The sequence below is a fragment of the Nocardia abscessus genome (assembly GCF_015477775.1).
Classification (GTDB): domain Bacteria; phylum Actinomycetota; class Actinomycetes; order Mycobacteriales; family Mycobacteriaceae; genus Nocardia; species Nocardia abscessus_A.
Window position 1 is genome coordinate 1 of the sequence record NZ_JADLQO010000027.1, and the last position, 57,183, is coordinate 57,183.

The following is a 57,183-nucleotide window of genomic DNA, read 5'->3' on the forward strand; positions in this document are numbered from 1 at the left end:
TCTACGAAGCGATCGTCAAGGGCGAGAACATCCCGGAGCCGGGCATCCCGGAATCGTTCAAAGTCCTGCTCAAAGAACTCCAATCGCTGTGCCTCAACGTCGAAGTGCTGTCGTCCGACGGCGCCGCGATCGAGATGCGCGACGGCGACGACGAGGACTTGGAGCGCGCGGCGGCCAACCTGGGCATCAATTTGTCGAGGAACGAAGCGGCCACCGTCGACGATCTGGCGAACTAGGCGGTCGGCCGGATGCCGTCACCCACGGCATCCGGCCTCCGCAACGGATTACCCAACTAGTGAACTTTTGCTCGAATTCGACCCGCACAGGGGAAAGGAAGTTACGTGCTAGACGTCAACTTCTTCGATGAACTCCGGATCGGCCTCGCCACCGCCGACGACATCCGTCAGTGGTCCTACGGCGAGGTGAAGAAGCCGGAGACCATCAACTACCGCACGCTCAAGCCGGAGAAGGACGGCCTGTTCTGCGAGAAGATCTTCGGTCCCACCCGGGACTGGGAGTGCTACTGCGGCAAGTACAAGCGCGTCCGCTTCAAGGGCATCATCTGTGAGCGCTGTGGCGTCGAGGTGACTCGGGCCAAGGTGCGCCGCGAGCGCATGGGCCACATCGAGCTGGCCGCTCCGGTCACCCACATCTGGTACTTCAAGGGCGTGCCGTCGCGCCTGGGCTACCTGCTCGACCTGGCGCCGAAGGATCTGGAGAAGATCATCTACTTCGCCGCCTACGTCATCGTGGCGGTCGACGAGGAACTGCGGCACAACGAGCTGTCCACGCTCGAGGCCGAGATGGAGGTCGAGAAGAAGGCGGTCGCCGACCAGCGTGACGCCGACCTCGAGGCCCGCGCCCAGAAGCTCGAGGCCGACCTGGCCGAGCTGGAGGCCGAAGGCGCCAAGTCCGACGTCCGCCGCAAGGTCAAGGACGGCGGCGAGCGGGAGATGCGCCAACTCCGCGACCGCGCCCAGCGTGAGCTGGACCGGCTGGAGGAGATCTGGAACACCTTCACCAAGCTGGCCCCCAAGCAGCTCATCGTCGACGAGGTGCTCTACCGCGAGCTGGTCGACCGCTACGGCGAGTACTTCACCGGCGCGATGGGCGCGGAGTCCATCCAGAAGCTGATGGAGAGCTTCGACATCGAGGCCGAGGCCGAGTCGCTGCGCGAGACCATCCGCAGCGGCAAGGGCCAGAAGAAGCTGCGCGCGCTCAAGCGGCTCAAGGTCGTCGCGGCGTTCCAGGCCAACGGCAACTCGCCGATGGGCATGGTGCTCGACGCCGTTCCGGTGATCCCGCCGGAGCTGCGCCCGATGGTCCAGCTCGACGGTGGCCGCTTCGCCACCTCCGACCTGAACGACCTGTACCGGCGCGTGATCAACCGCAACAACCGCCTCAAGCGACTGATCGACCTCGGCGCTCCCGAGATCATCGTCAACAACGAGAAGCGGATGCTGCAGGAGTCCGTCGACGCCCTGTTCGACAACGGCCGCCGCGGCCGTCCGGTCACCGGACCGGGCAACCGTCCGCTCAAGTCGCTGTCGGATCTGCTCAAGGGCAAGCAGGGCCGGTTCCGCCAGAACCTGCTCGGTAAGCGCGTCGACTACTCGGGCCGTTCGGTCATCGTCGTCGGTCCGCAGCTGAAGCTGCACCAGTGCGGTCTGCCCAAGCTGATGGCGCTGGAGCTGTTCAAGCCGTTCGTGATGAAGCGCCTGGTGGACCTGAACCACGCGCAGAACATCAAGTCGGCCAAGCGGATGGTGGAGCGGCAGCGGCCGCAGGTGTGGGACGTCCTCGAAGAGGTCATCGCCGAACACCCGGTGCTGCTCAACCGTGCGCCCACCCTGCACCGCCTCGGTATCCAGGCCTTCGAGCCGCAGCTGGTGGAAGGCAAGGCCATCCAGCTGCACCCGCTGGTCTGTGAGGCGTTCAACGCCGACTTCGACGGTGACCAGATGGCCGTGCACCTGCCGCTGTCGGCGGAGGCGCAGGCCGAAGCGCGCATCCTGATGCTGTCGTCGAACAACATCCTGTCGCCCGCCTCGGGCAGGCCGCTGGCCATGCCGCGTCTGGACATGGTGACCGGCCTGTACTACCTGACCCGCCTGGAAGAGGGCGCGAAGGGTTCCTACCAGCCGGCCACCAAGGACGCGCCGGAGCAGGGCGTGTACTCCTCGCCCGCCGAGGCGCAGATGGCGGTGGACCGCGGTGAACTCACCGTGCGTTCGCTGATCAAGGTCCGGCTGACCGACCAGCGCCCGCCGAAGGACGTCGAGGCGGAGCTGTTCCCGGAGGGCTGGCGCCGCGGCGACGCGTGGACCACCGAGACCACGCTGGGCCGGGTGCTGTTCAACGAGCTGCTGCCCGCGGACTACGCGTTCATCAACGAGCAGATGCCGAAGAAGCGTCAGGCGACGATCATCAACGATCTCGCCGAGCGCTACCCGATGATCGTGGTCGCGCAGACCGTCGACAAGCTCAAGGACGCAGGCTTCTACTGGGCCACGCGTTCGGGCGTGACGGTCTCCATGTCCGACGTGCTCGTGCCGCCGGAGAAGGCCGAGATCATGGAGCGCTACGAGGCGCAGTCGGATCAGATCGAGAAGAAGTACCAGCGTGGTGCGCTCGATCACCAGGAGCGCAACAACGCCCTGGTCAAGATCTGGCAGGAGGCGACCGAGGAGGTCGGTAAGGCGCTGCGCGCGCACTACCCGGCCGACAACCCGATCATCACGATCGTCGACTCGGGCGCCACGGGTAACTTCACCCAGACCCGTACCCTCGCCGGTATGAAGGGCCTGGTGACGAACCCGAAGGGTGAGTTCATCCCGCGGCCGATCAAGTCCTCCTTCCGTGAGGGCCTGACGGTTCTGGAGTACTTCATCAACACCCACGGCGCTCGTAAGGGTCTGGCCGACACCGCGCTGCGCACCGCCGACTCGGGTTACCTGACCCGTCGTCTGGTGGACGTCTCGCAGGACGTCATCGTGCGCGAGCACGACTGCGGCACCGAGCGCGGCATCGTGGTGCCGATCGCGGAGAAGCAGCTCGACGGCTCGATCATCCGCGACGCGCACGTGGAGACCTCCACCTACGCGCGCACGCTCGCGTCCGACGCGGTCGACGCGCAGGGCAACGTCATCGTGGCGAAGGGCGCCGACCTCGGCGATCCGGCGCTCGAGGCGCTGCTGGAGGCCGGTATCACCGAGGTGAAGGTCCGCTCCGTGCTGACCTGCACCACCGGCACCGGTGTGTGCGCGACCTGCTACGGCCGCTCGATGGCGACCGGCAAGCTGGTCGACATCGGTGAGGCCGTCGGTATCGTCGCCGCGCAGTCCATCGGTGAGCCCGGTACCCAGCTGACCATGCGTACCTTCCACCAGGGTGGTGTCGCGGGTGACGACATCACCGGCGGTCTGCCCCGTGTGCAGGAGCTGTTCGAGGCGCGCGTGCCGAAGGGCAAGGCGCCGATCGCCGAGGTCTCCGGTCGCGTGCGGCTGGAGGACGACGATCGCTTCTACAAGATCACCATCATCCCGGATGACGGTGGCGAAGAGGTTGTCTACGACAAGCTCTCGAAGCGGCAGCGTCTGCGGGTGTTCAAGCACGACGACGGCTCCGAGCGTCTGCTCTCCGACGGTGACCACGTCGAGGTCGGCCAGCAGTTGCTGGAAGGCGCGGCGGATCCGCACGAGGTGCTGCGCATCATGGGTCCCCGTCAGGTTCAGGTTCACCTGGTCCACGAGGTCCAGGAGGTCTACCGCTCGCAGGGTGTGTCGATCCACGACAAGCACATCGAGGTGATCGTGCGCCAGATGCTGCGTCGCGTGACGATCATCGACTCGGGCGCGACGGAGTTCCTGCCCGGTTCGCTCACCGAGCGCGCCGAGTTCGAGGCATCCAACCGCCGCGTCGTCGCCGAGGGCAACGAGCCCGCGGCGGGTCGTCCGGTGCTGATGGGTATCACCAAGGCGTCGCTGGCCACCGACTCGTGGCTGTCGGCGGCGTCCTTCCAGGAGACCACCCGAGTTCTGACGGACGCGGCGATCAACTGCCGCTCCGACAAGCTCATCGGCCTCAAGGAGAACGTGATCATCGGTAAGCTGATCCCGGCCGGTACCGGTATCAACCGCTACCGGAACATCCAGGTGCAGCCGACCGAAGAAGCCCGTGCCGCCGCGTACGCGGTGCCGTCCTACGACGACACCTACTACAGCCCGGACAGCTTCGGTCAGACCACGGGCGCCGCGGTTCCGCTCGACGACTACGGTTTCAGCGACTACCGCTGATCCGTCAGCCGCAATGACACTCGGCCCCCGCTCCTTTCGGAGCGGGGGCCGAGTGCTTTCGTCCGTCCTCTTCGCGCACGGCGTCGGCGCTCTACCGCGCGCCACTCCGCGTGAGGTCGCTTCCGCCGGCTCGTAGTGGACAAAGGGGACCGGAGCCAGTAGGAATTAGAACGGGTTTCAGTTCTGTTCGGGAGGTGGCGATGGAAGGCGCGGCGCTGGGGGATCTGGTGGTGGCCGGTTTCCGGAAGCTGGGGTTCATCCAGTACGCCGGGGTCGAGTGGGAGGAGTTCGCGGCGGGGCGGAATGTGGTGTCGGTCGTGCCGCGGGCGGAGCATCTGAACCACAACGGGGATCTGCATGCCGCCGTCTTGTTCGGGATGGCGGAGACCGCCGCGATGGGTGCTTCGGTTTCGGGGATCGTGGACCTGATGGGGGATACGTTCATCGTCGCCAAGGACGGACGAATCGAGTACAAAGCCCGTGCGAAGGGGGATGCGGGGCCGTTCCTCGCCACCTCCGCGTTCTCCGCGGAGACGCTGGCGAAAATGCGGGCGGACATCGAGGCGAAAGTGCCGCTCGAACTCGAGGTGCCGGTGGACATCACCGACGCCACCGGAAAGACCGTCGCCGCAGCGGTGTTCACCGCGGTGCTCCGTCCTCGCCGAGCCTGATCGCATCGCAAGGCTCGGCTGCGCGAGCTCTTGTGGAGCGCGGCTCGGCCTCCGCGCTCCATGCGCGACCTCACCGCTCGCTGTCGAGCATCGCCATCTGCGCCGTCGCGTAGCGTTCGCCCGCGACCCGTTCGGCGGGCACGGCCGATTCGATCGTGGACAGCTCCTCGTCGGTGAGCACGATGTCCAGCGCGTCCACCGCTTCCGTCCAGCGCTCGCGTCGTCGGGTGCCGATGACCGGCACGATGTCCTCGCCGCGGGTCAGCGCCCAGGCGATGGCCAATTGCGCCACCGAAGCGTGCTTGCGCGCCGCGATCTCGTCCAGCGCGCGGATCAGCTCGAGGTTTCGGTCCAGGTTCTCGCCTTGGAAGCGCGGGCTGTGCGCGCGGAAATCGTCTGCGGCGAAGGTGGTTCCCGGCTGGATGGCGTCGCTGAGCAGTCCGCGCGACAACACGCCGTAGGCCGTGACGCCGATGCCGAGTTCGCGGCAGACCGGCAGGATCCGCGCCTCGATGCCCCGCGAGATCAGCGAATACTCGATCTGCAGGTCCACGATCGGGCGCACCGCCGCCGCGCGCCGAATGGTTTCCGGACCGACTTCGGACAGGCCCACATGACGCACGTATCCGGCATCGATCAGTTCGCCGATAGCGCCTACCGTGTCCTCGATCGGCACGTCCGGATCGAGCCGCGCCGGGCGGTAGATGTCGATGTAGTCGACGCCGAGCCGCCGCAGGCTGTAGGTCAGGAAATTGCGCAGCGCCACCGGCCGGTTGTCCACGCCGCCGAAGCCGCCGTCGGGCCCGCGCAGCGCGCCGAACTTCACGCTCAGCACCACGTCCTCACGTGGCCGTTCGGCGATGGCCTTGCCGATCAGCATCTCGTTGTGTCCGGCGCCGTAGAAATCGCCGGTGTCGATCAGGCCGACGCCGGAATCCAGCGCCGCGTGGATGGTCGCGATCGATTCGGCGTCGTCGCTCGCGCCGTACGCGCCGGACATGCCCATAGCGCCCAGGGCGATACGGCCGACGGCCGGGCCGGTGGCTCCGAGCCGCACTTCGTGGATCTTCGTTGTCGTCATGGCACGAGCCTGCGCCGGGTGGAACCGGTGCGGGAGAGATCGTTTATCGGGGGAGCGGCGATCCCTGGCTGAGCGCGCCGTTTCCGAGGACAGTATGGGCATGGACCGCGCCGAACTCGCCGACTTCCTGCGCCGGCGCCGCGAGCAGCTCACGCCCGCCGACATGGGTTTGCCGCCCGGCGTCCGACGGCGCACGCCGGGGCTGCGCCGCGACGAGGTCGCGTTGCTCGCGGGTATCTCGACCGACTATTACACCCGGCTGGAGCAGTCGCGCGGCCCGCGTCCGTCCACCCAGGTGCTCGCCTCGCTCGCGCGCGCCCTGCGTTTCGACAACGACGAACGCGACCACCTCTACCATCTGTGCGGCCACGCGCCGCCGGGACGCGACGCGACCGACAAGCACGTGGGCCCCGGCTTGATGCACCTGCTCGCCAAGCTGGACGACACCGCGGCCACCGTCGTCACCGATCTCGGCGAGGTGCTCGTGCAGAACCGGATGCACACCTTGCTCGTCGGCGATCACGGCGAGCGGCACGGCTGGGACCGGTACTACCCCTACCGCTGGTTCACCGACCCCGCCTCGCGCGCCATCTTCCCGGAGGAGGACTGGGATCGGCTCGGTCGCAGGCACGTCGCCGATCTGCGTGCGACGGCCGCCCGCCGCGCGGGCGACGCGGACGTGCTCGAACTCGTCGCCCGGTTACGGTCGGCGAGCGCCGAGTTCGACCGGCTCTGGGACGAACACCGGGTGGCCGTGCGGCTCTCGGATATCAAACGCATCCTGCACCCCCAGGTCGGCCTGATCGACATCGTCTGTGAAACGCTGCTCACACCCAACGCCGCCCAGCGCCTGCTGGTCTACCAACCGCGTCCCGGCACGGACGCGGCCGAGAAGCTGGATTTGCTGCGGGTGATCGGCACGCAGCGGCTGGCGCCTGCCGACCGGCTCGACTAGGGCGCGGTGACGTACTCGATCGCCGCGTCGACGGCGGGCTGCCCACCGCCGATGACGAATCCGGCCATCGCGCCGATCGCGGCACCCGCGACCGCGGCGGCGGGCACCGTGATGAAGTCCAGCACGAACAGTCCGAGCGGGAAGCCGACGACGAAGCCGATGGCCGCGCCGATGCCCGCGCCCGCGAGGATGGTCGGCATGGCCTTCTCGGCCTCGGCGTAGAACCGCTCCTGGGCGCCGATGTCGCGCAGCGGCGTGTCGGCCATCGCGACCGGCGCGACGGTGAGCCGGTGGCCCGCGTCCTCGAGCACGGGCCGCAGCGCCACGCGCTGCTCCCCGATGCGCAGCGTCATCGGCAGCGCGGCCACCACCGCGCCGTCCCGATCGGAGACGGTCACGACGCGGCCGTCGTGGGTGAGCTCGAACGTCCCGTCCTGGATGGTCGCCACGGCGGCGCGCCGGTCCTCGGTGGCGGTGACCTCGTAGGCGATCTGGTGGAACGACCCGTGCAGGTCGAGCGGCGCGTCCTCGGGCGAGGGCTGCGCGTGTGCGGCGCTCGTGGTGATCGCGGTGGCCGCCAGCGCGACCAAGGTCGTCGCGGTGAATTGGGAGATCCTCATCGTGCTCTTTCCGTGTGCCGCACCCGTGTCCGGTTCGTCCGGAAAAGATACCGCTCGGCGGGCCCGATCAGAAGTGCGAATCCTCTTGACGCAGGCGCCCGTCTCCGCAACACTGAACTAGATGGTTCAGTATGACTTCCTGGATGCCTCCTTCGGAGCGCTCGCGGATCCCACCCGGCGTGGGATTCTCGAACGCCTCGGCAGTGGGCCCGCGACCGTCAGTGAGCTGGCGGAGCGCTTCGAGATGACGCTCACCGGCGTCAAGAAGCACATCCAGCTGCTGGAGGCGGCGGGCATGGTGGTCACGGAGAAGCGCGGCCGGGTGCGGTACTGCCGCCTCGGCGCGAACGTCTTCGATCGCGAAGTGGCCTGGATGCAGGGCTACCGGCGGATGGTGGAAGCACGGATGGACCGTCTCGGCGAATTCCTCGAGCGAACGGAGCAGGACCGATGAGCACAACCACGAACGACGCCGTCGTCACGGCCGACACCGACCGCGCGATCCACATCGAGCGGATCTTCGACGCCCCGCGCGAGCGGGTGTGGGACGCCTACAGCAGGATCGAGCTGCTCGCCCAATGGTGGGGGCGTGGCAACCGGTTGGATATCGAGCGCTGGGAATTCCGTCCGGGCGGGCACTGGCGTTTCGTCGAGCACTCCGACGACGGAACCCATGGTTTCGAGGGCCGTTTCCGTGAGGTCACCCCGAAGGAGCGGATCGTGTACTCCTTCGAGTGGGACGGCATGCCCGCCTATGTCGCGATCGACAGCGTCAGCTTCGTCGATCTCGGTGACGGCCGCACCAAGGTGGTCACCGACAGTCAGTTCCACACGCCGCAGGAGCGGGACGGAATGCTCCAGTCGGGCATGGAGACCGGGCTCAACGAGAGCTACCGCGCACTGGACGCACTGCTCGCGCGCGGCTGAGCCACGGACGCTTCGGCTCCGGTCGCGTGAGCGGGGCCGAAGCGTGTCGTGGCTAGCCTTCGCGGCGAGAAACCCTGAGACGCAGACGATCCGGCTTCAACGTAATCGTCTCTTTCACGCGCAGTTCGTAATCGGGCTCCGAGGTCAGATCGAAGGTGCGCAGCAGTGTGGCCAGGACCAGCACCATCTCGTGCTGAGCGAACTGGCGGCCGATGCAGGCGCGCACGCCCACGCCGAACGGCCGGTACAGCTCGGGATGGCGGCCGCGTACGCGCTCCGGAAGGAAACGGTCGGGATCGAATTGTTCGGGATCCGCGCCCCACAGTTCGTGCCGATGCAGCTGGAGCAGGACGACGAACACCCACTCGTTCTTCTCGAACGGATAGCGCCCGGCGAGCATCGTGTCCGCGCGGGCTTTGCGGAAATATCCGGGAGCTGTGGGCCACAGCCGGAGGGTCTCGTCCACGACGCGCCGCACGTAGCGCAGCTTCCCGACCTGCTCGAAGGCGAGGCTGTCGCCTGCGCAGACCTCATCGATCTCCTGTCGGGCCCGAGCGGCGATCACCGGGTTGGTCGACAGATAGTGCAGCGCGAACGCCAGGACGCCCGCGGTGGTCTCGTGCCCCGCCGTGAGGAAGGTCAGGATCTGGTGCCGGACATTGGTCGGGTCGAGCAGCTTTCCCGTTTCCGGATCCGGCACGGTCAGCATCCGGTCCAGCAGATCCCCGTGCTCACCCGCGCCCTCCCGCCTGCGCCGTGCGATCACCTCATCGATCGTGCTGTTGACCAGTTCCACGTCCCGCCGGTGCTGGGCACGCTGCTCGCGGAACACCGTGCGTTCGACCAGCGGATGCGAGTAGGCGGCGCGGTTGATGTAGGTCAGGGCCCGCAGCATCGCGGCGACCACCGGGTGCGGGTCGGTGCGGGTGAACGACTGGAACTCGTAGCCGAACGCGGCCCGCCCGATGACTTCCAGCGCGACCTTGTTGGTATCGGCGGGTACGTCGACCCACTCGCCTGCGCGGGCCGTCCAGTACTCGACGAGCTCGGCGGCGCAGGCTTGCATGGTGGCGTGGTAGCCACGCATGGCGGCCGCGGTGAACGACGGCGCGAGAATGGCGTGGGCCTTGGCCCAGTTCGGTTCGGAGTTGTGCGCGGTGAACAGCCCGTCACCGGCGACGGTCCGCAGGTCCCGGATCGGCACGCCCAGGAATTTGGCCCACAGCGCGTCGTCGTTGATTTCGCGCAGCAGGTCCGGATCCGACACGTAGGTCACGCGGGTCCCGAAGATGTTGCGTTCGTAGATCCCGCCGTATTTCTGGGCGCCGCGCATCCCCCATTGGCTGCTGTCGGTGACGTGCAGATCCCATACGTCACCGACGATCGGTAGTCGGAAAGGCGGGTGCGGCAGTTCCCGGTCACTCGCCCGGATTCGGCGCTGGGAGTTCGTCGTGGTCATCTTGCTCCGTCCAGTTGTGCGCAAAGGTAGGTCTGTGCCGGGCCCCAATGCCGCGCGATACGGCGCAGCGTGCGGGTTTCGTCGACGATGTCGCGGCCGGGCGCCGACGCGTGCAGCCGGAGGTAGGAACCCGGCTGCGCGCCATCGGCTTTGCGATGCAGGGCACGCGCGATCTGCACCGCCTCGGCGACATCGGCGGGCACGTCGGCCGGTATCGGCTCGGCGAATCGCCCGAGCAGGAGCAGTGCGTCTCGGATTTCCACCGTCATGCGGTGCAGGCGCCGCCGCGGGTCCAGGTCCGGGTCGGCTTGCGACGGACGCGGAATCTCGGCGCACGTGGTCACCAGATCCCGCCACATCGGCGTCAGCTGCCGTACGGTTCGCGAGGCCGAGTCGACGCCCAGCCTGCGCGCGATTTCGGTGCCCACCCGGACGCCGGCGGCCAGCGAGCCGAGGCCGACCATGTAGACGAAGTTGTTCTCGTTGGCCTGGAACCGGAACTCGACGAACGCCGCACCCGTCCCGGTCGCCGCGCAGACCGAACTGGCGAAGATCGAGACGGCCTCTTCCAGCGTCCATCCACCGACGATCAGGATCAGCAGGTAGGTGAGCTTGTGGGACGGGCGTAACTGGCCCGCGCGCAGCTCCCGGACGCTGGCCGCCAGCACCAACAGGCCGGTCGCGCCGCACCAGCCGGAGAAGAACGCGAAGTAGGCGACCGTCTGCCAGCCTTCGGTCCGGTCGATGTACTGCCCCAGGGTGCGGGCGTGCGCGCCGAGGAGCAGCATCAGCACCATCGAGACGCCCGCCGCGCACCAGACGGCCCGGCGCATCCTGCGGTAGTTCTCCGACGCCTGCTCCGACCACCGTTCCGACCACGATTGCGCCAGCACGATCAGCGGCGCGAAGGTCGCGACGATGAACGTGGTCCCGAGTTGCCTCGTGAACCCCACGCTGAGCAGGCCCGCGTCGGCAAGCGCGTGCTGTACGGCCCCTTCGCGCAGGAGCGCCGCGAGCACCGCGCAGATCAGGGCATAGGTCACGTGGCGTTCGCTGGGCCGTGACCGGCCGTGCAGCCACACCAGCCGCAACAGGGCCGCCGCCGCGCTACCCGCGATGATCAACCACGCGACGACCGGTGGGGCCGAGGAGGTCACCCCTCACCGCCCCAGAACGACCGCATCGGTCGCGAGGAGCGCGAGCGCGAGACGCCGGACAGAAGCAGGTCCGCGAACAGCTCCGCCTCGTCCTCTTGGTGGTCGGCGAACTCGCTGCGTCCGAGTACTCGCCGGATCAGCGTCGGATCGATGCTCGGCAGGAGCCGTTGCACCCCGGCCGAGCCCGCGGACCCGGCGTTGTGATCGAGCACCATATGGCCGGTCTCGTGCGCGATGATCTGGTCGATATGGAAATCGGTCGTGCCGGCGGCGTAGGCGATCACGTCGACATCCGTGCATTCCAGCCACAGCCCGCACGGTGTGCCGCGGCCCGGCTCGAGGGTGCCCGGTAGCAGCGTCGAAGCGACCGGTATCAGCTCGATGGGCCGCCCGCGCCATTCCCCAAGGGCGGTCAGGAATTTCTCTCTGTTCCACGGCGACGGAACCAGTGCCATCACGGCCTCGCGCGCAGCCATCACCCGCTGCGTCGAGTCGTCCATCGAAGCCCCCCTCCCACCGAAAACCTTGTGGTGATCGGACTTTACCGCGCCCAGCCGACGCCGGCGGAGTCGAGAGGTGGGGGTGGCACCGAACGGCGGCGGTGCCGGTGCGTGGCGTACGGAGCCGAATCGAGGGGTGCCCCCGTCAGTCCCGGGCCGAACCGATACGGCGCTTGCGGGGCTTCAGATGCAGCCCGGGCAGCGGTGGCGCGGGAATGCGCTGCCGCGGGGGATGGCCCGTGATGTCGGCGAAGCGGGTCACGTCGTGGTTCTCCCAATCGGCTCGTGCGGTGACGATGTCCTCATGGCTGCGGCCGACGAAGTTCCACCACATCACCAGTTCCTCGCCGAACGGCTCGCCGCCGATCAGCGCGAAGTGCGCGCCACCCGCACTGCCGAGCCGCAGTTCGTCGCGTTCCGTGCCCAGGTACAGCAGCGGACCGGGGGCGAGTTCGGTGCCTGCGACCGTGACCTGCCCCTCGATCACCAGCACCGCGTGCTCGAAACGAGGGTCGAGCGGAAGGGTGACGTCGGCTCCCGGCTCCACCCGCACGTCGGCCCCGACGATCGGCGTGTAGGCGATCGCCGGCGACGTCACCCCGGCCAGCGAGCCGATCAGCACGATCGCCCGGAGGCCGGGTGCGTCAACGATCGGCAGTTCGCGATGCTGCTCGAAGTGCGGGGCGATGCCGGTGCGGTCACCGGGCAGCGCGATCCACAGCTGCAAGCCGTGCCCGGCGGGTGCGCCCTCGACCGCGTACTCGGAATGGGCGATGCCGCGTCCGGAGGTCATCAGGTTCAGCTGGCCGGGTTCGATCTCCACATCCGAGCCGACCGAGTCGCGATGCCGGATACGGCCCTCGAACGGCCAGGTCACCGTTTGCAGGCCGATGTGCGGATGTGGATCGATGTCCGGCGGCGCGCCCGTCTTGGTGACCGTCGGCGAACCGAAGCGGTCGAGGAAGCACCACGCGCCGACGGTCGGCAGATCGCGCTGCGGCAGCACGCGTTCGACGAAGACGCCGCGCACTCCGCCGAGCGGCACTTCACGTGCCGGATACTGCTCCGCGACCGGGCCGGGCCCCGGCGCGGGTTCGCAGAGCGTCTCGGCCGGACGTGCGTCCAGATCGCTCACCGAGTGACGCCCTTGCCGATCACGTGCGCGTCGTACTGCGGGTGCTTGTCCAGGTACGCCTTGATGAACGGGCACAGCGGCCGGATCACGCGCTCACGCGCGACGACGTCCTCGATGGCTTTCCCGGCGAGGACGGAGCCGAGGCCCTTGCCGGAGAACGCGCCGTCGATCTCGGTGTGCGTGAACACCGTCTCGTCGTCGCGTTCCTCGTAGTCGGCGAAACCGGCCAGTTCCCCGCCGTGGAACACCTCGTAGCGATGCCGCTCGTCATTGCGGACAACCTTGGATTCCGAAGCTGCTTCGGTCATGGTTCCCTTCTCCTTCCGTGCGCGGACCGGGTGCTTGCTGAGGATCGAGACCCGATTGAACGCGCCGATCGTGGTGGCCACCCAGATGACGACAGACAGCTGATCATCCGTCAGATGCCGGCGAGCGAACGCGTACTCACGCTCGATGACGTCTTCGCCAGGAAGCGTCGCGGTGACTTCCGCGATCGCCAGCACGGCCTGCTCGAACGGGGTGTACGTGCCGCCGCGCCGCCACCCCGGCAGCACCGCGATCTCCTGCTCGGTGGCCCCGGCCGCAGAGGCGGCGCGGTAGTGCACGTCGAGGCAGTACGCACAGCCGTTGAGCTGGGAGACGCGCAGATTGATCAGTTCGACGATCCGGCGATCCAGCCCCACCGCCGCCGCGGCGGCCCTGACCTCGTTCGCGACACTGTTCAGCGCGCGGAACGCGGTCGGCGTCTGCTTGTCGATCCAGACGCGATCACGCGGTGTTTCGGGCCTCATATTCGTGGGATGTTAGCCCCCGTGGGTGAACGGCGCGGACCGGGCCGGCAGATAAGCGGACTTCGGTCCGGAGGATCGGGTGTCGGGTGGGGAGGGCCCGCGGCCCCCGCGGTCGGGAGCGCCGCCCGTGGGGGTCCGGCGCTGCACGCAACGCCGGACCGCACGCTTACCCGATCTCGGTGAACCGCCGAAGCTGGAACGGCTCGACCAGCACGTCCTCCAACGCCGTCGCCAAGGTTTTCAGGTGAGGCGTCCGGAAGTGTGCGGCCAGGGCGTCCTCGTCGGTCCACTCCTCCAGCAGCACCATCCGGCTCGGGTCGGTGGGGTGCAGGTAGAGCTCGTACCTGATGCAGCCGTCCTCCGCGAGCGTCGGTTCGATCATGCCTTGCAGCAGATTCCGCAATTCCGCCTCGCGACCCGGCCTGGCGAGGAACCGGACGTTGAGCGTCAACGTCGACATGAGCGTCTCCTGTTCTGGTGTGGGTTATTCCCTGCCCGCCGACGTGAAGGTCATGTCCGCGTACCGATTTCCGGCGACCTGGCCCGCGATCGGTTCCAGCGTCGCCAATTCGTCGGCGGTGAGCGCGATCGTCGCGGCGGCCACGTTGTCCGTGAGCCGGGTCCGGCTTCGGGTGCCGGGAATCGGGACCACCGCGAGGCCGTGCACACCGGCCTGTGCGTGCACCCAGGCCAGTGCCACCTGCGCCAACGTGATGCCGCGCGCTTCGGCGATGGCGCGCAGCGGGCCGAGCAGCTCGGCATTGCGGGTCGCGTTCTCGCCGGAGAACCGCGGCATCGAGGAACGGAAGTCCTTCGCGTCCGTGGTGCCGGTGAACGAGCCGGTGAGGAAGCCGCGTCCCAGCGGTGAGTACGGCACGAACGTCACGCCCAGCTCCGCCGCCGCGGATACCACGGTGCGTTCGACGTCGCGGGAGAACAGCGACCATTCCGACTGCACGGCCGCGATCGGATGCACCGCGTGCGCCGCACGCAATTCGGCCCCGGTCACTTCGGACAGGCCGAGTGCACGGACCTTGCCCTCCCGCACCAATTCCGCCATCGCGCCGACCGTGTCCTCGATCGGCACGGCGGGGTCCTTGCGGTGCATGTAGTACAGATCGATGGTGTCGATCCGGAGCCTGCGCAGGCTGCCCTCCACCGAGCCGCGGATGTAGGCGGGGGAGTTGTCGAAGCCCCGGTAGGCCGGGTCGTCGGCCTTGCGGACGATGCCGAACTTGGTGGCGAGGACCACCCGGTCGCGCTCGGCGCCGACGAAATCGCTGAGGAATTCCTCGTTGTGCCCGGAGCCGTACACGTCGGCGGTGTCGAACAGCGTGACGCCCAGCTCCAGCGCCCGATCCAGGGTGGCCCGGGACTCGGTGAGGTCGCTGGGCCCGTAGAACTCGCTCATGCCCATGCAGCCGAGGCCCTGCGTCGCCACCTGGATGCCGCCGGTGCCCAGTGTGGTGGTGGGAAGCGTGCCGACCGTTGTCATACCTTGATCCCTTCGCTGTCGTGCGCGGTGACCATGTCCGGCTGGTCCGCCTCGACTTTGCCCTCGTACAGGGCGATCTTGTGGTCCAGCACGGCCAGGGTCTGACGAAGTTCATCGATCTTGGCGAGTACGTCGGCGCGGGTGTCCCGGAACATCTCCAGCCGCTGCGGGAGCGTGGCGTCTCCGGCCCGCACCAGCTCGGCGTAGCGGACCATGTCCGCCACGGACATACCGGTCGTGCGCAGGCGGCCGATCAGCGCCAGCCATTCCAGATCCCGGTCGCTGAACCGGCGCTTGCCGGAGTGGTCCCGGCCGATGTAGTCCATCAACCCGATCCGCTCGTACCAGCGCAGCGTGTCCCGGCTCAGCCCCGACCGCTCGGACACCTCTCCGATCGAATACCGCGGCAGCTCCCGGTCGTCGTGCGCAGGAGACGCGGTTTCGTTCACGATTGCGCTGTGTTCTCGAACGCTCACTGCACTCGCCTTTCCCGTTGAACAACGACGACGCTAGTCACCTGGAGTGCACTCCAAGCAAGAGTTGTTCTCGATTTTCCAGCGCCCGCCGGTCGGCGAATTCCGTGGGAAGGATCGTGCGCCTCAGCTGTAGTCGGGCATTTGCTGGACCGCCCACTTGTTGCCGTCCGGATCGGCGAAGAAGGTGAACAGGCCCCAGCCGAGGTCCTGGACCGGAGTGGCGTCCACACCGGCGGCGATCAACTGCTGGTAGGCGTCCTCGGCGCTGGCGACCACCATCTGCATGCCTTCGACGCTGCCCGGCGCCGCCTCGGTGATGCCCTCGCCCAAGCAGATGGAGCAACCGGAACCGGGCGGGGTCAGCTGCACGAAGCGCAGGTTCTCGTTGACCCGGTGGTCGTGATCGGCCTGGAAGCCGATCTTGGTGTAGAAATCCTTGGCGCGGTCGACGTCGGTCACCGGAATGGCGACGAGCTCGATTTTCCAGTCCATCCGGCGAGCATTCCATCGTGCGCCGACAAAGTCCCGGATTCCGGCCTACGCTGGGAACATGCCTGGAAAGGACATCGACCGCATCAGGGCTCGTTCGGCCTGGGCGACGGTCAAGGAAAGCCCGGTGATCACCGCGGTCGCGATCGCGCCGTTCGCGCTCGCGCTCGGCGTGGTGTGGTGGTTGTTCGGCGGCCTCGCCGCGTTCGCGCTGCTGCTCGTCCTGGGTGCGGTCGTCGTGGTCGGCGGCAGGTTACTGCGCTGACCGCGCGTTCACCGCGTGCGGTCAGCGCGGAATGTGGAAGTGTGTCAGCTCTCCGGTACCTGTGTCGACGTCCGCCCAGGCGCGGTCGAAGCGCAGCACCGCCAGCGCCGAGGTCGGGAACTTCCGGCTGAGTTCGACGGCGGCCGCGCCGTCGCGATTGCCCGCCAGCTCCCACGCCGTCCACGGCATGCCGGGCGCGTGCCCGATCACCAGCAGGGTCGCGACGTCGTCGTCGCTGAGCCGGACCAGTTCGATGAGCGTCTCCGGCGCGGCCTCGTAGATACCCGCTTCGAAGACGACCGGCGCGGTGATGCCAGTGGCAGTCAGCGTCTCGCGGGTCCGCGTGGCGGTGGAACAGCGCACGGCGTCGATCGGCGGCTGGGTGTCGCGCAACCACCCGCCCGCGAGTCCGGCTTCGCGCCGACCGCGCGGAGCCAGCGGTCGCTCGTGATCGTCGACGCCCTCCGGATACGCCGATTTGCCGTGCCGCATGAGGATCAGAGTCCGCGCCATGCAGATACGGTAAGGCCTCCGGGCGCGAGGTCTCGACCACACTCGAGGCAAACTGAAAGCGGCATCACATCACGCGCCGCCGCGGGCGACCCCCGTGGCGATCGTGACGGACGCCGCTCATCTGTCCACCACAACCCCATGGGTGGCCACAGCCCACGTACTTCTTCGAGGATCAGCACAATATGGCCTACGTAATCACGCAGCGTTGTTGCAACGACGCCAGCTGCGTCTCCGAGTGCCCGGTCGACTGCATCCGTCCCACCCCGGATCAGCCGGAGTTCGCGACGACCGAGATGCTCTACATCGACCCCGACACCTGTATCGACTGCGGCGCCTGTGTCGACGCGTGCCCGGTGGAGGCCATCTTCTCCGAGGACGACCTGACGGCTTCGCTGGCGCGGTTCCGCGACATCAATGCCGCCTACTTCCAACGGCATCCGCTGGAGTCGAACTTCGATCCGATCGTCACCCCCGCGCGGCCGCCGAAGGAGCTGGGCACCCTGCGGGTCGCGATCGTCGGCGCGGGCCCCGCGGCCTGCTACGCGGCCGACGAACTGCTGCGCAGGGCCGACGTGGAAATCGAGATGTTCGACCGGCTGCCCACCCCCTGGGGCCTGGTCCGGGCGGGCGTCGCGCCTGATCACCCCGGCACCAAGACGGTCTCGGGCATGTTCGAGTCCGCGTTCCGCCGTGAGACGTTGCAGTACTACCTCAATGTCGAAGTGGGCACGCACATCTCGCACGAGGAACTGCTGCGCCACCACCACGCGGTGATCTACGCGGTGGGAGCCTCGAGCGACCGCAGGATGGGCGTCCCGGGGGAGGACCTGCCGGGCAGCCACTCCGCCACCGAGTTCGTCGCCTGGTACAACGGCCACCCCGACTTCGCCGACCGGACCTTCGACCTGTCCGGCGAGCGGGCCGTGATCGTCGGCAACGGCAATGTCGCATTGGACGTGGCGCGCGTGCTGACCGTCGACCCGGACGAACTCGCCAAGACCGATATCGCCGACCACGCGCTGGAGACTCTGCGGCAGAGCAATATTCGCGAAGTCGTCGTACTCGGCAGGCGGGGTCCGCTCCAGGCGGCCTACACCTCGCCGGAATTCCTGGCGCTCGCGCATCTGAAGGGCGTGGACGTGGTCGTGGACGAGACCGACCTGGAACTGGATCACGCCAGCCAGGCGATCGTGGACGATCCGCAGGTGGAGCCGTCGCTGGCGTTGAAGTACACCCTGGCCCAGGAGTACGCCGGGGGCCGCAGGGCCGAAGGCAACAAGCGGATCGTGTTCCGCTACCTGACTTCGCCCACCGCCCTCACCGGCACCGAGCGGGTCGAGTCCATCGAAATCGTGCACAACGAGCTGTTCGAGGAAAACGGTCAGCTCGTGGCGCGGCCGACCGACCGCACCGAGAGCATCGACACCTCGCTGGTGCTGCGGTCGATCGGCTACCGCGGTGAGCGGGTCGGCGAGCTGCCGTTCGACGAGCGGCGCGGTGTCGTGCCGAACGAGCACGGCCGGGTCATCGGCGAGGACGGGACGATGCTGAGCGGCGTGTACGTCAGCGGGTGGATCAAGCGCGGCCCTCGCGGTGTCATCGGTTCGAACCGGATCGACTCCGAGGAGACGGTGGAGCTGCTGCTCGCCGACTTCACCGCGGGCAAACTCGCTGCGCCGCAAGCCGACCGCGCCGCCCTGAAGGCACTGCTCGCCGAGCGTCAGGCCGACCTGGTCGACCGCGCGGGCTGGCGAGCGATCGACCAAGCGGAGAAGTCCGCGGGCAAGTCCGCGGGCCGCCCCCGGATCAAGTTCACCACCCGGGAAGACCTCCTCAAAGCCTCCCGCGGCTGACGATCAGGACGCCGGTCGGATCCCCGAGATCCGACCGGCGGGGTAACTCACCGGGTACGTCCAAAACCCGACCGGTCACCCAACGCGGGACCTGAACGCGAATTCCGCGTCACTCGACTGGTACGGCCTGAATACCCGGAGAGGCGGGCAGCGGCATGATGCGGACTACTGTTGTGGTGGTTCCGCCGACCACGAACCACAGCCGCAGCACCGGCTGCCCCGTGCGGTCACCCGGCTCGTACCGGCTGCGCACGCTCACATGCTGACGTGCCAGCACCGGCGCCACGTATTCGATCACCGCTCGATGCGGCCCCGCGAGCAGCTTCGGGTATTCGACCAGGAACTGTTCCACCGCCTGCCAGTAACAGGCGTTGTTGACGTGGTTGTACTGGTCGATGTCGGTGGCGCGCACCGGGAACGGCAGGTCGGTGTCCGACTCCGGGGGCGTGGCGTCGGTCAGGTACGGCCGCCACCGCAGGCGGTGCTCGGTGGACGTGCGAGCGAGGTAGGCGAGGCCCTCGTCGCTGATCCGCGCGGGCATCCCGGTGGACTCGCTGATATTGATCCAGAAGCCCTCTGTCTCGATCAATCCGCCGTTTCCGCTGGTGATCCGCACGCGCATGTTCGTCCACCGGGTGGACATCGCCGAGCACCACCGCAGCAGCTGCACCTCGTCCGGCCACAGAATCGGGCGGATGACATCGATGACCGTCCGGCGGACGATCCAGTTCGGGTCGGTCCGGTGGAAGAACGTCCTATGCAGGTTTTCCCAGGCGATATCTTGCAGGTAGCGGGCGACGGCATCGAACCGCAACCGGTCATAGGGATCCACATCACCAGCCCGGACGGGCCACGCCGAAGCAAAGCCCATGCCCTCCTGGGGAAGCGGGGCGAGTGGCTGATCGAGTGACACTTGTGCTCCTCGCGCTGCACGGTGTGCCGCGTTTCTTCATGCGGTGCTGTTGTGACGACTTTACGGGGCGTACGTCACACCCTCGCGTCGAGCCGTCCGTACCTCCTTAATAGTCCGCCTGCCGGGACCTGGGCCAGCGGAAATGGGGTCTTCCGTCCGACGTCCGGGACTGCGGACCCGTCCCATCGGGCGGCAGCGACCGGTCGCGGCCGCGCGGAGGCGCAGGTCACCGTGGTGCTGGGCTCAGTAACCCTGGTAGGCGCCGCCCGAGTTCACGGCGGCGACACCGGGGACGTTGCCGAGCGAGCCGTAGCGGTCGATCGAGTACCGCACTCCGGCGATGATGTTGTCGACCGGATTCCAGATGTCGTCGTGACCAGGCGCCTTGTACGCGCTGAATGTGCTGTCGATGGTCTGCATCAGACCCTTCGACGGATGCCCGGCCACCCAGTTGCTGTCCCAGCGGTTCTCCGCGTACGGGTTGCCCGCGGACTCGTGCTGGATGATCAACGCGATCGCCCGCTCATCGATGTCCTCGGGGGCGTACCCCATCGCGATGAGCTTCTGCTTGGCCTCGGAGATCCATCGCGCGACGTCACCGCTCGGCAGCGGGCCGGTCGGCGCGGACGAACTCGGGACACCGTGATACGGCGTGCCCGACGACGAGCCGGAATTGTTCTGCCCCGACATCAGCTGGCTCGGCCGGTCCGACGAGGGATTCGCGACCGGGGTGGCCGACGTACTCGCCGGTGCGGTGGCAGCGGGCGCAGTGGGGGCCGCGGGCACGTTCGCGCTCGGCTCCCCGAGCTCGGCGAACGCCGCCTCCAACTTTCCGACCGCGCCCTCCAACTGGATCTTCGCCTGGTTCGCCACGTCCTCGGCGGTCTTCAGCGCGTTGGTGAGCTCCCACGTCCGTGTGGCCGCTTGGAGCGCTTCCTGGAAGACGAGCCCTTCCACGTCGGCCTTGTCCGCGTGCGCGCGCAGGTTGTCGATCCGGGTCTTGGCGTCCACGGCGCCGTTGGGCGCGACATCGAAGGGCGGCGTCTGGTTCAGCGCGTCGTCGCGCAAGCTCAGTACCTTGGCTTTCGCCTCGATCAAATTCTGCACCTGGGCGGTGAGTGCGGTCTTCAGCTCGAGCAGGGCGGCGCTCACCGCGGAGGCGCGGGTCTTCTCGGTCTGCATCCTGCCGTTCGCGGCGTCGCCCGCGGAGCCGGACCACTTCTTCGCGTCGGCGAGCGCTCGGGTGTCCTCCGCGCCCTTGCCGACAGCGGTGTCGAGGCCCTGCGACATCTGTTCGGCGAGCCCGCCCGCCGCCGAAAGCTGCTCCGGCTGCCAGTTCGCGACGTCGGGGATGGTGAGCGTCATGGCAGCTGGAGTCCGATGGCGCGCAGCTTCGCCGCGAAGTCGTCCTCGGCCAGCTCGTACTTGCCCGCCGCGTTGTGCAGGTTGTCCGCGATCGTGGTGAGCCGCGACCCGATCCGCTCCAGGCAGCGGTGCACGGCGTCGTTCGCGCGCTGGGCCACGGGGGCGAAGTCGGTGCCGGGCAGCGCCCCGGCGACGGCGCCGAAACCATCGCCCGCGCCGAGGTCGGTGACCGAGGTGGCCTCCGTGCGCAGCGTCTGTGCGAAGGAGCGCAGCGCCGCTGGGTCGACCTGCATCGTCGTCGCAGGTCCCGACTGGTTTTGCTCGACCATGAATCCCCCTTCCCTCCCGACCGTGAGGTCGCGGCCAGCATAACAAAATCGGGTGGTGCCGATGGGCGTCATCGAGCCGCGACCGTTATGTTGTCGGTGTGGCGTCGGCACGGATCATGCCGACGCGAGGACAGAGAGGTCAGCACATGCGCGCAGCCCAGGTCAGCAAGCTGGAAGGACCGGAAGCGGTTCGGATCGTCGATATTCCGGAGCCCGCGGCTTTCCCGGGCGGCGTCGTGATCGACGTGCACGCGGCGGGCGTGGCCTTCCCGGACGTGCTGATGACGCGCGGCCTGTACCAGATGAAGCCCGAGCTGCCGTTCGTCGTCGGCGGAGAGGTCGCAGGCATCGTGCGGGAAGCCCCCGAGGACGCGCACGTGCGGCCCGGTGACCGGGTGGTCGCGTTGACCATGCTCGGCAACGCGATGGCCGAGACCGCTGTCACGCCCACCCAGATGGTGTTCCGGCTCCCGGACAACGTCTCGCTGGAGGCGGGCGCGGGCATCCTGTTCAACGATCTGACCGTGCACTTCTGCCTGCGCACCCGCGGCAGGCTGGCGGAGGGCGAGACGGTCCTGGTGCACGGCGCCGCGGGCGGCATCGGCACCTCGACCCTGCGGATGGCGGCCGCGCTCGGTGCGGGCCGGGTGATCGCCGTGGTGAGCACCGAGGCGAAGGCCGAGGTGGCGCGCGCCAACGGCGCGACCGACGTGGTGCTCACCGACGGCTGGCTCGCGGCGGTGAAGGAGCTGACCGGTGGTCGCGGCGTCGACATCGTGCTCGACCCGGTCGGCGGCGACCGTTTCACCGACAGCATCCGCTCGCTCGCCTCGGCGGGCCGGTTGCTGGTCGTCGGCTTCACCGCGGGGGAGATCCCGACGGTGAAGGTCAACCGGCTGCTGCTGAAGAACGTCGAGGTGACCGGCGCGGCCTGGGGCGAATGGGTGATGTCGCACCCGGGCTACCTGCAGGAGCAGTGGGCCGAGGTGGAGCCGCTGCTGGCCTCCGGCAAGATCGCGGCGCCGCAGCCGGTGCTGTACCCGCTGGACAAGGCCGCCGAGGCCGTCGCGTCGCTGGACAACCGGACGGCCACCGGCAAAGTCGTGGTGACGGTGCGCTGACGACTGCCGGCCTGCCCGCGTCATGAAGCTGTCCAATCGGATTCTCAATCGGACCCTGCTGGCTCGCCAGCACCTGCTCGAGCGCTCGCGGCTGACCGCGCAGCAGATGTGCGACCACCTCGTCGGGTTGCAGGCGCAGGATTCGCCGCCGCCGTTCGTCGGATTGTGGAGCCGCGTCGCGGCGTTCGATCCGGCGGCGGTGTCGGACGCGCTGGAGGACCGTTCCCTGGTCCGGATCACCTTGATGCGGGGGACCATTCACATGGTCACGCCGCCCGACGCGCTGCGGATCGCCCCGCACGTGCAGCCGGAACTGGAGAAAGCGCCCTTCCGCAAGGGCTTCAACTACGGCGCAATGGTGGGACTGGATCCCGACGAGGTGCGCCGGCACGGTGAGGCCGTGCTCGGCGACGAGCCGATGTCCGCCGCGGACCTGCGCGCCCGCGCCACCGAGTTGTACCCCGATCGCGACCCGGGGGCGGTGGTGCAGACCTGGCTGTATCAACTGCCGGTCCTGCAGACTCCGCCGCGCGGGAAGTGGAAGGACAACAGCAGGCCGATCTGGTCGCGGGTCGAGCCCTGGCTGGGCGCACCGCTGGACCCCACGTATCCCTTGGCGGAGTTGCTCTTCCGATACCTGTGCGCCTTCGGCCCGGCGAGCACGATGGACATGCAGACCTGGTCGAGGCTGCTCGGCATGAAGCGGGCCGTCGCGGAGCTCGGCGATCGGGTGCGCGCCTACACCGACGAGCGGGGCCGCACGCTCTACGACGTCGCCCACATCGAGTTGGCCGATCCGGACACCCCGGCTCCGGTGCGCCTGCTCGGCTGGTACGACAACGCGCTGCTCTCCCATCAGGACCGGACCCGGATCGTGCCCGATGGGGCGCCTCCACCACTGCGCTCCTTCGCCGCTCAGGTCTCCCCGGTGCTGGTCGACGGTTTTCTCGCGGGTCTGTACAAGGTCTTCGCGAATGCCGCGACCGCCCGGCTGCGCATCAGCCCCACCCGGAACTGGACGAAGGCGGAGCGCGCCGAGGTCGAGGCGGAGGCGCACGCTCTGCTCGCCTTCCTCGAGGCGGGCAAGCAGGGAAGTGTGGAGATTCTCGACGTGGGGGCCGACCTGCGCCACTGAGCCGGATCGGCTACGGCTCGCGGGTCGGGCGATAGGCGGGCGCCTTGGTGGTCCCGGTCGGGCTGAGCGTGCGCAGCAGCGGCAGCGCCCGGCGTGACACCACGGTGGACAGCACGATGACGCTGTGCGAGCGCGCCACCGAGGAGGTCCGGTCGATGCTCAGCAGCACGGCCTGCAACCCGGCGTGCGAGTCGGCCCCGATCCGGCACAACACGTCGCCGGTGCCGGTGGTGGCATAGGCCTCCAGCACGCCCGGGATGGCGTGCAGTTCGGCCGCCACGGTGTCCAGCGCCCCCTGGGCGATCTCCAGCGTGACGAACGCCTGCACGTCGAACCCCGCCGCCGTGACATCGATCTGCGGGTCGTAGGAGGCGATCACGCCGGACTCCTCCATGCGCGCGATCCGTGATTGCACCGTGGCCCTGGCGACCTTGGTCCGGCGGGACAGCTCGAGAATGCCCGCTTTCTGGTACTCGTGCATCGCCGTGAGGATGGCGAGATCGAGTTCGTCCAGCTTCGCCGGTGTGCGCGCCATGACCGCCTCCGTTCCAGCACTCGGACGGGCTCGCTGCCCGCCGCGTCGATGCTATTCAAATTGTCCAGCATCGCCCGCCGGTTCCTAGCCGAATTCGCCACACTGTCTATCGAGAGTTGACGCTGTTGCCTACTCCGCCGACTCGGCGATTTCCTTGGAGCATGACCATCGAGCACCTGCCGAACGCACGGTCCGGCGCGGTTCCCAGCGACGGCGAACTGCGCACGCTCGTCGGGTTGGTCGACCACGACGACAGCGGTGACCCGTTCCCGGTCATCGGGTGGGACGCCCTGGTCTGGGTCGTCGGCAACGCCACTCAGACCGCGCATTTCCTGGAATCCGCCTTCGGGATGCGGTTGGAGGCGTACGCCGGTCCGGAGACCGGCAATCGCGATCACAAGGCGTTCGTCTTGCGCAGCGGCGCGGCGCGTTTCGTGGTCACCGGAGCGGTGGACCCGGACAGTCCGCTGGTCGCCCACCACGATCGGCACGGCGACGGCGTGATCGACATCGCCCTCCAAGTGCCCGACGTCGATCGCTGTGTGGCGTGGGCGCGCGCGCACGGCGCCACCGTTCTGGTCGAACCGCACGACGACACCGACGACTTCGGCACGGTGCGCTCGGCCGCGCTGGCCACCTATGGCGAAACCAGGCACACCTTGGTCGACCGGTCCGGCTATTACGGGCCCTACCTGCCGGGCTATGTCGCCCGCCGGTCCGACTATCAGCGCCGCGACGGCGCGCCAACCCGGTTGTTCCAGGCGATCGACCACGTCGTCGGCAATGTGGAACTCGGGCAGATGGACGAGTGGGTCGAGTTCTACCGGCGCGTCATGGGTTTCACGAATATGGCCGAATTCGTCGGCGACGACATCGCCACCGAGTACTCGGCGCTGATGAGCAAGGTCGTCGCCAACGGCAACCACCGGGTGAAGTTCCCCCTCAACGAGCCCGCCGCCGGCAAGAAGCGCTCACAGATCGATGAGTACCTGGAGTTCTACCGTGGGCCCGGCGTCCAGCACATCGCGCTCGCCACCGGCGACATCCTCACCTGCGTGGACGCCTTGCGCCGCGAGGGAGTCGAGTTCCTGGAGACACCCGCCGCCTACTACGAGGACCCCGAACTGCGCGCCCGCATCGGCCGGGTCCGCGTCCCGGTCGAAGAACTCCAGCGCCGCGGCATCCTGGTCGACCGGGACGAGGACGGCTACCTCCTGCAGATCTTCACCAGGCCGCTCACCGACCGCCCTACGGTGTTCTTCGAACTCATCGAACGCCACGGCTCCCTCGGTTTCGGCAAGGGGAATTTCAAGGCGCTGTTCCAGGCGATCGAACGCGAACAGGAGGCCCGGGGCAATTTGTGACCGGCTGCTGTCGGGGCCCGGCGCGCACTCTCGCGTGCTGCCGCGCATCCGCTCGGATCATCGGCCGGTCGTTGCCCGGCGGCGGGCGATCTTGTCGAGCCGCTCGAGCCGCCTCGTCGGTAGAGTTCATGCCATGCGGATCAAGTCAGCGGTCGTCCTCGCGACAGCCTTGGTGCTCACGCTGGCGGGCTGCGGTTCGGGCGGGGAGTCCGAGGACTCGGGTCCTTCGCGGCCCGCGCCGAAGGTGGTGCCGCTCGGCCCGTTCGTCGGCGAGTGTGGTCACGTGACCGACGACGAGGTGCGCGATCGCGGTGGCCTCGGCCGGATTTCCGGGGTGTTCCGCAACGCCGTCGGATGCAATTGGCAGTCGGCCGGAATCGGTTCTCCCAGTATCACTTTCGCTTCCTATCGAGGTAGTCCCATCGAGCGTGAGCGGGCGTGGGTGACCGTCAACGGCCGCGCGCCCGATCCGATAACCGTGGCCGGGCGCGACGGATTCGCCGCTTTGGACCCGAGCGGCACGATCTGTGATCTGGCGGTGCAACTCGGAGACGATTTCTTCGAGTGGTCGACGAATATCGGATCGTTCGGCGCGGTGACCGGTAACCCGTGCGACCGGAGCCGCGCGCTCGCCGAGCTGACGCTGCAGCGAATTCAGTGAGGGGTGGAGTGTGAACGTCGGTCGAGACCTGCACAGGCGCGCCGCGGCCGCGGTCGCCGTCGCCGCGGCCCTCGCGTTGTCCGTGGGCGGGTGCAGTGAGGTGGTCTCCGGGACCGCGCAGCCGGTCGGCGGAAGTCAGCCGGTCAACACCAGGCTGGACAAACTGCTGCGGGAATGCGAGATCCTCTCCGATGAGCAGATCGGCAAGGCGATCGGTGAGAGCGTCTCGGCCTCGGACTCGTTCTTCGGCGCGGTCTGCATGTGGGACCTGATCGGAGCGCCCGGCGGCAACGGCATGGCCACGCTGAACTGGTACGAGAACGGAACGCTGAGCAACGAGAAGCAGACGAACAACAAGCTCGGCTACGAAACCACCAACATCACCATTCAGAGTTCGCTCGCGCTGCAGATCCGCAGGCCGAAGGACCCGGACTCGTGTGGTGTGACGGCGAGCGCCCCGGACAACGGGGTGATCGGCTGGTGGATCAACTACCGGCCCGGCTCGGCGCACCCCGACCCTTGCGACGCGGCCGAGAAGTTGATGGAAATGACCTTGAACCTGGCCAGGTAGACGGTTGCGGAACCGACCCGCTTTGACCCTGTGTCCCGGCCACGGGTATCGTGGATCGCTGTGCCCGGAAGCATACGGGCAAGTTCGTGCGTGACCGTAGGCCAGCGAGAGCGGCCGACGACTCCAGCGTGCCCGGAATCAGGGCTCCGCGCCGCGCGCGACACGCCCGACCTCGGGACGCGAGAAACGTGGCCGGACGTGCGAGTGAAAGCTCGATGACAGCGGTGTGAACGACGGGCCGGAAGTGGAAGCCAGCGCGACCACGAACGGCCCCGGGAGCGCCGCGAACTTAAAACAGACATGAAGTCCACACACCGCGTTAACTAATAAGGAAAGCCGGTCTATGCCAACCATCAACCAGCTGGTCCGCAAGGGTCGCCGCGACAAGGTCGCCAAGACGAAGACCGCGGCCCTGAAGGGGAGCCCGCAGCGTCGTGGCGTGTGCACCCGCGTGTACACCACGACTCCGAAGAAGCCGAACTCCGCGCTGCGCAAGGTCGCGCGTGTTCGCCTGACCAGCTCGGTCGAGGTCACGGCCTACATCCCCGGCGAGGGTCACAACCTGCAGGAGCACTCGATGGTGCTCGTGCGCGGCGGTCGTGTGAAGGACCTCCCGGGTGTGCGCTACAAGATCATCCGTGGCTCCCTCGACACCCAGGGTGTGAAGAACCGCAAGCAGGCCCGCAGCCGTTACGGCGCCAAGAAGGAGAAGAGCTGATATGCCACGCAAGGGCCCCGCACCCAAGCGTCCGCTGATCAACGACCCGGTCTACGGTTCGCCGCTGGTTACTCAGCTGGTCAACAAGATCCTGCTGGACGGCAAGAAGTCCACCGCCGAGCGCATCGTCTACGGTGCCCTGGAGCAGGCGCGCGAGAAGACCGGCACCGACCCGGTCGTGACCCTCAAGCGTGCGCTGGACAACGTGAAGCCGTCGCTGGAGGTGAAGCCCCGTCGCGTCGGTGGCGCCACCTACCAGGTTCCGGTCGAGGTCCGTCCGGGCCGCGCCAACACCCTGGCCCTGCGCTGGCTGGTCAACTTCTCGCGTGCGCGCCGGGAGAAGACCATGGTCGAGCGCCTGGCCAACGAACTGCTCGACGCCAGCAACGGCCTCGGCGCCTCGGTCAAGCGCCGCGAGGACACCCACAAGATGGCCGAGTCCAACCGGGCCTTCGCGCACTACCGCTGGTGACGTCTGCCCGGCCCGTCGTCTGGGTCGGGAGGCACAGCCGGAACGCGGCACTCACCGGCCGCTTCCGGCGTTGACATAGAGGCGACCACAGGGTCGTCCCCGATAATCCCAACTAGCTACGAGCGGGGAAGATTTCCGTGGCACAGGACGTGCTCACCGACCTGAACAAGGTCCGCAACATCGGCATCATGGCCCACATCGATGCGGGCAAGACGACCACAACTGAACGCATCCTCTTCTACACCGGCATCACGTACAAGATCGGTGAGGTCCACGACGGCGCTGCCACGATGGACTGGATGGAGCAGGAGCAGGAGCGTGGTATCACCATCACCTCCGCGGCTACCACGTGCTTCTGGAAAGACAACCAGATCAACATCATCGACACCCCCGGGCACGTCGACTTCACCGTGGAGGTGGAGCGGTCGCTGCGCGTGCTCGATGGCGCCGTCGCGGTGTTCGACGGCAAGGAAGGCGTCGAGCCGCAGTCCGAGCAGGTGTGGCGTCAGGCGGACAAGTACGACGTGCCGCGGATCTGCTTCGTCAACAAGATGGACAAGCTCGGTGCGGACTTCTACTTCACCGTGCAGACCATCAAGGACCGCCTCGGCGCCAAGCCGCTGGTCATCCAGCTGCCGATCGGCGCGGAGGACACCTTCGAGGGCATCATCGACCTGGTCGAGAACAACGCCAAGGTGTGGCGTGGCGAGACCAAGCTCGGTGAGCAGTACGAGGTCGTCGAGATCCCGGACGACCTGAAGGAGAAGGCCGAGCAGTACCGCCAGGAACTGCTGGAGACCGTCGCCGAGTCGGACGAGGCGCTGCTGGAGAAGTTCTTCGGCGGCGAAGAGCTGACCATCGATGAGATCAAGGGCGCCATCCGCAAGCTGACGGTGACCTCCGAGCTCTACCCCGTGCTGTGTGGTTCGGCGTTCAAGAACAAGGGCGTGCAGCCCATGCTGGACGCGGTCATCGACTACCTGCCCTCGCCGCTGGACGTGGAGGCCACCACCGGCCACGTGCCCGGCAAGGAAGAGGAGCTGCTCACCCGCAAGCCGAGCGCCGACGAGCCCTTCGCGGCCCTGGCGTTCAAGATCGCGGTGCACCCGTTCTTCGGCAAGCTGACCTACGTCCGCGTGTACTCCGGCAAGGTCGACTCCGGCGCCCAGGTCATCAACTCGACCAAGGGCAAGAAGGAGCGTCTGGGCAAGCTGTTCCAGATGCACTCCAACAAGGAGAACCCGGTCGGCGCCGCCTCGGCGGGCCACATCTACGCGGTCATCGGCCTCAAGGACACCACCACCGGTGACACCCTGTGCGATCCGCAGAACCAGATCGTGCTCGAGTCCATGACCTTCCCGGACCCGGTCATCGAGGTCTCCATCGAGCCGAAGACCAAGTCCGACCAGGAGAAGCTGGGCACCGCGATCCAGCGTCTCTCGGAAGAGGACCCGACCTTCTCGGTCAAGCTCGATCAGGAGACCGGCCAGACGGTCATCGGCGGTATGGGCGAGCTGCACCTCGACATCCTGGTCGACCGCATGAGGCGCGAGTTCAAGGTCGAGGCGAACGTCGGTAAGCCGCAGGTGGCCTACCGCGAGACGATCACCAAGCGGGTCGAGAAGCTCGAGTTCACGCACAAGAAGCAGACCGGTGGTTCCGGCCAGTTCGCGAAGGTGATCATCGCCCTCGAGCCGTTCGTCGGCGAGGACGGCGCGCACTACGAGTTCGAGAACAAGGTCACCGGTGGCCGCGTGCCGAAGGAGTACATCCCTTCGGTCGACGCCGGTGCCCAGGACGCCATGCAGTACGGTGTGCTCGCCGGCTACCCGCTGGTCAACATGAAGGTCACGCTGCTCGACGGCGCCTACCACGACGTCGACTCGTCGGAAATGGCGTTCAAGATCGCGGGCGCGCAGGCGCTCAAGGAAGCGGCTCGCAAGGCCGGTCCGGTGATCCTCGAGCCGCTGATGGCGGTCGAGGTCACCACGCCCGAGGACTACATGGGCGATGTGATCGGCGACCTGAACTCCCGCCGTGGTCAGATCCAGGCCATGGAGGAACGCAGTGGTGCCCGTGTCGTCAAGGCGCTGGTTCCGCTCTCGGAGATGTTCGGTTACATCGGCGACCTGCGGTCGAAGACCCAGGGCCGGGCGAACTACTCCATGGTGTTCGACTCGTACGCGGAGGTTCCGGCCAACGTGTCGAAGGAGATCATCGCCAAGGCGACCGGCGAGTGAGACCGTCGGGGCGAGTGCCACACTTGCCCCGACAGCCGGGCGTCAGTACGACCCCTTTCAAGTAACCGCACTGCTGCAACTGCACGCACCAACAAGTCCAGGAGGACAAAAAAGTGGCGAAGGCGAAGTTCGAGCGGACGAAGCCGCACGTCAACATCGGCACCATCGGTCACGTCGACCACGGCAAGACCACGCTGACCGCGGCGATCACCAAGGTGCTGGCTGACAAGTACCCGGATCTGAACGAGAGCTTCGCGTTCGATCAGATCGACAAGGCGCCGGAGGAGAAGGCTCGTGGTATCACGATCAACATCTCCCACGTCGAATACCAGACGGAGAAGCGCCACTACGCGCACGTCGACGCGCCGGGTCACGCCGACTACATCAAGAACATGATCACCGGTGCGGCGCAGATGGACGGCGCCATCCTCGTGGTCGCCGCCACCGACGGCCCGATGCCGCAGACCCGTGAGCACGTGCTGCTCGCCCGTCAGGTCGGCGTGCCCTACATCCTGGTCGCGCTGAACAAGGCCGACATGGTCGACGACGAGGAGATCCTCGAGCTCGTCGAGATGGAGGTCCGCGAGCTGCTGGCCTCCCAGGAGTTCGACGAGGACGCGCCGGTCGTGCGGGTCTCCGGTCTGAAGGCGCTCGAGGGTGACCCGAAGTGGTCGGAGTCGGTGCTGGAGCTGATGGCCGCGGTCGACGAGTCCATTCCGGACCCGGTTCGTGAGACCGACAAGCCGTTCCTGATGCCGGTCGAGGACGTGTTCACCATCACCGGTCGTGGCACCGTCGTCACCGGTCGCGTCGAGCGTGGCGTGATCAACGTGAACGAGGAAGTCGAGATCGTCGGCATCCGTCCGGACAAGACCAAGACCACGGTCACCGGTATCGAGATGTTCCGCAAGCTGCTCGACCAGGGCCAGGCGGGCGACAACGTCGGTCTGCTGGTTCGTGGTATCAAGCGTGAGGACGTGGAGCGCGGCCAGGTCGTCGTGAAGCCGGGCACCACCACCCCGCACACCGAGTTCGAGGGCCAGGCGTACATCCTGTCGAAGGACGAGGGTGGCCGCCACACCCCGTTCTTCAACAACTACCGTCCGCAGTTCTACTTCCGTACGACTGACGTGACGGGCGTTGTGACCCTGCCCGAGGGCACCGAGATGGTCATGCCCGGTGACAACACCGAGATGCTCGTCAAGCTGATCCAGCCGGTCGCCATGGACGAGGGTCTGCGCTTCGCGATCCGCGAGGGTGGCCGCACCGTCGGCGCCGGTCGCGTCACGAAGATCATCAAGTGATTCGCTGAATCGCTGGTAACGGCGCCGCTCCTTCGGGAGCGGCGCCGTTCGCGTTTCCGGACGAGTGCTTTTGGATGCGCCCCTCTCGAGGCACATCGTTTCGAGTGCTCCGGCTCAGCAGGCGTAAGCGCGGCCGACGGCCGGTTCGCGCTCCGCTGCCGGTAGTTCGCGCAGGCAACCGAGCGGAACGACGCCTTCGCTGCTCAGCTGTACGCCTGTGCGCTGGGCGGGATTCACGCAGGTGAGGCCGGTCGTCGCGAGGCGGCAGAGGTAGTCGCCGAAGGTGAGGGTGCTGTCGTACGGCAATGTCTGACCCTCGCCGTTGATGAAAAGTCCTGGGTCGCCCCGGAATTGGCCCACCGTCAATCGCTGTCCGGAGTAGGTCACGTACCCGCCGAACCACTGGCCGTAGCCCTCACCCGGCGCGGGTGCCGGTTCTTTCAGCTCGACCAGGCAGTCGAACCCGTCGAAGTCGAACTCGACGCCGGTGATGCAGCTTATCTTGTGGGTCGGGCTGACGAACGCGATATCGCCCCGCAGATCGGTCACCGGGCCGCCGTCGATCCGGACCGAGTGGAAGCCGGCGAGATCGACCGGCGAACCTCGCCGAACCCACTCGATTCGATCCGTCAGATCCCTATCCTTCTCCGGCGCTCCGGCCTGCGGCGGCCCCGCCCCGTTCTGTGACGACCCCGCCACCGGCTGCGGCTTTCCGGCTGTGACCTGCGCGCATCCACCCAGCAGCAGTACCAGCCCGACCGCAACCACCCACCGCATACCGCCCACAGTATCCCGGCGCCGCAACAGAATTCACCTTCCGAGCTGGACTATGGCGTCGCATACCGAGGCTCTGCACGATGCGGCGGCTATGGGGGCGTGGGGGACGCGGGTGTGGGGGAGTTCGCGGTGGTGACCAACAGGCGGTGCAGCACCTGCGCGGGCGGTGCGGCTTGCGCGGCGTTCAAGACCACGTCGGTGAATGCCTCGGCCAGAGCGGCGGAGGGGTCGAACCGCCCGCGATCGAAGCTGCGGCCGCTCAATTGCGACCGCCATTCCTGGAAGCCGGACACCGTGCGATTCAACGATCCCTTGTCCTCCGGGCTCAGTTGAGGCAGATACGCCGTGAGCAGTGCTCGTTGCGCGGCGGGGCGAGCGCGGAAGCCGCCTGCTCCGTCGAGCGCTCTGCCGAGTTCCCGCACGATCGACGAATACACCGGCCGCTGTGCGCATCCCGATGCGAGCAGGCCCGCGTTTTCGGCTGCGGTCACGGTCCGCGCCAATTGCGCCGGGTCGGTCGCGGCGCGTACCGCCAGCACGATACGCGCGGTGGACAGCATCTGGTCGGCCACACTCGGGGAACGCTTCCCCGAGGGAGCGTCTTCGGCGGCGGTGAGATCGCCCGATTCAGCGGGCACCGTGGTCGAATCCCATTCCAGCAGAGTCATTTCGCCGTCCGCCAGTTGCTCGATACCGATGGCGCGCAGAGCGATCTGCGGGTATCGCGGCAGCACGTCGTCCACCGCGGCGACGATCTCGATCAATACCTCCACCGCCACGTCCGGGATGTCGAAGCCGAAGGCGCGTACGCCGTGGCGCTCGGCGAGTTCCCGGGCGAGGCGGGCTGCGATCGACTCGCCGGAGCCCTCCACCTTCTGGTTTTGTTTCTCGTCTTTCTGGTCCGGTCGGACCGAGGGTCGGGCGGGCATGCGCGGCGGCGAACCGGGGGTGCCCGCGTCCGGGGCGGAGATGCGCGGCGGTCGAGCTGCGGAGGGATTGGACCATGGTGTGCTCGGCGCCGCGGCGGCAGCTTGCTTGGCCGTGCCTGCTTGCTTCGTCGCGGTGGTTGGAGTCGTCGCGGCCGTAGCCTTCGTCCACGGTGATGACGGGCGGCTGTCCGGAGCGGGGCGGGTGAGTGCGGCATCCGCCTGACGAGCCGGGTTCACGCCGGGGCCGGGTAGGCCCGGCTGCTCGGTGCCGCGGTGGTCGGGACCGGATGGACTATCCGTCCGGCTGGGCTGCTGCCCGGCGGCGGACCCGTCCCCGGGTGTCGCCGGGGTGCGGTCGGGCCCGGCCGACGAGCTCGGTGACTGATGTCCCGGTGGCGCTGCGGCGCGAGTTTGTTGCGTCGGCGGCACCGCAGTGGCGGCCGCTGTGGGCAGGGGAGCCCCTGTGAATGGCTGAGCGACGGTGGGGACGTCCGTGACACTCGGGCCGAGACGGTGTGTGAGAGCGGCGTTGTCGCCCACCGGGAGTGACGTCGAATCGCTCTGGATCGCGTTCCCGGCCTCGCGGACGCGCTGACCGATGGCTCGGTCCTGGTTCTCGAAGTTCTCCGCGAGGTGGCGCAGATCGGTGCCGGCCTGCTGGAGCGCCTCGACGAGGCTGTTCAGGTCGGCCATCGTCTGCTTGTGTTCGGGAACGTAGGATTCGGCGAACGCGCGACCGGCGTCGTCGTTGCCCCACGGTTCGCCTTCCTCGGCCAGGGCGCTGCGCAGTTTCCGCACGGTAGCCGCCACATCTGCCCCGATCAGATCGAACTGCGGTGCATGAGCCCGCAGCTGATCCGGGTCGACCGAAAACGCTTCGCCCACACCTTCTCCCTACGCGTCGCATCACATTGTCGCGGAACCACCGGTCGGGTTCCCGGCTGCGGTGAGATGCCAGTCGTATGAGCACATTCGAGAGGGGGTGCATTCCCTCGTGCCCCAGAAAGTGTGGGCTAGCGGACCGGTCCGGTATCGGTGCTGGAGAGACGTCTTTCGAGTACTTGTGGCGCCGAAATAGTCGCAGTTTCAACCTTTCGGAAACTCTGCCGCGGTGGCCGCGGATCAGTGCTCGGACTCCGGCCGAACTATTTTCACTGTTGGGAATAGTGGAAGTCGTCCGTTATGTCTAGATAGTTCTCGCAGCAGGTATGAGGGTGCCGGGAGGCAAGCTGCGATGGAAGCGAGCAGTTTGCTGGCCGAGTTGCCGTCGGCTGTGCGGGAACTGGTCCTCGGTCACTGGCCCGAGACCGACGTCGACGGAATGCGTCGTAACGGGGACGCGTATCTGGTGGCCGGCGGCGAATTGAACAACTCGGCAGACCGATACGAGGCCGAGGCCGCGCGCACCGAGCAAGCCGTTCAAGGCGCCACGTCGGCGGCTCTGACCGAGCGTCACCGTGTCGTCGCGAAGTCGATGCGTGATCAGGCTGCGGTGTGTCAGAGCCTGGGCAAGCAGTGCCACGACGTCGCCGATTCCAGTGTGCAAACGCAGCATCTGCTGGTTGCCATGGGGATCGCCCTGGCCGCCCAGTTGGCCTACGACGCGCTGCTGTTCTTCCAAGGCGGCGGCGCCAAGGCGTTGATCGACCGGATCGAGGCCGAGCGGGCGATGGCCGCCGCGGCAGCGAGACTCGCCGCCGAGGTGGGTGAGCGGGCGGTCGCGGGCGCGGCGCAGCGGGCCGGGCTGCACACCGCCGTCCACGCGGCGAAGATCGGCTTGCTGACCAGTGCGGCGATCAGTGGCGGCGCGCAGCTGTGGGACCTGGCGGACGGCGTGCGCGACGAGTTCGACGTGGGCGCTTTCCTGGAGATGCTCGCCGGTGGTGTGGTCGGCGGCGTGGCGGGCGCGGAGGTCGGCCGCAGACTGGCGCCGCGCGTGCTCGGCCTGACAGGCGGCAGAGCGGTCAGTCGCTCCGGTCGGCTCGCCGCGCATCTCGGCGGCACGATGTTGATCGGCGGCGCGGGCGGTCTGGCGGGCGGTCTGGCCGGCGCGGTGCCCTCTGTGTTCATCCACATCGGTGAGATCCACAGCCTCGGCGACCTGTTCAAGATGGTTCGCGAATCCGCCATAACCGGCTTCGGTAGCGGCTTCGTCGGTGCGGCCGGTAGTGCGCTCCGGGTCCACACGGCAGGCCGCAACGCGTTCCGTGGAGAGAGCGACGGACCTCGAATAGGCTTGCGCCACCGTGACTTCGCTTTGCGTGTCAACGACCTGTTGAACTCCGGTGAACCACCGCGAGTGGAGGTGATCGAGCGATTCAGCACCGAAGGTCACTCGGCGAAAGTAGTGGAGCGGCTCGTCTTCCACGACGGCACCGAGGTGATCCACAAGGTGGTCTCCGATCCGCGGCACGCGCACGCGGAATTCCTCAGTTCGCTGGTCGGTGACGCGGTGGGCGCACGGGTGCCCGCGGTGCATGTCATCGGCGACCACGTCTACATGGAAGTGGTGCCCGGCCAGGTGGCGGCGGAGGCGTATCCGCGACGTTCGTACCCGCAGGACGTCCTCAGCGGACCTGCCGGAATGCGCCAGGGCGTCATGGACGTATTGATACGCATACCCGACCGTAATGGCGACAACTGGATGGTCGACCCGGACGGGAACGTGTGGGGAATAGACCACAGCCGTGCATTCGAGAACTTCGCTGACGCCCAGTATGTCGTCGGGCCTTTCGCGGAGAACTTCCTGCGCTACGGAGACAATGACGAGATCTTGTGGAAGGACCACACTCTCACTCGCCCCGAGTTGCAGGAGATGCGGCAGCGTGTCGAACAACTGAGCCCGGTGTTCTCCGCCGCGGGCTACCGGGACTGGTATGACGGCATGCTGCAGCGGATGACCACGTTGGAGGGTCATGCCGCGGAGGGCGGCGGCGCCGGCCGTGGGGTGGTGCCTCCCGTGTCACCGCCGTCACCCGGCGCGACGCCGGGAATCACCGGTGACGGCCGGGCGGTGTCGTTCACGCCACGACAAGACCGGCCGCCCCGGATCGACGAACATCAGCGCGACGGTCGGCCCCCGGCACCACGCGGCGACGTCAACGGTTCGGCGGTCGTGCCACGCGGTCGCCGGGACCAGCCGCCACCGCTGCCGCGGGATGTGGATGTTCCGGCTGCGCGGCAAAAGGAGCCGACGCCGCGAGTCCCGGTCGACGAGCCGGCCTCGAATGGGCAGCGGCCCGGGCGGGACGAGTCGAGGCCGCGGGTTCCGGTCGATGAGGCGGATCCGGACGGGCGGCAGTCGGCGGCGGAAAAGACGCCGGCAACGCACGAAGGCCAGGCGCCCCGCGTCCGGCCCGACGAACCGACCTATGACGGCCCGCCGACACGGCCACAGCCGCGCGTCGGTCTACACGAGCAAGCGGCGAGCCAGGACGGATACATGCTCGCGGCGGATGCTCCTGCCGGATTCACCCAGTTCTACCGCCACCCCGACGGCGGCTACGTCGACGTGATTTTGACCGGCCCGGACGACGCGCGGCTTCCGCTGCGGCTGATCCCGGGGCAGGAGTACGTGCTCGGCCGCGGCGATGGCGCGCTGTTGGACCACATGGCCACCGACAAGGTCTCCCGCCGCCACGCGACCATCATGGTGGACGATCAAGGCCATGTGCTGATTCGAGACGAGCACTCGATGAACGGCACCTTCGTCGACGGCAAACAGATGACCGGCGGGCGCTGGGTGCGCCTCTACGACGGCCAAGACCTCATGCTCAGCCGGGATTTCGAAGTCGGGGTCACCTTCCAGCGTCAGATGGCCGAAGTGCGGTTGTTCGGCGACGACGGACCCGCTCTGACGCTTCATCGCGGACGGGAGATCGGGATCGGCCGCGAGATGGTGCACCCCGAAGCACCTGGGCGCGACAGTATCTCGCGACGCCACGCCACCGTCGGCATGGACGAAAACGGCCGGGTCTGGATCCGGGACAGCGATTCCACCAATGGCACCCGAGTGAACGGCGATCGGCTCGGCAACGGAGAGCGCCGGATACTGGAGCCGGGCGACGAATTGCGCCTCGGCTGGTACGACAGCGAGGCGCAATTCGTCCCGACGGACGCGCCGATGGACACCAGCCCGGTGCGCGTGCGTATCGGCAGCGGGACAGACGCGACGCCGGTGCGGCTCGCACCGGGACAGACGGTCGTGATCGGCACCGACGAAAGCTCGCCTTTCGCCGCCCAGTTGCGTCAGGTCTCCGGTGTCGGCGAGCGACACGCGACGCTCGGCTTGGACCACGACGGCAGGCTGTGGATCCGTGACCATCCGGGATCGGAGGGGATATGGATCAATGGAGACAAGATCGCGCCGAACCAGCGAGTGACGCTGACCGAAGGCGACAACATAGGAATCGGTCCCGATTACGTCGGGACCGCCCGCCTCGGCGGCGAGGTGCGACAACAGCTCCCGCCGGCCGAACTGCACTTCGAACCGTTCAAGCGCAAACTTCCGATGCGCCTGGAACCGGGCAGGGAGATCTCCGTCGACATCGGTGAACTCAACGGTCATGCGATGGTGATCGGAAGGCCGGGTCGGCAGGTCACGGTCGGGCGCGATCCGGACGGCGCGGTCTGGGTGCTCGATCCGGTCCACGACAGCTGGAACCCGGTGAAGATCAACGACGAGGTCATCCCGGCGGGCGAGAAACGGTACCTGGCCCCGGGTGACAAGGTGACTTTCGGCGAGGTGTCCACGCGATTCCAGTCGGGTGAGGAAGCGCCGCTGCGACTGCGGTTGTCCGACGACGAGAGCATGCCTCCGTTGACGCTGCGGCGCGGCGAAGAGATCGTGATCGGCCGCGGAGACGACTCCCCGATGCGAAATCAGCTGACCGATCTTTCGGTATCCCGCCGCCACGCCACGATCTACCGCGACGAGTACGGAACCGTGTGGGTGCGCGACGAACACTCCACGCGGGGAACGTGGGTCGACAACGTCAAGGTCGATCCGAATCGGGGGCCGGTGCAGCTCAGGCCGGGTGATCGGGTTCGCTTCGGCGACTGGGTCGGCGCCGCGAGTTTCGCGGATGGCCACCACGAAGCGATGCCGCGTCCACTGGCGGTGAAACTCAATAACCCACACGGCGACGTGTCGCTCGATCTGGCGCGCGGTGGCGAACCCGTCCTGCTCGGGCGGGACAGCGCGGAGCTGCCCGACGGTCTGTCCCGCGTCCACGAGATATCCCGTCGGCACGCCAGCATCGGCACCTATCCGTCCGGTCGCGTTTGGATTCGCGACGAGGGATCGACGAACCACACCTATGTCAACGGCAAGGAGATCAACCCCGGTACGAAGGTCATGCTGCATCCGGGCGACAGTGTGCGGCTCGGGGACGCGTTCGAGTTCGTCGTCGCGTATCCGCCAGCCGACGGCGGCGCATTCGTGAACATCATCGACCGGACGCCCGAGACCCTGCGGATGGTCCAGGATCTCGCCCGCGTGCCCAGCCACATCTACGCCAGGGTCAGCGAGCACATGAACGCCGTTCCCGGTGGCGGAATCGTCATCGGAAACCGGCCGCTGCTCGAGTTGCCCGGCACCGAGAGCCTGGCCGGCAGCACCCCGTACGGCCGCAAACCCGGCACCAGCTGGAACACCGTGGGAGGCGTTTACATGGGCGGTCCGCGGCGGATCGTGATCAACTCCGGCGGACGCAGCGGCAGCTTCAACGTGGTCTGGCACGAGTTCGGGCATGCGGTCGACGCGGCGTACGGCACCGGTGGGAAATGGCTGAGCGACGCGAAGGAGTGGCGTGACCTGCACGCGGCGATGCTCCAGTCCATCGGCAAGAGCGGGAAGTGGAACAATTACTTCGACAAACCGTCCGAAGCGTTCGGCGAGGCGTTCACGGCGTGGCTGCACGGCCCGAAACAGCTTCGCGATTTCGCCCTCGGCGACCGTCGACTCGCGAACCAGCTGAAGGATTACTTTGACCGCGTTTTCGGATGACACCAGCCCGCCGATGCTCGCCGAGGACGGCGAGACGATTCTCGTCCCATTGCGCGGCCGGACCGAGGACGGCGTCTACTACAGCGGCTTCGAGGAGTTCTATCCCGGCGACCCCGGTTACGACGAGCTGCTCCCGGCGGCAAGGGAAAACCCGATCTCGGAGTCGGAGCCTCCGGAGCGCCCGGTGGACGACGACACCCTGGCACGCATCCTGAGAGAAGCTGGGTTGGATGGAACGGACCTCGGGAACGAGTAGTTGTGCCGTCAGATTGCCGGGCCGCTTGCCATGGCGGGTATGTCGCCCCGCTGCTGGCGCAATGCGATCCTTTGCCCACGCCGCATGTTCGCCCGATATCTGACCAGTCTTACCCGTCAGTCGCCGACGAACAGGAGATATCCGTTGGCGCGAAGCGCGATCGACGCCGCGCGCCTCAGCAGATCGACAGCCTGCCGCTCGGCATCGGTCCGTACCTCGATCCCCTCGATCTGATCCAGGATCAAGCCGAGCTGGTACCGGTTGAACATGGTGTCGCCGCATCGGTAGATACCCCGTACCAAACTGGTTTCGGGCTGCGCGGCGCATAGTCTGAACAGCGTTTCGTTAGCATCGTCACCGAAGCGGTGCATCTCGGCATGGTTGATGTCCTGTACGACGATGTCTAAAGCCACCTGATCCCTGCTCATCTCCTGGGGGTGCATCGTAATTGCCAGGGGCGGAGTGTTTTCGGTTCGGTTGGTGATCGCTGTCAGAACCGTCGCGCTGGGCGGTCACGATGAACCGGTATGTCGGATGGTCCTTGCCGTACGTGCTTGGTGATGCCGAGGCGGCAACCATCACCGGCACCGAGTCCGGTCGCGGCGGCTTCGTGATGGTCTTCTTCGTAGGAAGTTACCGCCCCAGAACCATCCGCGGCAGCGACTGCCAGGTGCACATTCCCGAACACAGGCAGCGCAGCCGCGGGCAGTACCCATAGTCGCCGCGCTGCCGTCCAGTGGTATGAGGGGCTGGCCTGTTCCCCGAGAATGATCCGGAGCGGGTGGTTCGCGATCGAGGAAATCCGGACCCCGCCCACCGAAGGCTATCCAGATACCCCAGCTGCCGACGCCCCGGTGTGTCAGGGGCGTCGTGATGTGCAGCTTGTGTTCAACGACTGCGTTGTGACACTTCGGCATCGGGAGCGCGCAGGGGTGCGCCGACGTGGTGCAGGTGTCTCAGCGCCTCGCGGTAAGAGGAGATCAGCCCGGTTTCGTGGTAGGGCACGCCGATTTCGGTGCAGTAGTCGCGGACGATCACCTGGGCGTGACGCAGGTTCGGCGTCGGCATGCTCGGAAACAAATGGTGCTCGATCTGATAGTTGAGCCCGCCGAGCGCGAAGTCGGTCAACGCGCCACCCCGCACGTTGCGGGAGGTCAGCACCTGGCGACGGAGGTAGTCGGGGCGTTCGTCGCCGGTCAGGGTTGGCATGCCCTTGTGGTTCGGGGCGAAGATGCAGCCCATGTACAGGCCGAAGAGGCCCTGGTGGACAGCAAGGAACGCGAACGCTTTGTCCGCGGGCAGAACCGCGAACAGGGCGGCCAGGTAGGCGGCGAAGTGGCCGAACAGCAGTGCGCCCTCCAATCCACGGTGTTTGACCGATCGATTTCTGAGCGCGCGTACGCCGGCCACATGGAGGTTCAGGCCCTCCAGCAACAGAAGGGGGAAGAACAGGAACGCCTGCGCCCTCCCGATGAGACGAGCCAGACCGCGGCTGGACCGTGCCTGCTGTTGTGACCAGACCAGAATGTCGGGCGCGACATCGGGGTCGAGTTCCTCGTGGTTCGGGTTGGCGTGATGCCGGGTGTGCTTGTCCTGCCACCAGCCGTAGCCCAGGCCGATGCCCGCGTTGCCGACGAGTCGTCCCACGAGCTCCGTCCGCCGCCGTAACCGGAAGACTTGGCGGTGTGCGACATCGTGCATGACGAGTGCGATTTGCGCGAACGTCACGGCCATGAACCCCGCGACCAGCAGCGTCCACCACGAATCGCCGATGAGGACGAACGCCGCCCAGCCGGCTGCAAACGCGACCCCGACGAGGCCGAGGCGGACGGCGTAGTAGACGGGACGCCGGTTCATCAGCCCCGCGTCGGAGATCCGGCGCAACAGACGGGCGTAGTCACCGTCAGCGCCGCGCCGCGGTGACCGTGGAGATGACTCGGGGACCAAGGCAGGTGTCGTCATAGATCTTCCTGAGAGCTGAGTCGGAGACGCCACCTCCGTCCGCCGATGACGCCGGCCGGTCGATGTCGGAGCGGGGCGCCGAGTTCGATACCCCGAAGCTATCGGTCGGAATCTCGTTCCGCGTAATCCCCTGGTATGACATGGAATCAAACTGCGGTGTGAGATCGGATGTCCACCGCGGACCGAGGCGGCTGACCGGTATGTGCTGTGGCCGGTCGACTTTCGTCGATATTTCTGTGCGGGATCGGGTTCGGCGTGTTGCGCGGAAGGCTGACGCACCGTTCGCGGGTCGTGGGACAGGTCGCCGACTACACTTCGCCGTGTGCCAGGCTGTCGCTCGATCCCTAGCGCTGGAATCGCATGAGGGCCGTCGTGTACGACCGCTACGGCGGTCCCGACGTGCTGTCGATCGCGGAGGTCCCGGTGCCTTCCCCTGGGCCGAAAGAGGTGCTCGTCCAGGTGCACGCTACGTCGATCAACCTCTCTGACTGGGAGACCCTGCTGGGGACACCGCTGTATTCGCGCATCGGCGGGCTCCGGGCACCGAGACGCCCGGTTCTCGGATCCGATATCGCCGGGCGGGTCGAGGCGGTCGGCTCCGAGGTCACTCTGTTCGCACCGGGTGACGAGGTCTACGGCGACAATCTCATGCTCAAGGGCGGATTCGCGGAATACGCGGTGGCTCCCGAATCAGCGCTGGCCCACAAACCGGCGGCGCTGAGCTTCGCCGAGGCGTCGACCCTGCCGCAGGCGGGGGCGATCGCACTGCAGGGCACGGCCGGTATCGCAGCCGGTATGTCGGTGTTGATCAACGGTGCGGGCGGGGGCTCGGGAGCGTTCGCGATCCAGTTGGCCAAGAGTGCCGGGGCGCATGTGACCGGGGTGGACAACGCCGCCAAACTGGCGTTCATGCGCACGCTCGGCGCCGACGAGGTCATCGACTATCGCGCAGAGGACTTCACCCGAACCGGACCGTACGACCGGGTACTCGACCTCGTCGCCCACCGGTCGGTCTTCGCCTATCGCAGGTCGGTCGCCCGCGGCGGCCGGTACCGCTGCGTCGGCGGCACCACAAGCGCGTTGCTGCGGATGACGACGGTCGGCGCGGTCGCCGGGATGGTTACCGGCCGCAGGCTCGGGGTCCTCGCGGTGAAGGAAGGGCCCGCGCACTTCACACCCCTCGCGGAGTCGTGTGTCGCGGGCCGGATCGATATCCACATCGACCGCAGCTTCCCGCTCGACGAGACCGCGGCCGCGCTGGCCCATGTCGGTGCGGGGCGCGCCCTCGGCAAAGTGGTGGTCGAGATCCGCTGATCGGATAGTGCGTTCCCCGACACGTCCGGGCAGGTGCGGGACGTTGACCTGTGACGTCACTTTCCACCGATAGCAACCGATCTCGGCACCTCGCCGCTCTGCGGACGCGGTCGGGGTTTCTCCGCGACTGGGTTCGGAGGTTAGCGACAAGGGAATGAAGACAGCCGCACCTGCGTCGATACTGTGCCCTCGGCAGGATTCGAACCTGCGACACCCGCTTTAGGAGAGCGGTGCTCTATCCCCTGAGCTACGAAGGCTTGCTGGGTGGGTTCGGGCCCGCCCGGGACGTTCGCAGTCTACCGGGTAACGGGCTCGGAGTCCGCATCGCTGTCGTTGGGGCGTCACGGAGGGATCAGAAGCCGCCGCCGTCGAAGCCGCCGCCGCCGTCGAAGCCACCGGAGTAGTCGCCACCCTCGGTGGACCCGGGATCGTAGCCGCCGCCGTCCGCGGCCGGGCCGCCCTGGAAGTCCTCGCCGTAGCCGCTCTCGAAGCCTTGCGCGTCGTAGCCCACTCCGGACATTCCGGCGAAAAGGGAGGTGAACAGCAGGGCCGAGCCGAGGCCCCAGGCGCCTGCGACCATCGCGGGCTTCCACCAGGGCTCGGAGTACCAGCCCGCGGGGACGGGGCGCCCGGCCACTCGGCCGCCGGGATAGTAGTTCGGTGTCGACGACGAAGGGCCGGGCGCGGCCGCGACCTGCCTGCCCTCGTATTCCACGACGCGCTTCTCGGTGACCTGCCCCGCGGTGTCCTGGCCGTCGAGGGCCGCGATCGCGGGACCGGGGTCCATGTTCATCGCGGTTCGGGCGGCCCTGATGTAGTAGAGCCCTTCCAGTGCGGTCTGCTTCGCCAGCCGCGCTTGGGTGGGCGTGCGGGCCTGATCCAGTTGCGAACCGGCCGCGATATGCCGTTCGGAAGCGTCGGCGAGCGCCTGGACGGCGGCGTCGTTGCTACCGCTGAGGCTGTAGACCTGACCGCCCAGCCGTTCGTTCACTTGCCGGGCGTCGGCGAGAGCGTCGGCCAGCGCGAGGGCTCCGCGCTGTTTGCTCTGTCGTATCTGCCACACCAGTGCGGCGATCAGCGCTACAAGCAATAGGGCGATCATCAGCCACGACATGGGCACCTCTTCCGCTCGACCTCGGACAACGCCAGTTTACTGTCGGCTAGCTGAGGTCTGGCTGAGCGTGCGGTCAGTGTGCGGGCGCTTGGGCTTCCTCATAGTCGGCGGGGTCGAAAGACCTTGTCTTCCAGCGGTAGAGGACGGTGGCGCCGGGCCAGTTGTTGGTGATGCGGCCGGAGGCGTTGCGGTACCAGCTGGAGCAGAAATTCCAGGGGGTGTCCTTCAACCGGTTCTGCAGCCAGTCGTCCCAGCGCTGTTCGGTGGTGGCGCGGGCGGCGAGGTAGCGGCCGGGGCGGTCGGTCAGGTACCGCACGACCTGGCGGATGTAGCGGGCCTGGGATTCGAGCATGTAGATGATCGAGCCGGAGCCGACGTTGGTGTTCGGGCCGTACATCATGAACAGGTTCGGGAACTGAGGCACGGAGAGGCCGAGGTAGGCGCGGGCGCCTTCGTCTGCCCACACGTCGGCCAGCTTTCGCCCGCCGAGGCCGTAGATGTTCATCGGCGCGAGGAACTCGGTGCCCTTGAAGCCGGTGCCGTAGATGATGACGTCCACCTCGTGCTCGACGCCGTCGGCGGTGCGGATCCCGGTCGGGGTGATCGCCTCGATGGCGGTGGTCTCCACGGTGACGTTCGGCTGCGCCAGCGCCGGGAAGTACTCGTTGGAGAACAGGCCGCGCTTGCATCCGGCCGCGTAGTCGGGCGTCAGTTTCGCGCGCAACTCGGCGTCGGGGATCTGCTTGGCCCGGTGCCGGTCGGCCAGCGCGATCACCGGCGCCTTGATTCCCGGGATGTCGGTCAAAGCCAGGGCGAGTACCTCGAAGAACGACCAGATGGCGAAGCGCTCGGCGAGGCGGCTGGGCGGGAAGTACTTGAACAGCGCGTGGTGCAGGGGGCTGTACTGGACGTCGGCCTTCGGTAGCACCCAGGCCGCGGAGCGCTGGAACAGCGTGAGATGGGCGGCGGCGGGCTGTATACGCGGGATGTACTGGATCGCGCTGGCTCCGGTGCCGATGCAGGCGATGCGCTTGCCGGTCAGGTCGACGTCGTGGTTCCACTCGGCGGAGTGGAACGCGGGACCGGTGAAGGTGTCGATGCCGGGAATGTTGGGCAACGCGGGGCGCGAGAGCTGGCCGACCGCCGGGATGAGGATGTCCGCGGTCAGTTGCGCACCGTCGGCGGTGCGCACGATCCACTGGCCGGTGCGCTCGTCGAACTCGGCGTCGAGCACCTCGGTGCCGAACCGGATGAAGCGCCGCAGGCCGTGCTTGTCGGCGACGCCCTGCATGTACCCGTGGATGTCGCGCTGTTCGGAGAAACGCCGGGGCCAATCGGATTTCGGCTCGTAGGACCAGGAGTACAGCGGGGAGGGCACGTCACAGGCCGCGCCGGGGTAGGTGTTCTCCCGCCAGACGCCGCCGAGGTCGGTGGCCCGCTCCAGGATGGTGAAGTTGTCCAACCCGGCCCGCCGCAGCTCCAGCGCCATGCCGAGCCCGCCGAATCCGGCTCCGATGATGATGATGGACGGCGTTGTCATGCTTTGAGGGTACGGAAGAGTATCCGCAGGTCCGAAGACATCCGCGGTCACTCAATCGGCATTTTCGGCCACGCGGCGGCGTCAGCTGTCCGCGAGCTGACGCGCGATGACCAAGCGCTGGATCTGGTTGGTGCCCTCGAAGATCTGCATCACCTTGGCCTCGCGCATGTAGCGCTCGACCGGGAAGTCCTGGGTGTAGCCGTAGCCGCCGAAGACCTGGACCGCGTCGGTGGTGACCTTCATGGCGGCGTCGGTGGCGACGAGTTTGGCCACGCTGGCCTGGCGCGAGTACGGCAGCCCCGCGTCGCGGCGGCGGGCGGCGTCGAGGTAGGTGGCGCGCGCGGAGTCGACGGCCGCGGCCATGTCGGCGAGGACGAAGCCGAGCCCCTGGTGGTCGATGATGTGGCGGCCGAACGCCTCGCGCTCCTTGGCGTAGGCGACCGCCTCGTCGAGGGCGCGCTGCGCCAGGCCGGTGGCGACCGCGGCGATGCCGAGGCGGCCGGAGTCCAAGGCGCTGAAGGCGATCGCGAGGCCCTGTCCCTCGGCGCCCACGCGACGTTCGGCAGGCAAAAACGCGTCGTCGTAGGAGGCGGTGGTGGTGGGCACGGCGCGCAGGCCCATCTTCTCCTCGGGTTTGCCGAAGCCGAGGCCCTCGGTGTCGCCGGGGACCAGGAAGCAGGAGATGCCGCGGGAGCCCTCGCCGGTGCGCGCGAACAGGGTGTAGAAGTCGGCGCGGCCGCCGTTGGTGATCCAGGCTTTGGCGCCGGTGATCCGGTAGCCGCCCTCCACCGGCGTGGCGCGGCAGCGCAGCGCGGCCGCGTCGGACCCGGCGTGCGGCTCGGACAGGCTGTAGGCGCCGATGGTCTCGCCGGAGAGCATGCCGGACAGCCAGCGCTGCTTCTGCTCCTCGGTGCCGAAGGTGAACAGCGGATGGCACGACAGGCTGTGCACGCTGACGGCGACGGCCACGGCCGCCCAGCGGGCGGCGAGCTCCTCGAGCACCTGCAGGTACACCTCGTAGGGCTGCGCGCCGCCGCCGTATTCCTCCGGATACGGCAGGCTGAGCAGTCCGGCGGCGCCAAGCGCGGGAAAAACGCCGTCGGGAAAGGTTCCGGTCTTCTCGCATTCGGCCACGCGCGGTTCGAGCAGCTTGTCGGCGATGTCGCGGGTCAGCTCCAGTAGATCCCGGGCCTCGGGGGTGGGCAGCATTCGATCCACTGGCATGTCGTCTACTCCGCGGGTCGCTCGAAGGTTCTCGTGATTCACAGTAACCGGGCGTCGTCAGCGGCTCGTCGGTGCCGGTGGGCGGTCACGCGAACGCGGGGGCCGGCGTGCACCGGCGTCGCGAAGACCAACCGGTGGGGGCGGCCGAAGGTCACAGTCTGGACAGGATTGCCGCGCACGCGAGCCGCTCGGTGCACAATGTCCCGACCGTAGCGGCGTGGCGCCCGTCCGCGAGTGCGCGATCGTGGTTGCCGGGACGTCGGATCCGGTGTGGTGCACGTGCAGCTGTGTGCACAGCTGCGCGTGAACATCCCTGCGGTGCCACAGCATTCATACTGGTCACGGCAGTTCTCTCGAATATGGACCGAAATCGTGCCGGTGCCTGCGGAATTGGTTTGTCTCATTCGGGTGTTATCGGTCCGCGGGCCTGGCGCACTGACGCCACACTCGACTAAGACAAAGACTGTTCGAATTCGGGGTCGACCGGTGTGTCGGCGGCAACGCAGGGGGTGCCGCCGGCACATCGGCCCGGAGCACTGGAACGGGGCCGTCGCCTGTTCTAATATCTGCGTATGAATGCAGATAGCCAGGAATTGCGGCCGCCGCTCGCGGAGGATCAGGTCGGACTGGTTGTCGAGGTGTTCCGCATGCTCGCCGACCCGACCCGGGTGCAAGTGCTCTGGGCGCTGGTCGACCGCGAACTGTCGGTCACCGACCTGGCCGGGCAGGTCGGCAAGCCCGCGCCTTCGGTGTCGCAGCATCTGGCGAAGCTGCGGATGGCGCGGTTGGTCAACACCCGCCGATCGGGGACGACGATCTTCTATCGCCTGGAGAACGAGCACGTCCGGCAGTTGGTCGTGGACGCGGTGTACAACGCCGAACACGCGGGGCCGGGTGTGCCTGCACATCACCGCGGCGTAGGCGCGGTGCGCGAACTGCACAGGCGAGACGGGGCGGGTGCATCATGACCCACCGGCATCATCACCATCATCAGCACCAAGCCGGGCATCATCACCGGCATCGGTCGCGGTTGGTCGGCGCACTGCGGGAGGTCTTCGTCCCGCACAGTCACGACGCCGCCGACAGCATGGACGACGCGCTGGAGGCGAGCGCGGTCGGGATCCGGGCGGTCAAGATCAGCCTGGTCGTGCTCGGGTGCACCGCGGCGCTGCAACTGGTGATCGTCGCCGCGTCGGGCTCGGTCGCCCTGGCCGCGGACACCGTGCACAACTTCTCCGACGCGCTGACCGCCGTACCGCTGTGGATCGCGTTCGCCCTCGGGCGCAAGGCCGCGACCCGGCGCTACACCTACGGATTCGGCCGGGCCGAGGACCTGGCCGGCCTTTTCGTCGTCGCGATGATCGCCCTGTCGGCGCTGATCGCCGGGTACGAGGCGGTGCGCAGGTTGCTCGATCCGGTGCCGCTCCAGCATCTGGGCTGGGTTGCCGCGGCCGGGTTGATCGGGTTCCTGGGCAACGAGACGGTCGCGCTGTACCGGATCCGGGTGGGACGGCGGATCGGCTCGGCGGCACTGGTCGCCGACGGCCTGCACGCGCGCACCGACGGGTTCACCTCGCTTGCCGTCCTGCTCGGCGCCGGTGGGGTAGCGCTGGGGTTCCCGCTCGCCGACCCGATCGTCGGACTGCTGATCACCGTCGCGATTCTCGCGGTGTTGCGGACCGCGGCGCGCGACGTGCTGCGCCGGTTGATGGACGCCGTCGAGCCAGGTCTGGTCACCGCGGCCGAGCGGGCGCTGGCCGCCGAGCCGGGTGTGCAGGGCGTGCGCAGCCTGCGGATGCGGTGGATCGGCCATCGCCTGCACGCCGACGTCGAACTGGATGTCGCCCCGACGATAACGCTCGCGCAGGCGCATCGCGTCGCCCACGAGGCCCAGCACACGCTCACCCACGTAATGCCCAAGCTGGACACGGCTGTGGTGCACGCTTATCCGGCGCATACCGAGGCCGCGGTGCCGGGGATAGCCGGAACCTGGGGCGTCGGCACCGGGGACGCGGCAGCGAGCTGACCAGGGGGAACTGAGGGCGCCCGCCTTCGGATCGGGGCGAGCGGATTCCCCGGTCGGCCTTGCCCGGGGCGGCCTACCGTTGGGTAGCATCGCCGGTGTGATGTGGCTCATGGTCGGTGCGTGCTGAACCATGCTGGTGCGTGTACCGACCCTTGCGAAGCTGCCCGACCTGGCCCGACGTAGTCACATCCCGGAGAATCCGAGCGCCGTCGCGTCGATCGCCACGAAGGTGGAACCGGGCGAGGTCACCGTCGGTCCCGGCTGTGCCGAGCGCATCCGGCAGCGCATGCGACTGCTGCATCGCAGCGCTGTGCATCCAGCCCTCCACGTACCCGTGCCCGACCTGACGCGCGGCAGGAACTTGTGCTCCGGGTACGGCCCCATGCCCGGCGGCAAGGCGCTCAGCCCGTTCGGCTCCGAACCCCGCCGCGCCTCAGGCCATCTCGGCTTCACCGAAAACATGGGCTGGCCCCACCCCGAACGCGCGCTGTCGTGCGCGGTGCTCACCAGTGGCGAACCGATTCTGTATCCCCGAGCGACCCGCAGGCTCGGGTCGCTGGAGGGGATCGGGTCGGAGACCCCGAAGGTGGCCGAAACCGACTTGGCTTTCTGACGGGAAGTCACCGAAGAAAAAGGAGTTCCGATGTTGAGCACTATGCAGGACGAGCCGTTGTCGCTGGCGACGTTGCTGCGCTACGCATCGACGTTCGCCGGCGATTCGACCGTGTCCACCTGGACCGGGACCGGCGTGCGCACCATGACCTACCGCGAGGTCGGCGCCGAATCGGCGCGGTTGGCGAACGCGCTGCGCTCGTTGGGCATCGGGGTCGGCGACCGGGTCGGCACGTTCATGTGGAACAACAACGAGCACCTGGTCGCCTACATCGCGGTGCCCGCCATGGGCGCGGTGCTGCACGCGCTGAACATCCGGTTGTTCCCCGAGCAGGTCGTCTACGTGGCGAATCACGCCGAGGACCAGGTGGTGCTGGTGGACGGCACGCTGGTGCCGCTGTTCGGGCAGATCCTGCCGCACCTGACGACCGTCCGCCACGTCATCGTGGTCAATGGCGACGCGGCGACGCTCACCGCGCCCGAGGGCATCCAGGTGCACTCCTACACCGAGTTGCTCGGCGCGCAGCCGGACACCTACGACTTCCCGGTGATCGACGAGCGCTCCGCCGCGGCGATGTGCTACACCTCCGGCACCACCGGTGACCCGAAGGGCGTGGTGTACTCGCACCGCTCGAACTGGCTGCACGCCATGCAGGTCGGCGCGAACAACGGGATGGGACTGCTGGGCACCGACACCATCCTGGCCATCGTCCCGCTGTTCCACGCGAACGCGTGGGGCCTGCCGTACGCGGCGCTGATGTCCGGGTCGAATCTGCTGATGCCGGACCGGTTCTTGCAGCCGGGCCCGCTGCTCGAGTGCATGGCCGCGCAGAAGCCCAGCTTCGCCGCCGCGGTGCCCACCATCTGGGGCGGCGTGCTGGCCGGGCTGGCGGCCAACCCGCAGGACATCACGCACCTGCGTGCGGTCGTGGTGGGCGGCTCGGCCGTCCCGCCCTCGATGATGCGCACCTTCGAGGACAAGCACGGCGTGCGGGTGCTGCACGCGTGGGGCATGACCGAGACCTCGCCGCTTGGCAGCGTCGCGCATCCGCCCGCCACCGCGCTCACCGACGAGGACAAGTGGGCCTATCGGGTGACGCAGGGCCGCTTCCCGGCCGGTGTGCAGGCGCGTCTGGTGGCCGATGACGGCAGCGTCGTCGCCAACGACGGAGTGTCGCTGGGTGAGCTGGAAGTGCGCGGTCCGTGGATCACCGGCTCCTATTACTCGCCGGACGGCACGGCGGTCGATCCGGAGAAATTCGACGACGGCTGGCTGCGCACCGGCGACGTGGGCAAGATCAGCCAGGACGGCTACCTCACGCTGGTGGACCGTTCCAAGGACGTGATCAAGTCCGGCGGCGAGTGGATCTCGTCGGTGGATCTGGAGAACGCCGTGATCGGACACCCCGCGGTCGCCGAGGCCGCCGTGATCGGCGTGCCGGACGAGAAGTGGGACGAGCGCCCGCTGGTTGCGGTCGTGCTCGCCGAGGGCGCCGAGGTGAAGCCCGAGGACCTGCGCGAGTTCCTGGCCGACAAGTTCGCGAAATGGCAGCTGCCGGAACGCTGGACGTTCATCGCCGAGGTTCCCAAGACCAGCGTGGGCAAGTTCGACAAGAAGCGGCTGCGCAGCCAGTACGCCGACGGCGACCTGGAGGTCACCACGCTCGGCTGAACCCGGCCCGCCCGCGTCACCACTTCAGCATCGGCAGTGGTGACGCGGGGTGGGTGCGCAGCCGCCGCGCGGCCAGTCGCACGAGCCTGCGGTGGAAGCCGTGGTCGGGATAGCGCTTCGCCAGTTCGCGGTAGGTGCCGCGGGAGATGCCGAACCGGCCGAGCAAGCCGAGTTCGACGTCGATCGCGTCGGCGCGCCGGAAGATCTCGACCGGATCGTGCGGCGGGCCTGCCGGGCGGACTCTGTGGTGCTCGTCGATCATCGACACCACCAACTCGGTCAGGTCGTCGCGGTCGATGCTCGCCAGCCAGGCGCGCGCCTGGTCGCAGGAGGGGCCGAGGTAGTCGAACGTGCCCGCCGACCAGATGCCGATGTCGTGCAGGGTGGCCGCGGTCAGGAACTCCTCGCGGGCGCTCGGCCGGGGTTGCCGGTCGGCGGCCAACAGGTCGCACAGCGTCAGGACGCGCAACACGTGATTGGTGTAGGCGGCGCGGTCGGGCCCGAGCTGCTGCTGCCACGGTGCGAGCCGGACTTCGACCTCATCGCGAAGATCGTTGCTGCTCATGGCGGTTCACCCTACGTGAACGGCAGCGTCGCGGCCGGTGGCGACGCGCGGCCGCATGCACGAAAAACCCGGCGCGGGCCGAAACGGTTTGCCGCGCCGGGTTATCAGCTCGTGCTACTCAGCAGTTGCGCAGTTCCGGGTTCTGGTTCAGCAGTTGGGCCCGGGTGCCGATGAAGGTGGTGTAGGTCTCGCCGCCGACCGCGGAGAGCGGGAAAGCGGCGACCCGGTGGCAGTTCTGGAAGGCGAGCTTCACGCCGAAGTGCCGCTCCAGCCCACCGCGAATGGCGTCGGAGGCCATGGCGCGCAGCAGTTGTCCGCGGGCCACCTCGTCCGGCGGTGCGATGGTGTTGTCGGCGTATTCCTCGGTGCCGGAACGCAGTTCACCGGCGACCCGACTCACGACTTCCCACGCGTAGGGCAGCGAGGTGCGGACGACCTCGACGAAGTCGGCGTCATCGACCTCGCCGCGCTCGGCGCGTTCGAGTAGTGCGGTGGGGACATCAAGGGACATGGCGCTCTCCTCCAGTGCTGGACGTCGTGCGATGCCATTCGAGTCTAAACGAAACTCGTTGTCAACAATGCTGGATTCGGCGCGAAAGAGCTGTCTCCAGTGCGGTTTTCGCGGCCGCGGCCAACGTCGCGACCAGTTCGCCTGCGGGTAGCTCCGGTGTCAGCACGTGTGTCTGACCCGCCCAGAGGTTGACCTCATCGGAGTTGCCCGCCGCTCGTGCGGCGGCCCGCAGCGGGGCGGTGGCGTAGTGGATCTCCGGGTATCCCGTCGGTGCGGTCGCGGTGTGCTCCAGCAGGAATCGGTTACGCAGCCCGCGCGCCCGGCGTCCGGTGAACGCGCGCGTGAGCATGGTGGGAGTGTCCGCGGCCACGGCGGCGCGGTGCACCTGGTTGGTGCCCGCCTCGGGGCAGCGCAGGAAAACGGTGCCCAGTTGCGCCGCGGTGGCGCCCGCCGCGAGCGCCGCGGCGACGCCCGGGCCCGTCGCCAGGCCGCCGGTGGCCACCAAGGGCAGGTCGGTGGCGGCGGTGAGCAGTTGCAGTAGCGCCAGCAGGCCGAGCGGGTCGGTCGCGTCGTCGTCCGGGCGGTCCACGAACGTCGCGCGGTGCCCGCCCGCCTCGGCGCCCTGGGCGATGAGCACGTCGGCGCCCGCGTCGACCGCGATGCGGGCTTCGGCGACCGACGTGACGGTCACCCACACTTCCGAGCCCGCGGCGTGCAGCCGCGCGACTTCGGTGGCGCTGGGGCAGCCGAAGGTGAACGACACGGCCGCGACCGGGTCGGCCACGAGGAGATCGAGCTTGGCGTCCCAGTCGTCGGTGTCGAATCGCGGCTCCCCGAGTTCGTGATCGGCGCCGAGTTCGGCGAGATAGTCCGCCAGGTCGGCGGCGGGCGTCGGGGGGCCGGGCACGAACAGGTTCACGCCGAACGGTTTGCCGGTGGCGGCGCGGGTCGCGGCGATGCGCGCCGCGGTGTCGGCGGCGCTCAGATAACCGGCGGCCAGCTGTCCGAAACCGCCCGCCTCGGCCACCGCGGCGGTCAGTTCGGGAGTGGATGGGCCGCCCGCCATCGGGGCCAGCACGATCGGAACGTCCAAGTGGTCGAGGATCACGGATCAAGTCTCGCTCATCTGGACATGTGACCCGAGCCTCACCAGCGTTTTTCCGCTGGAAGGTTGCGGAATGGTCACGACGAGGTAGAGTTCCCGTCACGACGGATGCCAAACCGTTATCGCCCGACTTCATCGGATCGTTATCGAACCGGTGGGACGGGCAGGCATCCCGGACCCTGTTCTACGACCGAGGACTCAGCTTTGTCGCAGCACCGTGTAGGCCCCAGTTCCATTACCGTCCAGAGCCTCCTCGGCGAGGGCGGCGAGGCGGGCCGTCCGAAGCGGCACCGCGCCGAGCCGTCCGCCACCGAGCGTGTGAAAGCCGCCGCGACCGCCGCCGTCGCCGCGGGCGCCCTCATCGGCGCCGCCAGCCAGGCCGCTCCGGCGCTCGCCTACGCGTCGCCGCTGCTGCCCGGTTCGCATGGTAGCGACGAGGACGAGCAGGCCGCGCCCACCACCGTGAAGGGCGCGAGCATCTTGCCGGTCGCCGAGGCGAAGGCCGCCGCCGAGCCGGTCGCCGAGGTCGCGCCGGAGCCCGCCACGGTCGCGGGCCAGATCGCGGCCCCGGTCGCCGCGCCGTTCGGCATTCCCAATCTTCCTCCGGAGATCGCAGGCCCCTTGGCCCAGGCCGAGGAGGTCCTCAAGGGCGTGCAGCAGCAGGTCGCGCCGGCGCCCCCGGCATCCGCGGTGCGCCCGGTGGCCGGTGCGATCAGCTCCGGCTTCGGCAGCCGCTGGGGCGCCATGCACTACGGCATCGACTTCGCCGACGCGCTCGGTGCGCCGATCCACTCGGTCAGCAACGGCACGGTGATCGAGGCCGGGCCCGCCTCCGGTTTCGGCCTGTGGGTGCGCGTGCTGCAGGACGACGGCACCACCGCGGTCTACGGACACGTGAACGAGATGTTCGTGCACGCCGGTCAGCGGGTGAACGCGGGCGACGTGATCGCCACCGTCGGCAACCGGGGCCAGTCCACCGGTCCGCACCTGCACCTGGAGATCTGGGATCAGGCAGGCACCAAGATCGACCCGATGCCGTATCTGGCCGCCAAGGGCGTGCCCATGGGCTGGGGCCCGTCCGCGCACTGACTTTTCCTGTCCGGCTTGATATTCCGACGAGCGCTCGGTTGCGCACAGTGGAGCTTCCCGCGTCCCGATCGCGGAGGAAGCGGATCGCGTGCGCGTCTCGTAGAGCGGCCACGCGGACACCGGTCGGTCGCTAGGCTCGGGCCGTGATCGAGCTGGGCGACATCTTCGAGCCTGGGTCACCGCACGGCCGCGTCTACGCCGTGCTGGTGCACCATCCCCGGTCGAGTCTCGCCGATATCGCGCAGTACCTGGGCGTTTCGGAAGACCTCGCGGCGGACTCGTTGGATGTGTTGTGTGAATTGCGTGCCGCGGTCCGCATCGAGTCGCCCGACGGCGAATCGCTGTGGGACGCGCACGCACCGGAATCGTTGTCCGAAGCCGAGGCGCGGCGCAGACAGCAGGAGATCAACCAGATGCACGCTGCCGCCGCGCGGCTGAGCGAGACGTTCCGCTCGGTGCGGCGCTCGCCACGCGGCAACGGCGCGGTGGTGCCGGTGTACGAACGGTTGGAGATGCTCGCGGATTTCGAGGAGATGCAGACCGCGGCGCGCAGCTGCGTCAAGCTGGTCGAGCGCGGCCCCTATCTCAGCGATCCGGAACGCGAGCGCCAGTTGTTCGAGCTCAAACGCGCCCGGCTCGGCGAAGGCATCCGCTACCAGACCCTGTACCAGGACACCGTCTACCAGGATCCCGAGCGCCTGCGCCACGCGCTGTCCACCAACGCCAGCGGTGCACAGGCCAGAACGCTGCCGGAGCCGCCGTTCAAATTGATCATCAGCGACGACGAGCGGGCCAGCCTGGTGCTGCACGCCGACGAGCGCAGACCCGACCCGATGGGGCTGCGCATCACCGGCTCGCCCACGCTCGAGCTGTTGATCAAGACCTTCGACGTCCTGTGGGCGATGGCCGCGCCCATCTCGGTGAATCCGGCCGCGGAGGCGCTGGACGAACGCGACCGCGCGATCCTGACCCTGATGGGACTCGGCGCGACCGACGACACCATCGCGCGCCGACTCGGGATGTCCCGGCGCACCGTGGTGCGCCGGACCGCCCGGCTGCTGGAGCGGCTCGGCGCGAGCACGAGATTCCAGGCGGGGGTGCAAGCCACCCGGCGCGGATGGTTGTGAACATGTTCACCGATCCGGGTAACCCTGCAACATGACAGGCCCCGCGCCGATATAACGGCAGGCGATCAGGCAAGACACCGATTTCAGGGGGAGTGGGCGGTGTCCGACGAGAGGACAGCACGGAAGTAGGGGGCGCGGACCGCAGTGGCGGTAGCCGCGGCAATCCAATACAGCGCGCGGGTTCAGCGGTCAGTCCCTTATATGATTGCCCGGTCCGCGCTGGCCCCGGATATCAAGCCCTGAGCAGGGTAGGGCCCGGGTCCTGGCTCGATGCGAGAGGTGAATGCACTCGAATGGAAACCGCCCGTCGTTCCGCTCGCGGTAGCCGTCGCCGCAGGTCGGGCAGTCCGCTCTTCGCGCAGCTGCTCACCGCCGCCGTCGAGTCCGCCGCCACCGAGGTCGCGATCCGGTTCAACCCGACGGGAGATCCGTCGGACGACCGGGAACTCACCTACGCCGAGCTGGACGCGGCGTCCTCCCGCCTGGCCAGGGAACTGATCGAACGCGGTGTCGGTCCCGGCGACGTGGTCGCCATCGGAATCTCGCGCAGCGTGGAGTCGGTGCTCGCGGTCTGGGCCATCGCCAAGACGGGCGCGGCCTACGTGCCGGTGGACCCGACCTATCCCACCGACCGCATCAATCACATCGTCGCCGACTCCGGCGCCACGGTCGGCCTGACCACCTCGGCGCACCGCGCGGTGCTCGGCACCGGCGTGTACTGGATCGAGCTGGACGACCCGGTGCAGTCCGCGCGCATCGCCGCGCGCCCGGAGCATCCCATCTCCTACACCGACCGGGTCCGCCCGTTGGACGAGCGGCACCCGGCCTACGTCATCTACACCTCCGGCTCCACCGGCAAGCCCAAGGGCGTCGTCGTCACGCATAGCGGCCTGGCCGGGCTGGTGGCCGCGGAACGCGAGCACTACGGGGTGACCGAAGAGTCGCGCGTGCTGCACGTCTGCTCGCCGAACTTCGACGTCTCGGTGCTCGAACTGCTGCTGGCCTTCTCCTCCGGAGCCACGCTGGTGATCGCGCCGCCGTCGGTGTTCGGCGGTTTCGAGCTGGCGGATCTGCTGCGGCGCGAGCACGTGACGCACATGCTCATCACGCCGGGCGCACTGGAATCGGTGGATCCGACCGGGTTGGACGACTTGCAGGCCGTCGTGGTGGCCGGTGACAAGTTCGGTCCGGAACTGGTCGGCCGCTGGGCGGACGAGCACGAGTTCTACAACGGCTACGGGCCCACCGAAGCGACGATCCTCGCCACGAGCACGCCGCCGATGACGCCGGACGAGCCCATCACGATCGGCACGGCCATCCCGGGAGTCGGCGCGTTCGTGCTGGACTCGCGGCTGCGGCCGGTGCCTGCCGGGGTGGTCGGCGAACTTTATCTGTCGGGTCCCGCGCTGGCGCAGGGCTATCTGAACCGCCCGGGCCTGACCGCCGAGCGGTTCGTCGCCAGCCCGTTCGGCGCCGACACCGGCAACCCGGGCGCGCGGCTCTACCGCACCGGCGACCTGGTGCGCCGCACCGAGTCCGCAGGCCAGGACGGCGGCGTCATCGAATATCTGGGGCGCTCGGACTTCCAGGTGAAGATCCGCGGTTTCCGCATCGAGCTGGGCGAGATCGACAACGCGCTCACCAGCCACCCGGACATCGACTTCGCGGCCACCCTCGGCAAGACGCTGCCGTCGGGTGCGACCGCACTGGTGGCCTATGTGCTGCCGAGGCCTGGAGCCGACGTGGACACCGGCGCGCTCGCCGACTACATCGGGGAATCCCTGCCCGCATACATGATTCCGGCGTCGATCATGACGCTGGATGAGATCCCGTTGACGCCGGTGGGGAAGTTGGATCGTGCGGCGTTGCCGGAGCCGGTGTTCGCGGCGCGGGCGTTTCGTGTGCCGTCGACTCCGGTGGAGGAGATTGTGGCGGGGGTGTTC

The 57,183-nt window shown here is 68.0% G+C and carries 53 protein-coding genes and 1 tRNA gene; 27 read left to right on the top strand and 27 right to left on the bottom strand.

Annotated features, from left to right (window positions below; all coding sequences use genetic code 11):
* The 3 genes from IU450_RS37240 to IU450_RS37250 all read left to right on the top strand — a co-directional run.
* Positions 1–236 (top strand): hypothetical protein (locus IU450_RS37240; protein ID WP_195154422.1); only part of this gene is annotated, 236 nt, incomplete at its 5' end.
* Positions 237–341: 105 nt separating this feature from the next.
* A complete protein-coding gene (locus IU450_RS37245; RefSeq protein WP_195154423.1) occupies positions 342–4,295 on the top strand; it encodes a DNA-directed RNA polymerase subunit beta' in 3,954 nt (1,317 codons plus the stop codon).
* 200 nt (positions 4,296–4,495) lie between these two features.
* Positions 4,496–4,966 carry a PaaI family thioesterase gene (locus tag IU450_RS37250; protein ID WP_195154424.1) on the top strand — a complete coding sequence of 157 codons (471 nt, stop codon included), beginning with the start codon at positions 4,496–4,498 and terminating at the stop codon, positions 4,964–4,966.
* 70 nt (positions 4,967–5,036) lie between these two features.
* Here the strand turns inward: IU450_RS37250 and IU450_RS37255 are convergent, their stop codons facing one another.
* A complete protein-coding gene (locus IU450_RS37255) occupies positions 5,037–6,047 on the bottom strand; it encodes an aldo/keto reductase (protein WP_195154425.1) in 1,011 nt (336 codons plus the stop codon).
* Positions 6,048–6,147: 100 nt separating this feature from the next.
* Here IU450_RS37255 and IU450_RS37260 point away from each other — a divergent pair, with 100 nt between their 5' ends.
* Positions 6,148–7,002 (top strand): helix-turn-helix transcriptional regulator, encoded by an 855-nt coding sequence (locus IU450_RS37260; RefSeq protein ID WP_195154426.1) that lies wholly within the window; start codon positions 6,148–6,150, stop codon positions 7,000–7,002.
* Here IU450_RS37260 and IU450_RS37265 read toward each other — a convergent pair.
* Entirely contained in the window at positions 6,999–7,622 is a 624-nt protein-coding gene (locus tag IU450_RS37265; protein WP_195154427.1) for a hypothetical protein, read from the bottom strand. The genes IU450_RS37260 and IU450_RS37265 overlap by 4 nt on opposite strands.
* A 121-nt stretch (positions 7,623–7,743) precedes the next feature.
* On the opposite strand from IU450_RS37265, the gene IU450_RS37270 reads away from it, so the two are divergent.
* Together IU450_RS37270 and IU450_RS37275 are read left to right on the top strand one after the other, a co-directional pair.
* Positions 7,744–8,076 carry an ArsR/SmtB family transcription factor gene (locus IU450_RS37270; protein ID WP_195154428.1) on the top strand — a complete coding sequence of 111 codons (333 nt, stop codon included), beginning with the start codon at positions 7,744–7,746 and terminating at the stop codon, positions 8,074–8,076.
* Positions 8,073–8,549, top strand: coding sequence for an SRPBCC family protein (locus IU450_RS37275; RefSeq protein WP_195154429.1), 477 nt, complete (start codon positions 8,073–8,075; stop codon positions 8,547–8,549). The genes IU450_RS37270 and IU450_RS37275 overlap by 4 nt, the downstream gene beginning before the upstream one ends.
* Before the next feature lie 52 nt (positions 8,550–8,601).
* Here IU450_RS37275 and IU450_RS37280 read toward each other — a convergent pair whose 3' ends face one another.
* The 9 genes from IU450_RS37280 to IU450_RS37320 all read right to left on the bottom strand — a co-directional run bounded on the left by IU450_RS37280 (position 8,602) and on the right by IU450_RS37320 (position 16,054).
* Entirely contained in the window at positions 8,602–10,008 is a 1,407-nt protein-coding gene (locus IU450_RS37280) for a cytochrome P450 (RefSeq protein ID WP_195154430.1), read from the bottom strand.
* Positions 10,005–11,165 (bottom strand): MAB_1171c family putative transporter, encoded by a 1,161-nt coding sequence (locus IU450_RS37285; protein ID WP_195154431.1) that lies wholly within the window; start codon positions 11,163–11,165, stop codon positions 10,005–10,007. Before IU450_RS37285 ends, IU450_RS37280 begins: the two co-directional genes overlap by 4 nt.
* The gene (locus IU450_RS40415; protein ID WP_228835673.1) at positions 11,162–11,665 is read right to left on the bottom strand and encodes a hypothetical protein; all 504 of its coding nucleotides are present in this window, start codon (positions 11,663–11,665) and stop codon (positions 11,162–11,164) included. Before IU450_RS40415 ends, IU450_RS37285 begins: the two co-directional genes overlap by 4 nt.
* A gap of 145 nt (positions 11,666–11,810) precedes the next feature.
* On the bottom strand, positions 11,811–12,800 hold the full coding sequence (locus IU450_RS37295) for a pirin family protein (protein WP_195154432.1): 990 nt from the start codon (positions 12,798–12,800) through the stop codon (positions 11,811–11,813).
* Entirely contained in the window at positions 12,797–13,591 is a 795-nt protein-coding gene (locus tag IU450_RS37300) for an N-acetyltransferase (RefSeq protein WP_195154433.1), read from the bottom strand. Before IU450_RS37300 ends, IU450_RS37295 begins: the two co-directional genes overlap by 4 nt.
* Positions 13,592–13,757: 166 nt before the next feature.
* Positions 13,758–14,051: a putative quinol monooxygenase gene (locus IU450_RS37305; protein ID WP_195154434.1), complete on the bottom strand. Its 294-nt coding sequence runs from the start codon at positions 14,049–14,051 to the stop codon at positions 13,758–13,760.
* A gap of 24 nt (positions 14,052–14,075) precedes the next feature.
* On the bottom strand, positions 14,076–15,086 hold the full coding sequence (locus IU450_RS37310; protein WP_195154435.1) for an aldo/keto reductase: 1,011 nt from the start codon (positions 15,084–15,086) through the stop codon (positions 14,076–14,078).
* A complete protein-coding gene (locus IU450_RS37315; RefSeq protein ID WP_195154436.1) occupies positions 15,083–15,535 on the bottom strand; it encodes a MerR family transcriptional regulator in 453 nt (150 codons plus the stop codon). Before IU450_RS37315 ends, IU450_RS37310 begins: the two co-directional genes overlap by 4 nt.
* Positions 15,536–15,685: 150 nt before the next feature.
* On the bottom strand, positions 15,686–16,054 hold the full coding sequence (locus IU450_RS37320) for a glyoxalase superfamily protein (protein ID WP_195154437.1): 369 nt from the start codon (positions 16,052–16,054) through the stop codon (positions 15,686–15,688).
* A gap of 58 nt (positions 16,055–16,112) precedes the next feature.
* On the opposite strand from IU450_RS37320, the gene IU450_RS37325 reads away from it, so the two are divergent.
* Positions 16,113–16,316: a hypothetical protein gene (locus IU450_RS37325; RefSeq protein WP_195154438.1), complete on the top strand. Its 204-nt coding sequence runs from the start codon at positions 16,113–16,115 to the stop codon at positions 16,314–16,316.
* A 21-nt stretch (positions 16,317–16,337) separates the two neighbouring features.
* On the opposite strand, the gene IU450_RS37330 is transcribed toward IU450_RS37325, so the two are convergent.
* Positions 16,338–16,829: a SixA phosphatase family protein gene (locus IU450_RS37330; RefSeq protein WP_195154439.1), complete on the bottom strand. Its 492-nt coding sequence runs from the start codon at positions 16,827–16,829 to the stop codon at positions 16,338–16,340.
* A gap of 182 nt (positions 16,830–17,011) precedes the next feature.
* On the opposite strand from IU450_RS37330, the gene IU450_RS37335 reads away from it, so the two are divergent.
* On the top strand, positions 17,012–18,682 hold the full coding sequence (locus tag IU450_RS37335; RefSeq protein ID WP_195154440.1) for an FAD-dependent oxidoreductase: 1,671 nt from the start codon (positions 17,012–17,014) through the stop codon (positions 18,680–18,682).
* 109 nt (positions 18,683–18,791) lie between these two features.
* Here the strand turns inward: IU450_RS37335 and IU450_RS37340 are convergent, their stop codons facing one another.
* The 3 genes from IU450_RS37340 to IU450_RS37350 form a co-directional block, all read right to left on the bottom strand.
* Positions 18,792–19,595: an acyl-[acyl-carrier-protein] thioesterase gene (locus IU450_RS37340; protein WP_195154441.1), complete on the bottom strand. Its 804-nt coding sequence runs from the start codon at positions 19,593–19,595 to the stop codon at positions 18,792–18,794.
* Positions 19,596–19,838: 243 nt separating this feature from the next.
* Positions 19,839–20,960, bottom strand: a complete 1,122-nt coding sequence (locus tag IU450_RS37345) for a transglycosylase SLT domain-containing protein (protein WP_195154442.1) — start codon at positions 20,958–20,960, stop codon at positions 19,839–19,841.
* Positions 20,957–21,289, bottom strand: a complete 333-nt coding sequence (locus IU450_RS37350; RefSeq protein WP_195154443.1) for a type VII secretion target — start codon at positions 21,287–21,289, stop codon at positions 20,957–20,959. Before IU450_RS37350 ends, IU450_RS37345 begins: the two co-directional genes overlap by 4 nt.
* 146 nt (positions 21,290–21,435) lie before the next feature.
* On the opposite strand from IU450_RS37350, the gene IU450_RS37355 reads away from it, so the two are divergent.
* Both IU450_RS37355 and IU450_RS37360 read left to right on the top strand, forming a co-directional pair.
* Positions 21,436–22,410, top strand: coding sequence for an NADPH:quinone oxidoreductase family protein (locus tag IU450_RS37355; RefSeq protein ID WP_195154444.1), 975 nt, complete (start codon positions 21,436–21,438; stop codon positions 22,408–22,410).
* 22 nt (positions 22,411–22,432) lie between these two features.
* On the top strand, positions 22,433–23,545 hold the full coding sequence (locus tag IU450_RS37360; RefSeq protein ID WP_195154445.1) for a winged helix DNA-binding domain-containing protein: 1,113 nt from the start codon (positions 22,433–22,435) through the stop codon (positions 23,543–23,545).
* 10 nt (positions 23,546–23,555) lie between these two features.
* Here IU450_RS37360 and IU450_RS37365 read toward each other — a convergent pair whose 3' ends face one another.
* Complete coding sequence (locus tag IU450_RS37365; protein ID WP_043698838.1) at positions 23,556–24,080, bottom strand: Lrp/AsnC family transcriptional regulator; 525 nt, start codon at positions 24,078–24,080, stop codon at positions 23,556–23,558.
* Between the two features lie 161 nt (positions 24,081–24,241).
* Here IU450_RS37365 and hppD point away from each other — a divergent pair, with 161 nt between their 5' ends.
* From hppD to tuf, 7 genes are all read left to right on the top strand, one after another.
* On the top strand, positions 24,242–25,444 hold the full coding sequence (hppD, locus tag IU450_RS37370) for a 4-hydroxyphenylpyruvate dioxygenase (RefSeq protein ID WP_195154446.1): 1,203 nt from the start codon (positions 24,242–24,244) through the stop codon (positions 25,442–25,444).
* Between the two features lie 133 nt (positions 25,445–25,577).
* Positions 25,578–26,105, top strand: coding sequence for a DUF3558 domain-containing protein (locus IU450_RS37375; protein ID WP_195154447.1), 528 nt, complete (start codon positions 25,578–25,580; stop codon positions 26,103–26,105).
* 10 nt (positions 26,106–26,115) lie between these two features.
* Positions 26,116–26,676 carry a DUF3558 domain-containing protein gene (locus IU450_RS37380; RefSeq protein WP_324197962.1) on the top strand — a complete coding sequence of 187 codons (561 nt, stop codon included), beginning with the start codon at positions 26,116–26,118 and terminating at the stop codon, positions 26,674–26,676.
* Positions 26,677–27,019: 343 nt separating this feature from the next.
* Positions 27,020–27,394: a 30S ribosomal protein S12 gene (rpsL, locus tag IU450_RS37385; protein WP_039801925.1), complete on the top strand. Its 375-nt coding sequence runs from the start codon at positions 27,020–27,022 to the stop codon at positions 27,392–27,394.
* 1 nt (position 27,395) lies between these two features.
* Positions 27,396–27,866, top strand: coding sequence for a 30S ribosomal protein S7 (rpsG, locus tag IU450_RS37390; RefSeq protein ID WP_014353063.1), 471 nt, complete (start codon positions 27,396–27,398; stop codon positions 27,864–27,866).
* A gap of 137 nt (positions 27,867–28,003) precedes the next feature.
* A complete protein-coding gene (fusA, locus tag IU450_RS37395) occupies positions 28,004–30,106 on the top strand; it encodes an elongation factor G (RefSeq protein WP_195154448.1) in 2,103 nt (700 codons plus the stop codon).
* 113 nt (positions 30,107–30,219) lie between these two features.
* Complete coding sequence (tuf, locus tag IU450_RS37400; protein ID WP_043698828.1) at positions 30,220–31,410, top strand: elongation factor Tu; 1,191 nt, start codon at positions 30,220–30,222, stop codon at positions 31,408–31,410.
* Positions 31,411–31,524: 114 nt separating this feature from the next.
* On the opposite strand, the gene IU450_RS37405 is transcribed toward tuf, so the two are convergent.
* Together IU450_RS37405 and IU450_RS37410 are read right to left on the bottom strand one after the other, a co-directional pair.
* Positions 31,525–32,187, bottom strand: a complete 663-nt coding sequence (locus IU450_RS37405) for a hypothetical protein (RefSeq protein ID WP_195154449.1) — start codon at positions 32,185–32,187, stop codon at positions 31,525–31,527.
* A gap of 89 nt (positions 32,188–32,276) precedes the next feature.
* Positions 32,277–34,001: a WXG100 family type VII secretion target gene (locus tag IU450_RS37410; protein WP_195154450.1), complete on the bottom strand. Its 1,725-nt coding sequence runs from the start codon at positions 33,999–34,001 to the stop codon at positions 32,277–32,279.
* 349 nt (positions 34,002–34,350) lie between these two features.
* Here IU450_RS37410 and IU450_RS37415 point away from each other — a divergent pair, with 349 nt between their 5' ends.
* On the top strand, positions 34,351–39,123 hold the full coding sequence (locus IU450_RS37415; RefSeq protein WP_195154451.1) for an FHA domain-containing protein: 4,773 nt from the start codon (positions 34,351–34,353) through the stop codon (positions 39,121–39,123).
* Positions 39,104–39,379, top strand: coding sequence for a hypothetical protein (locus tag IU450_RS37420; RefSeq protein ID WP_195154452.1), 276 nt, complete (start codon positions 39,104–39,106; stop codon positions 39,377–39,379). Before IU450_RS37415 ends, IU450_RS37420 begins: the two co-directional genes overlap by 20 nt.
* 116 nt (positions 39,380–39,495) lie before the next feature.
* Here IU450_RS37420 and IU450_RS37425 read toward each other — a convergent pair whose 3' ends face one another.
* Positions 39,496–39,807 (bottom strand): hypothetical protein, encoded by a 312-nt coding sequence (locus IU450_RS37425; RefSeq protein WP_195154453.1) that lies wholly within the window; start codon positions 39,805–39,807, stop codon positions 39,496–39,498.
* 460 nt (positions 39,808–40,267) lie between these two features.
* Positions 40,268–41,341 (bottom strand): fatty acid desaturase family protein, encoded by a 1,074-nt coding sequence (locus IU450_RS37430; RefSeq protein WP_195154454.1) that lies wholly within the window; start codon positions 41,339–41,341, stop codon positions 40,268–40,270.
* A 360-nt stretch (positions 41,342–41,701) separates the two neighbouring features.
* On the opposite strand from IU450_RS37430, the gene IU450_RS37435 reads away from it, so the two are divergent.
* Entirely contained in the window at positions 41,702–42,655 is a 954-nt protein-coding gene (locus tag IU450_RS37435; RefSeq protein WP_195154455.1) for an NAD(P)-dependent alcohol dehydrogenase, read from the top strand.
* Positions 42,656–42,839: 184 nt separating this feature from the next.
* Here the strand turns inward: IU450_RS37435 and IU450_RS37440 are convergent.
* The 4 genes from IU450_RS37440 to IU450_RS37455 form a co-directional block, all read right to left on the bottom strand.
* A tRNA-Arg gene (locus IU450_RS37440) sits at positions 42,840–42,912 on the bottom strand.
* Positions 42,913–43,007: 95 nt separating this feature from the next.
* The gene (locus IU450_RS37445) at positions 43,008–43,769 is read right to left on the bottom strand and encodes a DUF1542 domain-containing protein (protein WP_228835674.1); all 762 of its coding nucleotides are present in this window, start codon (positions 43,767–43,769) and stop codon (positions 43,008–43,010) included.
* A 73-nt stretch (positions 43,770–43,842) separates the two neighbouring features.
* Positions 43,843–45,309 carry a flavin-containing monooxygenase gene (locus IU450_RS37450; RefSeq protein WP_195069019.1) on the bottom strand — a complete coding sequence of 489 codons (1,467 nt, stop codon included), beginning with the start codon at positions 45,307–45,309 and terminating at the stop codon, positions 43,843–43,845.
* Positions 45,310–45,390: 81 nt separating this feature from the next.
* A complete protein-coding gene (locus tag IU450_RS37455) occupies positions 45,391–46,533 on the bottom strand; it encodes an acyl-CoA dehydrogenase family protein (RefSeq protein ID WP_195154456.1) in 1,143 nt (380 codons plus the stop codon).
* 572 nt (positions 46,534–47,105) lie between these two features.
* Here IU450_RS37455 and IU450_RS37460 point away from each other — a divergent pair.
* From IU450_RS37460 to IU450_RS37475, 4 genes are all read left to right on the top strand, one after another.
* Positions 47,106–47,501 carry an ArsR/SmtB family transcription factor gene (locus tag IU450_RS37460; RefSeq protein WP_195154457.1) on the top strand — a complete coding sequence of 132 codons (396 nt, stop codon included), beginning with the start codon at positions 47,106–47,108 and terminating at the stop codon, positions 47,499–47,501.
* Positions 47,498–48,559 (top strand): cation diffusion facilitator family transporter, encoded by a 1,062-nt coding sequence (locus tag IU450_RS37465; protein WP_195154458.1) that lies wholly within the window; start codon positions 47,498–47,500, stop codon positions 48,557–48,559. The genes IU450_RS37460 and IU450_RS37465 overlap by 4 nt, the downstream gene beginning before the upstream one ends.
* Positions 48,560–48,695: 136 nt before the next feature.
* Positions 48,696–49,172, top strand: coding sequence for a hypothetical protein (locus IU450_RS37470; protein ID WP_195154459.1), 477 nt, complete (start codon positions 48,696–48,698; stop codon positions 49,170–49,172).
* Between the two features lie 30 nt (positions 49,173–49,202).
* A complete protein-coding gene (locus tag IU450_RS37475; protein WP_195154460.1) occupies positions 49,203–50,843 on the top strand; it encodes a long-chain fatty acid--CoA ligase in 1,641 nt (546 codons plus the stop codon).
* A 16-nt stretch (positions 50,844–50,859) separates the two neighbouring features.
* Here the strand turns inward: IU450_RS37475 and IU450_RS37480 are convergent, their stop codons facing one another.
* The 3 genes from IU450_RS37480 to IU450_RS37490 form a co-directional block, all read right to left on the bottom strand.
* Positions 50,860–51,408, bottom strand: coding sequence for an HD domain-containing protein (locus tag IU450_RS37480; protein ID WP_195154461.1), 549 nt, complete (start codon positions 51,406–51,408; stop codon positions 50,860–50,862).
* 118 nt (positions 51,409–51,526) lie between these two features.
* Positions 51,527–51,919, bottom strand: coding sequence for an SCO5389 family protein (locus IU450_RS37485; protein WP_043698802.1), 393 nt, complete (start codon positions 51,917–51,919; stop codon positions 51,527–51,529).
* Positions 51,920–51,980: 61 nt separating this feature from the next.
* Positions 51,981–53,027, bottom strand: a complete 1,047-nt coding sequence (locus tag IU450_RS37490) for a nitronate monooxygenase (protein WP_195154462.1) — start codon at positions 53,025–53,027, stop codon at positions 51,981–51,983.
* A 201-nt stretch (positions 53,028–53,228) separates the two neighbouring features.
* Here IU450_RS37490 and IU450_RS37495 point away from each other — a divergent pair, with 201 nt between their 5' ends.
* The 3 genes from IU450_RS37495 to IU450_RS37505 all read left to right on the top strand — a co-directional run.
* Positions 53,229–54,113: a M23 family metallopeptidase gene (locus tag IU450_RS37495; RefSeq protein ID WP_228835675.1), complete on the top strand. Its 885-nt coding sequence runs from the start codon at positions 53,229–53,231 to the stop codon at positions 54,111–54,113.
* Between the two features lie 143 nt (positions 54,114–54,256).
* A complete protein-coding gene (locus tag IU450_RS37500) occupies positions 54,257–55,240 on the top strand; it encodes a LuxR C-terminal-related transcriptional regulator (protein ID WP_043698798.1) in 984 nt (327 codons plus the stop codon).
* Between the two features lie 293 nt (positions 55,241–55,533).
* Positions 55,534–57,183: amino acid adenylation domain-containing protein (locus tag IU450_RS37505; protein WP_195154464.1), on the top strand; the 1,650-nt coding region annotated here is incomplete at its 3' end.

Coding starts and splice junctions, on each gene's coding strand:
- IU450_RS37250 (WP_195154424.1), top strand. CDS start 4,496: ATGGAAGGCGCGGCGCTGGGGGATCTGGTGGTGGCCGGTTTCCGGAAG.
- IU450_RS37255 (WP_195154425.1), bottom strand. CDS start 6,047: ATGACGACAACGAAGATCCACGAAGTGCGGCTCGGAGCCACCGGCCCG.
- IU450_RS37260 (WP_195154426.1), top strand. CDS start 6,148: ATGGACCGCGCCGAACTCGCCGACTTCCTGCGCCGGCGCCGCGAGCAG.
- IU450_RS37265 (WP_195154427.1), bottom strand. CDS start 7,622: ATGAGGATCTCCCAATTCACCGCGACGACCTTGGTCGCGCTGGCGGCC.
- IU450_RS37270 (WP_195154428.1), top strand. CDS start 7,744: ATGGTTCAGTATGACTTCCTGGATGCCTCCTTCGGAGCGCTCGCGGAT.
- IU450_RS37275 (WP_195154429.1), top strand. CDS start 8,073: ATGAGCACAACCACGAACGACGCCGTCGTCACGGCCGACACCGACCGC.
- IU450_RS37280 (WP_195154430.1), bottom strand. CDS start 10,008: ATGACCACGACGAACTCCCAGCGCCGAATCCGGGCGAGTGACCGGGAA.
- IU450_RS40415 (WP_228835673.1), bottom strand. CDS start 11,665: ATGGACGACTCGACGCAGCGGGTGATGGCTGCGCGCGAGGCCGTGATG.
- IU450_RS37300 (WP_195154433.1), bottom strand. CDS start 13,591: ATGAGGCCCGAAACACCGCGTGATCGCGTCTGGATCGACAAGCAGACG.
- IU450_RS37305 (WP_195154434.1), bottom strand. CDS start 14,051: ATGTCGACGTTGACGCTCAACGTCCGGTTCCTCGCCAGGCCGGGTCGC.
- IU450_RS37310 (WP_195154435.1), bottom strand. CDS start 15,086: ATGACAACGGTCGGCACGCTTCCCACCACCACACTGGGCACCGGCGGC.
- IU450_RS37320 (WP_195154437.1), bottom strand. CDS start 16,054: ATGGACTGGAAAATCGAGCTCGTCGCCATTCCGGTGACCGACGTCGAC.
- IU450_RS37325 (WP_195154438.1), top strand. CDS start 16,113: ATGCCTGGAAAGGACATCGACCGCATCAGGGCTCGTTCGGCCTGGGCG.
- IU450_RS37330 (WP_195154439.1), bottom strand. CDS start 16,829: ATGGCGCGGACTCTGATCCTCATGCGGCACGGCAAATCGGCGTATCCG.
- IU450_RS37335 (WP_195154440.1), top strand. CDS start 17,012: ATGGCCTACGTAATCACGCAGCGTTGTTGCAACGACGCCAGCTGCGTC.
- IU450_RS37345 (WP_195154442.1), bottom strand. CDS start 20,960: ATGACGCTCACCATCCCCGACGTCGCGAACTGGCAGCCGGAGCAGCTT.
- IU450_RS37350 (WP_195154443.1), bottom strand. CDS start 21,289: ATGGTCGAGCAAAACCAGTCGGGACCTGCGACGACGATGCAGGTCGAC.
- IU450_RS37355 (WP_195154444.1), top strand. CDS start 21,436: ATGCGCGCAGCCCAGGTCAGCAAGCTGGAAGGACCGGAAGCGGTTCGG.
- IU450_RS37360 (WP_195154445.1), top strand. CDS start 22,433: ATGAAGCTGTCCAATCGGATTCTCAATCGGACCCTGCTGGCTCGCCAG.
- IU450_RS37365 (WP_043698838.1), bottom strand. CDS start 24,080: ATGGCGCGCACACCGGCGAAGCTGGACGAACTCGATCTCGCCATCCTC.
- hppD (WP_195154446.1), top strand. CDS start 24,242: ATGACCATCGAGCACCTGCCGAACGCACGGTCCGGCGCGGTTCCCAGC.
- IU450_RS37375 (WP_195154447.1), top strand. CDS start 25,578: ATGCGGATCAAGTCAGCGGTCGTCCTCGCGACAGCCTTGGTGCTCACG.
- rpsL (WP_039801925.1), top strand. CDS start 27,020: ATGCCAACCATCAACCAGCTGGTCCGCAAGGGTCGCCGCGACAAGGTC.
- rpsG (WP_014353063.1), top strand. CDS start 27,396: ATGCCACGCAAGGGCCCCGCACCCAAGCGTCCGCTGATCAACGACCCG.
- IU450_RS37405 (WP_195154449.1), bottom strand. CDS start 32,187: ATGCGGTGGGTGGTTGCGGTCGGGCTGGTACTGCTGCTGGGTGGATGC.
- IU450_RS37415 (WP_195154451.1), top strand. CDS start 34,351: ATGGAAGCGAGCAGTTTGCTGGCCGAGTTGCCGTCGGCTGTGCGGGAA.
- IU450_RS37425 (WP_195154453.1), bottom strand. CDS start 39,807: ATGAGCAGGGATCAGGTGGCTTTAGACATCGTCGTACAGGACATCAAC.
- IU450_RS37430 (WP_195154454.1), bottom strand. CDS start 41,341: ATGACGACACCTGCCTTGGTCCCCGAGTCATCTCCACGGTCACCGCGG.
- IU450_RS37435 (WP_195154455.1), top strand. CDS start 41,702: ATGAGGGCCGTCGTGTACGACCGCTACGGCGGTCCCGACGTGCTGTCG.
- IU450_RS37445 (WP_228835674.1), bottom strand. CDS start 43,769: ATGTCGTGGCTGATGATCGCCCTATTGCTTGTAGCGCTGATCGCCGCA.
- IU450_RS37450 (WP_195069019.1), bottom strand. CDS start 45,309: ATGACAACGCCGTCCATCATCATCATCGGAGCCGGATTCGGCGGGCTC.
- IU450_RS37455 (WP_195154456.1), bottom strand. CDS start 46,533: ATGCCAGTGGATCGAATGCTGCCCACCCCCGAGGCCCGGGATCTACTG.
- IU450_RS37460 (WP_195154457.1), top strand. CDS start 47,106: ATGAATGCAGATAGCCAGGAATTGCGGCCGCCGCTCGCGGAGGATCAG.
- IU450_RS37465 (WP_195154458.1), top strand. CDS start 47,498: ATGACCCACCGGCATCATCACCATCATCAGCACCAAGCCGGGCATCAT.
- IU450_RS37475 (WP_195154460.1), top strand. CDS start 49,203: ATGTTGAGCACTATGCAGGACGAGCCGTTGTCGCTGGCGACGTTGCTG.
- IU450_RS37480 (WP_195154461.1), bottom strand. CDS start 51,408: ATGAGCAGCAACGATCTTCGCGATGAGGTCGAAGTCCGGCTCGCACCG.
- IU450_RS37485 (WP_043698802.1), bottom strand. CDS start 51,919: ATGTCCCTTGATGTCCCCACCGCACTACTCGAACGCGCCGAGCGCGGC.